The following is a 57,671-nucleotide window of genomic DNA, read 5'->3' as shown; positions in this document are numbered from 1 at the left end:
TTTTTCAATATTTTCTAAATATTGGTAAGATTTATATATTATTAAATATAATATAACCATAGTTATAAAATATAACACGAGTTATATATTCTTTAATTTTTATAAATTTTTATAAATTCTACAAAAAGATTTATATATTGGATAGTTTATAATAACTATAGTTATAAAATATAACATGGGTTATATTTTTTATAAAAATTCAAAATTTAGAAATCATTATTATTTTATTATTAGGAGGAAATTATATGATATATATGGATAACTCAGCTACTTCACCTGTAAATCATGAAGTATTTGAAGAAATGAAACCATACTTTGAAGAAAAATTTGGTAATGCTTCTACTTTATATGACTTAGGTAGAATATCTCAAAGAGCAGTACATCATGCACGTGAACAAGTAGCAGATTTAATTAATGCTGACGTTGATGAAATTACATTCACAAGTGGAGGTACTGAATCAGATAATATGGCATTAAAAGGAATTGCTTTAAAACAACATTCTAAAGCTACTGAAGATAATGCTAAAAATCATATAATTACTACTGCAATTGAACATCCTGCTATATTAGAAACATGTCGTTTCTTAGAAAAATATGGTTTTGAAGTTACATATTTACCAGTAGATTCTGATGGTATTGTAGATTTAGATGCTTTAGAAAAAGCAATTAAAAAAGAAACTATCTTAATTAGTGTAATGCATGCTAATAATGAAATAGGTACTGTTGAACCAATTAAAGAAATCGGTGAAATTGCACATAAACATAATGTTTTATTCCATACTGATGCAGTTCAAAGTGCAGGAAAAGTACCTATTGATGTAAAAGATCAAAATGTTGATTTATTATCAATTAGTTCACATAAATTATATGGGCCTAAAGGAGTAGGTGCAATATATATTAAAAAAGGAGTAAGATTAGAAAAACTTATTCATGGTGGAGGTCAAGAAAAAGGTCTTCGTTCAGGTACTGAAAATGTTCCAGGTATTGTTGGATTTGGTAAAGCATGTGAAATTGCAAAACGTGATATGGAGAAAAATAATGCTCATTTAACTAAAATTAGAGATAAAATAATTAAAAGAGTAACTGAAGAAGTACCTGAAGCATATGTTAATGGTAGTTTAGAACATAGATTACCTAATAATGTACATTTAAGATTCTCTGGTATTGAAGGTGAATCATTATTATTAAGACTTGATGCTAAAGGAATTCAATCTGCAACTGGTTCTGCTTGTTCTTCAAGAAAATTAGAACCTTCTCATGTATTAACCGCAATTGGATTAGAACCAGCATTGGCTCATGGTTCTCTAAGATTATCTTTAGGTCTTGAAAATAAATATGAAGATACGGATTATGTTGTAGATTCTATTGAAGAAGTAGTTGATGGTTTAAGAAAAATGTCTCCATTATGGGACTATGAAAACTCAAAATATATTGAAATTGATGCTGATGATGTATATTAAATTTTAATTGTTTAATAAATACATAATATAAGCTCATTGATTATATACATTAAAGTAAATAATTTATATAATATAAAAAAATTGTATTGTTTAAATAAAATTATTAATTATTTAAATTAATTTAAAAAGTTTTAATCTATGAATTATTAAATAGGTTTATTCTTTTAAATTAATTATTAATTTAAGATTATAAGTACTATTATTATTGAAGGTGAAAATATGGAAGAATATACTGATAAAGTTATGGATCATTTTGCACACCCAAGAAATACTGGTGTAATTGAAAATCCTAGTGGTGAAGCTACTGTAGGAAACCCAACTTGTGGGGATTTAATGACATTTTACATTGATGTTGATGATAATGATGTAATTACTGATATTAAATTTAAAACATTTGGATGTGGTGCAGCTATTGCAACTAGTAGTATGATTACTGAAATTGCAATTGGAAAAACTGTAGATGAAGCATATAAAATCACAAGGAAAGATGTTGCAGATGATTTAGATGGATTACCAAAAATCAAAATGCACTGTTCAAACCTTGCTAGTGATGCTTTACGTGCAGCTATTGATGATTACAGGGCAAAAAAAGGTAAAGAAGATAATGCTTAATCTTCTTTTAATTCGTGGCCAAAGTTGGTAGTTAATATTGGATTAATACATAATTTATCACCTTAGTGTTATTACAATACAACTTTGGCCTTTTTAATTATTTTATATTATTATGTCTATTTTTTATTTATTAACTTATTCTAATTTTTTTTATTATTTTGTATTTTTTTTAAAATAAGTGGTTTTTTTGTTTTTTTATTATTTTGTATTTTTTTTAAAATAAGTGGTTTTTTGTATTTTTTTTAAAATAAGTATTTTTAAGTTTTAGTATGTAAAAATTAGTTTTTAAATATTTTAAAATAAATTAAATACTTTTAATTAATTTAATAATTAAAAATATTTTTATAATGTTTTCCTGGAACTGCTCTTATTTTTGATTTAGATAAATAAGATTTATTTACATTTTTAAAATCAATGTCTATTGAAAGACCATCACTTGCAGCAATAGTTTTTACTCCAGTTTTGTGTTTAATTCTTTTAGCTTCATCTTTTGGATTATGTTTTAACATTTTAAATCCGAAATGAGTCATTATTGCTAATTTTGGTTTTACTTCATTTATAAGATTTATAAAGTCATCACTACACATATGGCCTTTTAATCCATTATCACCTGGACGAAGAATACTTCCAATTAATATATCTGCTCCTTTATGATAATCTGCTAATTCATCATAATATCTTGTATCACTTGTATATGAAATACAAATGTTTTTAGTTTTTAATTGAAAACCAGTACCATATGGATCTCCATGTATAGTCTTTGTACCTTTCATTTTGAATTTTCCAAAGTCTATCTCTTTTCCAGGTTCTATTGTATAATTTTTAGAATGACTCTTATGGTAATTTGATATACAAGGACCCCATTTCTCATGTCCTTCCATTACACTTTTACTACCTATGATACAACCCTTATTTTTTGTCATTCCTTTGGTCATAGCTTCAATTAATATTTCTGCATCATTATAATGGTCTGTATGACAATGTGAGACAAAAATACCATTAAGTTTTGTTGGATTCAAGCCATATTGTAATGTTCTAATTAGTCCCCCTGGTCCCGGATCTACGTGGAGGTTAAATCCGTTTATATTATCTATTCTAAATCCTCCAGTCATTCTCTTTTGACTGATTGTAGCAAATCTTCCTCCACCAGTTCCTAAAAATATAATTCTCATACTTTTGTCTCTTTATTTTTTTATTTAAAAATTTTAATATAATTTAAGTCTTGTTAACAGACTTAAAATTTATATCTTTTTAATGATTTTTAGATTAAATTTATGTATTACATAAAATAATATTACAGTTTAATTTAATATTGTTTTTTTCTAAGCATAAATTTTCATCTTTTATAACTACTTTATCAAATTTTTGAACATAATTGGAAACTTCTGTATCTTTAATTTCATTTCCATTATTATCTTTATCTAAGAACATTATAATTTCTTCACCAGGTTTAGCAAGTACTTTCCAATCCATATCAAATGCTTGAACATCTTTTGCTAATTTTACTTTAAGAATTTTGCCTTCATTAGATTCAACAAATCCAACATCTCCTTTTGTAACAATTTTACCTGCGAGTTCTACTGATTTTTGTTGTTTTATTAAATCTTCAGTAAGTTTTTGTCTATATTTTTCTAGGAGTTTATTGTCTCTTTCTTCAGTTTTATCAAGATATTCTTGAGCACTTGTTTTATTAAGAGTATTATCTTTACTATATAAGACATCTACATTTTTTCCAACTGATGGTGTTTTTGATGCAATTTCTTTAATTACTTCTTCAAATATATCTCCTATATATTTTAAACTAAGACTTGATTTCCATCTTTCTTTAATTAAAGAATTTGCCATAGATTTTGCAATTTTATTACCGAAGATTATGATTCCACTACTACCTCTTTCTTTATTTTGAGTTTCAGAACCTAATAGTTCAACAATTTGATAACCATTAGTAGTACCATATATACGTTTTCTTCTAATTTCCATTGTAGTTTTGGTGGAAACTTCACCCATTAATGCATTTTCAATTTTTTTAATTTTGTTAACATCGTCACTAATTTTTAAGGTGATTTGTCTTTTTTTTGCTTCGTTGTATAATTCTTCATCGTTTCTGATTTTTCCAGTGTATAAATCTTCTTCTAATTTTTCTCTTTCATCTTTATCTCCAAAGTATGCAATTCTTCTTTTATCACTAGCCATTACACAACCTTTTTTACCAATATATGCAATAATAACACTCATTGTGGCACCTTCTAAATTATTTTTTTAATTTTTATAATTTTGATTTTTATATGTTATATATTATAATATATTATTATATTAGTAATTATGTATACTTTCTTTTTTTTATTTAATTGGTTTTAATTTTAATTAATTTTAAAAAATGATTTTTAGGTTTTTTAAGTTTTTTAGTTTGTTTCTTACATGTTTCTTAGGCTTTGCTTTTTTAGGTTTTATATTTTTTTTTAGTTTTGTTTTGTATGTGTTTTTTTTAGGTTTTTTATTTTTTCTAAATTTTGTTCTATACTATAAGAATGAATTTATTAACTTAATTTAAATTTTTTATTTTAATTAATAATAATTATTATTTTATATTTTTTTAAATTATTGAATTTATTTTGTTATTTTAATTAATAAAGATTTTTTAGCTTATTTTATCTTATGATAAATTATATATTATAGTTAAACAATATATTTTATTAAGTAAATTTTTTTACTAGGATGTGAATAAAAATGGAAATAAATGATATTTATAAATGTGAAGTATGTGGAAATATTGTAGTTGTAGCTGATGTTGGTGGTGGAGAATTAACTTGTTGTGGTCAAAAAATGACTAAATTAACTCCAGAAATTAAAGAAGAAGGAGGGGCAAAACATATTCCAGTTATTACCAAAGTTGAAGATGGAATTAATGTTAAACTCGGTGAAGTACCACATCCAATGGAAGAAGATCATTATATTAAATTCATTATCTTAACTGATGGAGAACAAATGTTTAGAGCAAACTTAAAACCAGGTGACGCTCCAGAAGCTACTTTTAAAGTAACTGGAGATGCTGCAGATTTTAAAGCTTGTGCTTATTGTAATAAACATGGTCTTTGGCCATCTGCTTAGTTTTAATTAAATTAAGAAATTTATTAATTTAAATTTCTTTTATATATTTTATTTTAATTATTTTTAATTAGATTTTTTTATCTTTTTAGTTTAATTTATTTTATAATTTCCTTTGGAATATCTTTTATTGCTTTTTTCTTATTATTTATTGTTTATATTTTCATTTTTAATTTATTTTAACATGATTCTTATTGTTTTAGATAATATTAATTTAATATTTAATTTTTAGTTATTTTTATTTTTAATAAAAATTTTTTATTATTTCTAATAAAATACATAAAGTATAATATATTATTTAAATAAATATTTATTTATTAAATTATTAGAAAAAAATTTTTTAAAAAATTTGATTAAAATGAATAGAAAGTTATTAGCAGTTGTAATTATTATACTTTTAGCAGTAATTGTATTTGGATTAATTTCTTCAAATATGGATTATGTAAATTCTTCAATTCCTGAAATAAGTAATAAAATTTCAACTGGAGATATAAATTATAATAATGCAGTTAAAGATATGAATAATAAACAATATGATAATGCATTAAATGAATTGAATACTGCTAAATCAGCTTTTTCTGGTGCAAGTTCATTATTAAATGATATTAAAAAAGATAATAGTATAAATAGTAATGATGTTTACTCTTCTTATTTAGAAGCTACTAGTAATGAAGTAAATTATAAAGAAAATGCATCATCTAATTTATTAATTGCAGTTAATGCATTGAAAAATAATAATATTCCTACTGGTAATAATTATATTTATTATGCAGGTAATGATATGTCTCAAGCATTAATTTATCAGCAAGAAAGAAATCAAATTGTAGAATCTAATCATGATAAATTTAATAATAATACTATTAATATATGATTTTTATTATTTTATATAAAATATTAAATTTACTTTTAAAATATTATATTAATATTAATATTAATAATTTAATTATTATTTTTTAAAATCTTTTTAATTGAGTGAAAAAATGAAAGTTAAATGTCCTAATTGTAAAGGCAAAAAAACCATTGTAGTAGATTACAAAGAATGTGATGCTTGTGGTGGTACTGGATATGAAGACACTATAAATCTTGGAAACCATTTCAAAGGTATTAATAATCATGCTAGGAATAAATTTGATTTAGATAGTGCTGAAGATATTCCTTGTGAAATTTGTAATGGTAAAGGACAAGTTGAAGTTAAAGAAAAATGTCCTAGTTGTGGTGGTACTGGTTTTATTAATGTATGTAAAGAATGTGGAAAGATTTTAAAAACTGAAAATAAAGATTACTGTGATGATTGTATGAAAGATATAAAAATTAATAAACCAAAAGATAATACAGAAGCACAGGAAGAGGATAATATTGTATATACTCTTGATCCATTATGTGAAATGGAAGATTTAGAGGTAGGTAAATTTTATCGAGGTAAAATTACTAAAGTCGCTAAATTTGGTGTTTTTGTAAGTTTAAATAATCAGGTTTGGGGTTTAATGAGAACCGGTAAATCTGGTTACCATGTTGGTCAAAAAATTAATGTTAAAGTTACTCAAATTAAAACTCATAAACATGAAGTTGATATGGGACCTGTATCTTTTACTAAATATACCCTTAAAAAATTGAAAAAAGATATTAAAAGAACTAAAATTGAAGAACTTAATGAAGATGTGATGGGTAAAGTTGTTAAAATTCAAGGTTTAGCTGCTCAAATTCAACAAACTTCTGGACCTACTATTTTTACAATTACTGATGAAACAGGAACTACTTATGTAGCTGCTTTCCAAGAAGCAGGTGTAAGAGCTTATCCAGAAATTGAAATTGAAGATATGGTTGAAGTTGTAGGTGAAGTAAATAAACATGATGGAGATATTCAAATTGAATCTGAATCAATTGAAAAACTCTCTGGTGATGCTAAAGATAAATTATATAAGTTAATTGATGAAGCTCTTAATGAAAAAGCTTCAGTTGAAGATAATGACTTTTTAATTCAATCTGAAACTCTTGAAAAACTTAAACCTAAAATGATGGATGCAGCTAAAAGAATTAGGAGGGCTATTTTAGATGGTAGAACTGTTCTTTTAAGACATCATGCAGATGCAGATGGTATCTGTTCTGGTGTTGCAATGGAAAAAGCAGTAGTTCCTCTTATTGAAAAAGTTAACCCTGATGCTGATGCTAAATATCATTACTTTAAAAGATCACCATCTAAAGCACCATTTTATGAACTTGAAGATGTTGTAAAAGATTTATCATTTGCTCTTGAAGACTTAGATAGACATGGACAAAAATTACCAATTCTTGTAATGTTAGATAATGGTTCTACAGAGGAAGATATTGTAGCACTTATGCAAACTAAAATATACGATATTGAAGTTGTAGTTATTGATCATCACTCTCCAGGAGATGTTATTGATGGTCGTGTACCTGTAGATGATTATGTTGATATGCATGTAAATCCATATCTTGTTGGTGGAGATTCACAAATTACTGCAGGAGCTCTTGCAACTGAAGTTGCTTGTTTAATTAATCCTGAAGTTAAAGATCAAATTAAACATTTACCGGGTATTGCAGCTATTGGAGATCATGCAGAAAGTGATGAAGCAAATCAGTATATTAAACTTGCTGAAGAATGTGGTTATTCTGAAGAAGATCAAAGAAAAATTGCAGAATGTACGGATTTTGAAGCATATTTCCTTAGGTTTATGAATGGTAGAGGAATTATTGACACTATTCTTGATGTAGATAATCATGATAAACATAAAAACATGATTGATGCATTATATAAAGAATATGAAAAACGTGTTGATACTCAACTTAAAGCAACATTACCTAATGTTAAAAAAATTAAATTAGATAATGGTATTTACTTTAATATGATTGATGTTGAAAAATATGCACATAAATTTACTTTCCCTGCTCCTGGTAAAACTTGTGGTTTTGTTCATGATAAAATTGCACAGGAAATTGGTGAAGATAAACCTATAGTTACTCTTGGTCATGGTCCAGACTTTGGTGTAATTCGTGCTACTGATGCAGTTAATGCAAATTATGGATTTGATATTAATCAAATTATTCTTAATTTAATTGAAAAATTACCTAATGCAGGAATTGATGGTGGAGGCCATGAATGTGCTGGATCCATTAAATTCATTGAAGGATTTTCAAAAGAAGTTTTAATGGGCTTTTTAGAAGAAGTTAAAATTATGAATTTAAATTAAATTTTATTTAAAATTTATTTTAATTCATGTATTATTTAATTTTAAATCTTTGCTTATTTTTTATTGTTTATTATTAAATTAATAAGATATCCATTTTTATCTTTTAATATATTACTTTATTTTATTATATGATTTTAAAAATATTTTATTTAACTTAAATATAATTTTTCATTAAAAATTAAATCGATATATTTATATATTTTAATGTTTTAATTTATATTGTTTAAAACATATTTTTAGATATTGCTTTTTAAGTTTTTTCTAATTTAAGATAATATTTAATTTCTTAAAGTTAATTTAATTAATTTAATATTATGTTTAAATGTTAAGTATCACATTATTTAAACTTAATTTCTTAAATTCAATTTTCTTAAAGATGTGTTTTAAATAGAGATTAGACTTTGTTGGAATCATTTAAATAAAATTTTTTAATTTAAAAAAATTAAATATTTAAATATAATAGTTTTCAACAGAGTCTAATTTAATTAAAAAATTATAATTTATTAAGTTTTAAAATTTAAATTTCTTATTAAATTTTTCTAAATTTACTTGTTTATGTTTATTTAGAATTTAAATTTCTTATTTAGGTATTAATCATTTAATTATTGGTTTTTACTAAAAAATTCATTTTAAATTTAAAATATTATTATTTTAATTAATATTATTTAATTTTTAAATTTAATTAGTTATATTTAAAATTTTAAAATTCAATATTTTTATTAATTTTTTAATTAAAAAAGTAAAAACTTTTAATAATGGAAGTACAAATAATAGTATGATGAAAAAATTTTAGAATAATTAATAAATTCATTTAATCTTCAAATTAATTAAATATATTAAATTAATCTTCTGAATATATTTTCTTTATTTGAATAGTATTTGGTTTCTAAAAATTTAAAAATAAGTATGTGACATGTGTTGAGATTAAGTAGTTTAAATGATTTGTTTATTATTTTATAGGTTATTTTTTTCTTGTTTATGAAAATGAAACTTGTATAAAGTTTTTTTTCATTATTTTTTTATTTTAAATTTGTTTAAAATAGATTTTTTCATTATTTTTTTCTTGTTTTATAATTTAGTTTTTTATGTTTATTTGTTTTTTAGTTTTAGTTTTTTGTGGTTTTTTTTTTGCTTTATAATTTTAGTTTAAGTTTATTTTCTAGTTATATTTTCTTTAGTTTGAATTATTATAATTTAAGTTAATTTTTTAAATTATGATTTTTAATTTTGAATTTAAAATAAGTTTTTCTTAATTTATAAAAAAATAGTTTTTGAAAGTTAAGTTTTTAATTAAATAATTTTAAAAAGAGTTTAAAGTTAATATAATTATTTTTTTTTTAAAAAATATTATAAAACTTTAAATAAAATTTAATAGATTTTTTAAAGATTTTAAGAATTCATAACTTGTTTTTCAATATTATTTGGGTGTATATATCCTGAACGTATCATATGATCTGCAAGGACTATTGCTATTGCAGATTCACTAACTGTAGTAATACGTGGACATATACATGGATCATGTCTTCCTTTAATATTTATTTTACAATTGCTCTGTTCTTTTATATTAATTGTTTCTTGATTAATGGATATTGAAGGTGTAGGTTTTACTCCTATTCTTGTGATTATTGGCATACCATCTGAAATTCCACCAATAATACCTCCAGAGTTATTTGTTTTTGTGTAAACTTTATTATCTTTATAATAAAATTCATCGTTGATTTGGGATGCTGTTGATTTTGCAACATTAAATCCAAGACCTATCTCAACTCCTTTTACAGCACCAATTTCCATTAATGCTTTTGAAATATCTCCATCTAATTTACCAAATACTGGTTCTCCAATACCTGCAGGTACTCCTGTAGCTATTGTTTCAACAATTCCTCCAACAGAATCTCCTTTAGCTTTTTTTTCAAGGATTAAATTCTCCATTTTTTTAGCACTTTCTAAATCAGAACATCTTACTGGATTTTTACTTGTGTTTTCTTCAATTTCATTAATATTTGTAGGTTTAGCTATTATATCTCCAATTTGTATTACATGTGAAAATACTTTGATTTTATATGTTTCATAAAGTAATTTTTTTGCTATTGCTCCTCCAATTACATGACCTATAGTTACACGTCCACTTCCACGTCCACCACCATTGTAATTATAGTTACCAAATTTACTAATCCATCCATAATCTCCATGTCCTGGACGTGGTGTGTTTTTAATACTTTCATAATCTTTTGATTTTTGATTATTATTGTATACAACACAACATATTGGTGTTCCATCTGTTTTTCCATTAAATATTCCAGATAATATTTCTACTTTATCTGATTCTTTACGAGGAGTTGTTAGTTTACTTGTTCCAGGTTTACGTTTATTAAGCTCTTTTTGGATATCTTTTTCACTAAGTTTAAGATTAGCTGGACAACCATCAACTATAGCACCTATAGCTTTTCCATGACTAGTACCAAAACTAGTTATTCTAAATATTTCTCCAGTAGTGTTTGACATAATTTTTTCCTTTTTATTTTTTTAAAGTTTTACTTTTTAAGTAAAATTTTATTTTTTATTATTTATATTTTTTTAATTTATATTTAGATATCATTAATTTAGTGATAAAATTTATTTAATTTAAAAATATTTGTTTTTAATTTTTATTTTTTTTTAAAAATTTTTTTAAATTTATCTATATTTTTTTATTATATTGATATATTGTATATTTTTTATACATTATTTAAAATTTGTATTACTTTTTCATTATCTTTTTAATAACCAAAAGATACTAAAACCTAAATATTTATATACTAAGAAAACATAAGTTAGTAGTGAGTTTAAAAGATATTAGATTTTTTTTATTTTTGAACAAATATAAACACAAAATTATTCTTTACTCCTTATTCATTAAAACCTATAATTTTTTGTCTAATATTTTTTAAACTCTTTATTATACTATCGTTTTTATTGTTTTTTTTAATTTATCTAATATTTTTATTAGCTATTTTTTAAAGAATTTTTTTTATAAATATATTAAAATTCAAATATTCTTAATTTTATATTATTTTTGTTTAAATCATTTAAAATTAAGTTATATTTGTTTTTTTTATTTAAAAATAAGTTTTTTTTAGAAAGTTTAAAATAATTTATACTTATTAAATTTAGAAATAAACTCTTTTTTAGAAAGTTTAAAATAATTTATACTTATTAAATTTAGAAATAAACTCTTTTTTAGAAAATTAAAATTTTAAATAAATAAGTTTTTTTATTTTCATTTTATAATTAAATTATTTTTTCTATTTATTCCTAAAATTTTAAAATTATCATAAATACAAGTCTATTTTTTTATTTTAACTATATTTTAATTACAATTATTAATTTTAATAGATTTCTACTTTATTTTAAAAAATTTAATTAGTTTTATAAGTGATGAAAATATATATAGCAACAAAGTTTATTAAAAATTTTTATTAGGTATGTGAATTTCATGGTAAGTACTAAATCAACATTAAATAAAATTTATGATAAATTATTAGAAACTTATTTTTATCAAGGTTGGTGGTCAATGATTAATTATGATGGAGTAAATCCAACTAAATCTGGTTCAGTTAATGGTTATCATCCACATGATTATACTTTTCCAAGAAATGATAATGAACAATTTGAAATTATTCTTGGAGCTATTTTAACACAAAATACTTCTTGGCCTTCTGTTGAAAAATCATTACGTAATTTAAATAAACTTATAGATTTTAATAGTGAAAATCTTGCAGAAAACTTTTTAATTTTATTAGATAAAAAAAGTGATGAAGTTAAAAATGCTATTAAACCTGCAGGATATTTTAATCAGAAATATAATTATCTTATTAATATTACAAAATTTTATATTCATTTAAATGGTAGAACACCTTCAAGATCTGAAGTTTTAAATGTTAAAGGTGTTGGTAATGAAACTGCTGATTCTATATTATTATATGCATATAAACAAAAAGAAGCTATTATTAGTGCATATTTAAAAAGAATTTTACTTTATCTTGGTTTAATTGATGAAAAAGATTCATATATTAAAATTAAAAAGTATTTTGAAAAAGAGTTTGATGGTTCTATAGAAGATTATCAGGAATTTCATAGTTTAATTGTTGAACATGCTAAACGTTTCTACTCTAAAAAACCTTATGGTGCTAATGATAATATTTTAAATGAATTTAAAATTTAATTTTATTATTATCTAATTTACTTTCTTATTTTACTTTTATTTTTGATTATTGTTTATATATTATATTTTTTTAGTTTTATAGCTTGTATATTAAATTAAGCTCTTTAATGGTTTTAAATATATTTAATAGTTTTAAATCTATTGTTAAAATTGTAATTTTTAAAATAACCTTTTTTAAATTTAATTTTTTTTACTGTTAAAATAATTTAAATTTTAATAAAAAATAGATTTCAACATATCATTTAATAATATAAAATTTTATTTATTATGATGATATTATATTTAATTATAAATATTATTGTTTAAATTTAATAATAAAGTGTTATTTCAACTGTAAATTTTAATTTATAATTTAATTTATTTTCATATTAAATTTGTTTAAAATTATTATATTGTTTGTTATTTATATTAATATTATATTTAGTAATTTAAGTAAATATTTAAATTTTGTATAATATTTCACATAAAATAACTAAAAAATTATAGTTATTATAACTTATAAGTGTTCATTTGATTTAATATTTAAATATATTCTTTATTTTTAAAAATAAGATTTTAATTAGGTGTTTTTTTAATGTTATTAGTTTATAATTAATTATTATAACTTTTATACTTTTATTTTACTTAATTTAATTTCTATTTATATTAAATTTACACTTGAAATATATGACTAATTTTATAATATTTTTGCATTTGAATTAACCTTAAATTGTCTTTATTAAATTTAATACTCACAATAGTGTATGTAAATTTTTTAATATTTTGGTGTTATTATGAATTATCCTATTATTAGAATGAGAAGACTTAGAAAAAATGCTAATATCCGTGAAATTGTAAGGGAAACAAAAGTTAATAAAGAAGATTTAATTTATCCTATATACTTTAAAGAAAGTTTAAAAGGTGATGAAAAAGAAGAAATTCCAACTATGCCTAATCAATTTAGGTATTCTATTGAAAGTGGTGTTGAATATGCTAAAAAATTAGAAGCTAAAGGTTTAAAATCTATTATTGTTTTTGGAATTCCTAATGAAGATACTAAAGATGATATTGGTTCTCCTGCTTTTAGAGAAGATGGTATTGTTCAAAAAGCTATTAAAGCATTAAAAGAAAATACTAATTTAATTGTTATTGGTGATGTTTGTTTATGTCAATATACTTCTCATGGTCACTGTGGATTAATTAAAGAATATGAAGATGGTGACATAGAAGATAATACTGATGATGGAGTTAAAATTTTAAATGATCCTTCCTTAAAATATCTTGCTAAAACTGCTGTATCTCAAGCAAAAGCAGGTGCTGATATAGTTGCACCTTCTGACATGATGGATGGTAGGGTTGAAGCTATTCGTAATGAATTAGATGCTAATGGATTTGAAGATGTTATGATAATTTCATATTCTGCTAAATTTGCTTCCTCATTTTATGCACCATTTAGAGATGCTGCAGATTCAGTTCCAGGTAAAGGAAATAGGAAATCTTATCAAATGGATTCTGCTAATGGTCGTGAAGCTATTCGTGAATGTGAACTTGATCTTATTGAAGGAGCAGACATGTTAATGGTTAAACCTGCATTACCTTATCTTGATATTATAACTAAAGTTAAAGATGAATTTGATCTTCCTCTTGTTACTTATAATGTTAGTGGAGAATATTCTATGCTTGTTGCTGCTATTGATAAAGGATATTTAACTGAAGAATCTATTATGGAATCACTTGTATCTATTAAAAGAGCAGGAGCAGATTTAATTATAACTTACTTTGCACCATTTGTTTTAGATAAATTATAAATTTATAAATGATTTAAAAATTTTATTTTATGGGCTTTTTTTAAGTCCTTAAATTTTGGAATATTAATTTCAATTTAAAATTTGGATTTAATATTTCTAAATTTTTAAATAAAATCTTTTATTAAATAAAATGTTATTTTATTTTATTTTTTTAAATATTACAAGTGATTTTTATGATTGAACCAAATGAAATTGGAAAAATAGTTCAAATAGCATCTGCACTTGAAGTAAGTGGTTATCCAAAACCTGGAAATGTTCATAGAACACGTGATTTTGATGACATGGTTTTTGAAGACTTTCTTATTAGTGGTGTTGTAATTGGAGATACTATTAGAGAACTTGCTCAAAGAACTGTAGAAAACAAAAATGATTTATCAAAAGTAGGATTAGGTAGGGCTATTCTTGATGCGGTTTCAGAAACTGATAAATGGATTAAAAATAATACTAATTTAGGTATTGTTATGATGTGTGCACCTATTGCAGCATCTGCAGCTATTAGTAATGATATGATTGAATTACGTGAAAATGTTGGAAAATTAATGGATGCTACTACTGTTGAAGATGCAATAAATTTGTATGATGCAATTAATATTGCATCTGCAGGTGGAATGGGTAGTCAAGAAGATTATGATGTTACTAGTGATTCTGCTAAAGATGAATTAAGAGCAAATAATCAGACTATGTATGATGTTTTAAAAATATCTGCACCTTGGGATAGATTAGCATCTGAATTAACAAGTAAAATGCCTGTAGTTTTTGAAATTGGATATCCAAAATATAAAGAACTTAGAGAAAATAATTCTATTAATATATCTGGAGTATTAACATTTTTAACAATTTTATCTCAAGTACCAGATACTTTAATATCTCGTAAATATGGTGATGATTTAGCATCAAAAGTTTCTAAAAAAACAGCTGAACTTTTAAAATATCAAGATGAAAATGATTTTAATAAAAGGCTTAAATCTTTTGATGATGAATTATTTAATAATCATGAAAATCCAGGTACTACTGCAGATTTAACTGCTGCTACTATAATGCTTTACTATTTATCTTGTGAATTTGAGAATTAAATTAGTAAAATTTTAGATTTTCTGATTATATTCCTAATTTTTAAGTTTTTTTCTATTTTTTTTAGGTTTTATTCTTAATTTTTAAGTTTATTCCTTATTTTTTTAAGTTATATTCTTAATTTTTCTATTCTTTTCTATTTTATCCTTAAGTTTAAAATTTTTAATTTTTAATTATATTTATTCTTTTATTCTAGTTTTAATACTTTTTTTACTTTTTATTTAAATTAGGTTATCTTTATTAATCTTAATACTTATATTATTATTAATTAAAAAAATTTGTGAGGTGAAAATATATGGAAGATAGTAAAGTTTTAAGTATTATTTCTATAATCCTTGGTATTATCATTATGATTTTCCCAATCTTTGGAGTTACTACTGTATCTATAATTTTAGGAATAACATTTTTAATTATGGGTATATTTACAGCGATATTCTCTTATTCAACTTCTGATTATAGTAGTTTATTATCTATTCCAGGTATAATTCTTGGAGTTTTATTTGCTATATTTGGTATATGTTTAATAATTAATCCTGCTGTATTTTCAGCACTTGCGGCTTTCTTTATTTATATTGCAGGTATATTCTTAATAATCATAGGTATTTTAGGTATAATCGCAGCATTTGGTGGAATTGGTAAAGCATTAGGTGCTACTTCATTAATTTTAGGTATTGTTTACTTTATTGTTGGATATTATGTAGCTGACCCTAAAATATGTGGATTTTTAATTGGTTTATGGTTATTAATTACAGGTATTGTAGGAATTTTAAGAAATTAAATGTTTATTGTTTAATAAACATTTTAAATTAATTTTTTTTGCTTTTTTTTATTCCTTAAATTTTTAATATAAATGGTTTTTCTTGAAAATAGATATTTGTTTAAAAATTTAGTTTCTAAAATTTATTTATTTTAAATTTAAAACAAAGTTTATTTTAAATTTAAATGTTTAAAAAAATTAGAATTTTTATATATTATTCTATTTTATTCATCACTATGTTTTTATCCTTTTGTCTAATTTTGTTGTGTATTTTTTTATTTTATCTTTATTTTGTATAAAATTAAAATCAAAATCTTTATAAATTAATTAATCTAAATATATTAATAATTAATAAAATAATTTCAGGCGATATAAAATGACAGATACATGTAATATTGATTCTGATTTTAATGAGTTGCCATCAGAGGATGAAATTTATAATATGGTTAATGTGTTTAAAGCTATTTCTGATCCAACTCGTTTATGTATTTTATACTTATTAGAAGATACAGAATTATGTTCTTGTAGAATCCAAGAAGCATTAAATAAACCGCAACCAACTATTTCTCATCATATAAATATTTTAAAAAATGTGGGGCTTATTAAAGGAAGAAAAAAAGGAACTTGGATTTATTTCAGTTTATCTAATAATAAGATAATTAATATGTTAGAAGATTTAAAGGCAATATTCTAATTATTTTATATTGAATTTATATTCAAATTTTATTTTTAAAATCATTAATTTCTATTTTTATTTTTTAGAAATATTTATTAAATACTTTTTTTAGAAATATTTATTAAATACTTATTTTATTTAAAAATTTAACTTTTTAAAGTATAAATGAATTTATATTTAATTTTAAAAGGTTTTAATAAGTTTAAATTTAATAAAAATTTTAAGAGGAAAAACTATGTGTACTGCTGCAAATTATTTATCAAAAGACCATTATTTTGGACGTAACTTTGACTATGAATTATCATATAATGAAAAAATAACTATAACTCCAAGGAATTATCCATTAAAATTTAGAGTTGAAAACACAATTGAAAATCATTATGCTTTTATTGGAATAACTGCAGGTATTGATGTTTATCCATTATATTATGATGCTACAAATGAAAAAGGATTAAGTGTAGCTGGTTTAAATTTTTCTGATTTTGCAGATTATAAAAAAGTTGATAAAAGTAAAGTGAATGTTGCATCTTTTGAATTTATTCCTTGGATTTTATCACAATGTAGTAATGTTGAAGAAGCAAGAAAACTTTTAAAAAATCTTAATATCGTTGATATTCAATTCTCTGATGAACTTCCTAATTCTTCACTTCATTGGATTATTTCTGATAGGAATGAATCAATTACTGTTGAAACAGTTAAAGAAGGCTTAAAAGTTTATGACAATCCTGTAGGTGTTTTAACAAATAATCCACCATTTGATAAACAGCTATTTAATTTAAATAATTATAGATACTTATCTAGTAAAACACCTGATAATACTTTCAGTAAAGATTTAGATTTAATGGCATATAGTCGTGGAATGGGTGGTTTAGGTTTACCTGGTGATTTATCTTCAATGTCTCGTTTTGTAAAAGCAAGTTTTACTAAAATGAACTCTTTATCTAGTGAAGATGAACTTGAAAGTGTTAGTCAATTTTTCCATATTCTTGGATCTGTTGAACAGCAAAGAGGTCTTGCATTTATTGAAGAACCAGATAAATATGAAATCACTATTTATTCTTCTTGTGTAAATACTGATAAAGGAATTTATTATTATAAAACCTATGAAAATAGTCAGATTAATGCAGTTAATATGTATAAAGAAGATTTAGACTCTAATAATTTAATTACATATCCTTTAATTAATAAACAAAATGTTAATTATCAAAATTAATTAGTTTATTAATTTGTTTATTTTTTTTAATCTTTTTTTAAATCTTTAAATTTTTATATGATCTTTTAGTTTTTTTTTTAATCTTTTTTTAAATCTTTAAATTTTTATATGATCTTTTAGTTTTTTTTTTTAATCTTTTTTTAAATCTTTAAATTTTTATATGATCTTTTAGTTTTTTTTTTAATCTTTTTTTAAATCTTTAAATTTTTATATGATCTTTTAGTTTTTTTTTTAATCTTTTTTTTTAAATTTTTAGATTATTATACTATTTTTTAGATTCTTTTTAAATTTTAACTTATTTATATCAATTAATTTTTAAATTTAAGAAAAAATTAATCTTAATTTTTTAAATAATTTCAATAAAATATTTATTATTTTTAAGTATTTTTTATAAACATTTATAAAATAATTAAAATATATATTATAATATTATATTTTATGAATTTTTGAATTCAATTTTATTATTATTATTATTAAATAATTTTTATTAAGAACACTTAGGTGTATTAAATGAGTGAAGATATTTTAAAAATCATTAATGAGTTAAGTTTATATGAAAAAATCTTATTAAAAGATTTAGGAGAAAATGAAAATATTCTTCCTGAAGAAATTGCTGAAAAAGAAAATTTAAATATTAAATCTGTAATGAGTGCAGCAGGTTCACTTTCTGCTAAAAATATTATTACAGTAAATAAAGATGTTAAAGAAAATATTAAATTAACTGATGCAGGTAAAGATTTTGCAGAAAAAGGATTACCAGAACGTAGGATTTTATCTGTTCTTGGTCATGAAAAGAAAATACCTATGGGAGAACTTGCTAAAAAATCAGGTTTAGATAAAAAAGATGTTAATATTGCTCTTGGTTGGTTAAATAGAAAACATTGGGCAAAAATTAATAAAGGAGTATTAGAAATTACTGATGATGGTGTAAACTCTTTAAATACTGTTGGAGATGATGAAAAATTATTAAAAGAATTATTCTCTAATCAAAGTTTACTTAAAAGTTCTTTAAATGAAAGTTCTCTTAAGGCTTTTAAAGATTTAAATCAAAGGAAAAATCTTATTAAAATTAAAAAAATTACTTCTCATAGTTTTGAGTTAAATGATTTAGGTATAAACATTATTAATCAAGGTTTTGACATTGATGATTTTAAAAAAGAAGCAACTCAACTTACACATGATGATTTAAAATCTGGTGCATGGAAATCTTTACATTATAAACCATATGATATTAATGCAGAAAACCCTAAAATTTTCCCAGGTAAAGTTCATCCACTAAGGAAAATTATTCAAAAAATTAGAGAAATATTTTTAGACATGGGTTTTACAGAAGCAGATGGTACTTATGTTGATTCTGCATTCTGGAACTTTGATTCTCTTTTCCAACCTCAAGATCATGCAGCAAGGGAAATGCAAGATACTTTCTATTTAAAAAATCCATGTTCTTGTAAATTACCTGATGATGAAATTGTTAAAGCTGTTGCAAAAACTCATGAAGATGGTGGAAACACAACAAGTACTGGTTGGGGTTATGATTGGGATGTAGATGTTGCAAAACAGTCTGTTTTAAGAACACATACTACTGGTATTTCAACTAAATATCTTGCAAATCATGAACCACCTTTAAAAATGTTTTCTGTTGGTCGTGTATTTAGACGTGAAACAATTAATTATAAACATTTACCTGAATTCCATCAAGTAGAAGGAATTGTTGCAGCACCAGGTATTAGTTTCGAACATTTACTTGGTATTTTAAAAGAATTTTATAAAAAATTAGGATTTGAAGTAAGATTTAGACCTGCTTATTTCCCTTATACTTATATGTCTTGTGAATGTGAAATTTACTTAGAAGAAAGGGATAGTTGGATTGAACTTGGTGGATCTGGAATGTTCCGTCCTGAAGTACTTGAACCATTAGGTATTGATGTACCTGTTCTTGCATTTGGTATTGGTGTAGAAAGACTTGCTATGATAACTTATGATATCTCTGATATTAGAATGTTATATAAAAGTGATATCAAATGGTTACGTGATATACCTATTGATGAAGGTGTTGAATTAGATTCTAATTATTAATTTAATTAGTTTTTAATTATTTTAATTTATTAAATAATTTTTATTTAACTTTTTAATAATTTTTTTACTAATTGTGATAATATGAGAAAAGAAAAGTATGAAATTACTGATTTTAAGACTATGATTCAGATTATTGATTCATCCACTACAGTTAGGCTTGGATTTAATACAGATAATCTTCCTTATATTGTTCCATTAAGTTTTGGTTATGAAATAATAGATGATAAAGTAATATTATATATTCATTCTGCTTCTGAAGGTCGTAAAATTGATTTAATTTCTGAAAATGATCATGTTACTGTTGAATTTGATAATTTTATTAAATATTATAATATAGGTCATAAATTTACTTGTAGTTATAATGCTCTCATGGCTGAAGGTAAGATTGAAGCTATTTATGATAATAATGAAAAAGTAAAAGCATTAAATTTATTATTAAATCATTGTGAATTTGATGAAAAAATTGATTCTAATGCTAAGTGTATGAAAATTACTAATGTTTATAAAATAACTTTAAGTAATTTATCTTGTAAAATACATGATTAAATTAAGTTATTCTTTATTATATTTTATTTTAAAATTTTATAGCTATTTTTATTTATTTTATTATTTTTATTCATATTTTTATCTGTTTTATTCTCATTTCTAATTTTTTTTAAATTTTTTTCTTTTTCTTTTTTTAATATTTTTAATTAAATTTATAGTAAGATTTATATACTATGAAAATATAACTATAGTTATACAATTATAACATACGTTATATTTTGTATATTTTTAAAACGTTTTAGGATAGAAGTCTATATTTTTATATCTCTATTATAAATACAAGTATGTGTATTTAATCATAAATTATATAGGCTTTTATCTATTTTTGAATGTTTTAAAAAGTTATATTAAATTTAACCATAAGAACAGTAAATAAATTCCATAAATTTTATTACTCTCATTATCCTTAATTTATGGTGTTTTCATTACTTAAGAGAAATAATAATTGCATAAGTTTCTAAATAGAAAATTATCCACATAATATATTATTCTGCCATTTAAAATATATCTTTTCTATTTAAAGATTTCATCTGTCAATGTATATGCAATTAACCTTCTCATTTTTAAATTTTTGAGTTTTACTTATTTTATTGTGTTTTTTCTAGTTTTATTTTTTATGTATATTTAATTAAATTCTTAGAATGCTTAGCTTTTTTGATGATTATTTTAAATCTATTGTTTTTAGATTATCTATAAAAATAGTATTTTTTTGTTGAAATCTTATTTTTTTTATAAGAATTTAAACTTAGTTAATATTTAAAAATCAATTTTTAAGAAATTTATTTATAAAAATTTTGAGGATTTTATCAAAGCCATAATTTAAAGATTAAATTTAATAAATTTATTTTAAAAATTAAAATATTTTAAAAAAGTTTAAAAATAGATAAAAGTTTAATTTTTTAATTAAACTTTAATTTTAAGCCCAATAGGACAATGATCAGAACCCATTACATCTGAAAGAATATAAGAATCTACAAGATGGGATTTAAATTCATCATTAACAAAAAAGTAATCAAGTCTCCATCCAACATTCCTATCTCTTGCACGTGTTCTGTAACTCCACCATGTATAGTTTTCAGGTTCTTTATTAAATTCTCTAAATGTGTCAATATATCCATTATCTAAGAATTTACTAACCCATTCTCTTTCAACAGGTAAAAATCCTGAAGTTTCTTCATTCTGTTTTGGACGAGCAAGGTCAATTGCTTTATGTGCAGTATTTAAATCTCCACATATTACTAAGTTTAAACCTTCTTCAACAAGAGAATTGGTATAATCAAGAAATGCATCATAAAAATCAAGTTTATACTTTAATCTTTCTTCAGATGATCCACCATTTGGATAATATATGTTTAATAATGTAAAATCATCATAATCAAGTCTAAGTAATCTACCTTCAATATCAAATTTTTTAATTCCCATTCCATTTATTACATTATTTGGTTTATATTTAGTATAACTTGCTACACCACTATATCCTTTCCTTTCTGCAGAATTAAAATATGAGGTGTAATTTGGGATATTTAATAATTTTTTAGGTAATTGATCGATTTGTGCTTTTGTTTCTTGTATTGATACAATGTCTGCATCATAAGAATTTAACCAGTCAATAAATCCTTTTCTATGTATTGCTCTTATACCATTTACATTCCATGATATTAATTCAATTTCATCCATTTTCACACCTTATAATACCGTATCCACATCTGATATATTATTTAAAACAGTTACATTGAGATTTTTATCTTCAATTTCTTGTTCTTGTTCAAAAGTTAATTCAGAATTTACTAAAATCCCGACCATTCCTGCATTTAATGCTCCTACAATATCTGTTTCATATTTATTTCCAACCATTACACTTTTATCAGCACTACAATGCATACGTCTTAATGCCTCTTTAAAAATTTCAGGATGTGGTTTTTCATAACCTACCTCTTCTGAAGTTAAAACAATATCAAAAAATGGGTGTAAATTTAATCTAATAAGTTTTTCCCATTGTTTAATTGTAAGTCCATTTGTAATTGCTCCTAATTTATAACCTTTTGTTTTAAGATAAATTAATATTGCAATTGTTCTTGGGAATGGTTGTAAAAGTGAAAATTTAACATTATGATATGTAGTCATACCAAGTGCTATTAAATATGGATCTTCTGCACCAATTACTCTTTTTGTAAGTACATTAAAATGTTTATCATAGTTTGAACCTTTCTCTGCTATGATTTCTTTAAATATATCGTATGCTTCATCTTCTTCAATAGGAAGACCATTTTCTACAATATTATTTATTGCTGCACGCCTTGCAGTTTCTGCAAAAGATGAAGTATCAAGTAATGTATCATCTATATCAAAAAATACTGCTTTATCTGTACAATTTTCATCCATTTTTATACGCCTATTATTTTTTAATTATTGAACTTTCATATAAATTTTAAGTATTATATATTAAAATCTATTTATTTATAATTTATATTTATTTTTATTAAATTACTTTTTTATATTATATTTTGTTTCTCTTGAAAGTATATTGAAATTTTAATTTTTAAAATTCTATTATTTTAAATTTAGAATAGTTTATATTTTTAATGGATTTTAAAGTCTGTATTTATCTTAAGATTATGTTTAATTAAAATTTATAAAATTTATTAAAATATAGATAAGATTTATTAGTTTAATAGTCTCAACACAAGGCTCTTTCTTACAAGTAATCTAAATATAGATAAGATTTAATTTTAGTTAAGATATCATTTATTAATTAAAAAGGTTTTTTAATATATAATATTAAATATAATATTAATTAGTATAAATTAATACTTTTACAAGGTGCTTTAATTGTTAAGAGAAAGAAATGAAGAAAGACCTAAAGAAAGTCCTGAACAAATGGAACTTGAAGATACTATTAAAGCTCAAGCACAAGTATTTTTAAGTGATTTTAATGCTAATTTACCTGAAATCATGGAACTTGAATATGAAGGATTTTATAGGAGAGGTTTTTTTGTAACTAAAAAAAGATATGCTGTAATTGAAGAAGGAAATATTATAGCTAAAGGTTTAGAACTTGTTAGGAGAGATTGGGCACCAATAGCTAAAAAAACACAAGAAGATGTTTTAATGGCTATTCTTAATGAAGGTAATGTTGATAAAGCTGTTGAAGTTATTAAAAATACTTTAAAAAAACTTAGGTCAAGGAAAGTTACTAAAGATGATCTTGTAATTCATACACAAATTACTAAAAGTCTTGATAAATATAAACAAATGGCTCCTCATGTAGCTGCTGCTTATAGGATGGAAGAACATGGTATTAAAGTAAATAGTGGAGACATTTTAAGATATGTTATTATTAAAGGGAAAGGTTCAATAAGTTCAAGAGCAATACCTTATGCATATGTTGATGATAGTACTGAATTTGATATAAATTATTATATTACTCATCAAGTAATTCCTGCAGTACAACGTATTATGAGTTCATTTGGTTATACTGAAAAAGAATTGGAACATTTAGATAGTAAAGAGAAACAACAAACTCTTGATGCATTTTTTTAGAAATTTTTACCTATTTATTCTTAAATATTTTTTTAATTTAAAAATATTTCTTATGAAATACTATTTTTAACAAGGTTTATATATTATAAAAACAAAATATTTTATTATCATTATTCTTAAATGACTCTTTTTGCTCTATTGTTCTTATTTTTAAAAAAGAATGTAAACAGGTATTTTCTTGCTTACTTGTTTATTTGAGAGTTATTTTAAGTTTGCGATTTAAAATTATTTATTTATAAAGTCTTTAACAAATTAAATTTTATTAGGTGAAATAATGGCAATTAGTCAAGGTAAATCAATTAGAAGTCCTTCTGGTGGAAGATTAAGAGCAAATCGTGGAAAAAGAAAAGCAGAATTAGGAAGATCTTCTGCAGAAACTAAATTAGATTCAAAAAGATTAAGAAAAATCAGAACTCGTGGTGGAAATGAAAAACTTCGATTAGATGGTGGAAATAAAATCAATGTTGTTGATCCTAAAACCCACAAAGCTGAAGTTTTAGATATTTTAGATGTAAGTGAAAATAAAGCAAACCCTAACTACGTAAGAAGGAATATTATTACTAAAGGTGCTATTGTAGAAACTGCAAAAGGTAAAGCTAAAGTTACATCTAGACCAGGTCAATCTGGAGTTATTTCAGGAGTTTTATTATAAACTCTTTTTAATCTTTTTTTTATATGTTTTTTGTTTTTTCTAGTTTTTTGTGTTATTTATTGTTTTTTTTCTAGTTTTTTCTAGTTTTTTGTTTTATTTGTTGTTTTTATTAAAATCTTTTTTATATTTACTTTTTCTAGATTTATAGTTCTTTATTTTATTATAATTTATTTTATTTTAATTTTTCTTGTATTTTATTTCTTTTATTTTTATTTTTTCTCTTTTTAATCTAATTTATATAAATTTATTTTTATTTTTAATAAATTATATATACTATTTTTAAGATAAAATAAACTATAATCAAAAATATTTTAATTATTTTAAATAGTTTTTGATTATTCAATTAGATGGAGGTAAAAAAAATTCAGAAGACAAGAAAGTTAATATTACTTTCTTTAATTATTATGATTATGTTAATATTTGTTTCAAGTATTTCTGCTAGTGAGCTATCTGTTAATACATCAACTAATAGTTCTATATCTCATACTAATTCTATTTCTGTTACTAATTCAGAATTGGTGGATAATAAAAATATTTCTAATAATACAAATAATAAAACTTCAAATAATGCTCTAAAGCAGTTTAGTACAAAAACAAATGTAGTTCAAGATGTTAAAAATCCTGTTTTAAACATTTCAACTTCTGAAGCATATAATAAATCTTCAAAAAATTATACTATGAATGGAGTACCTGTGTCTGGAGCTAAAATTAAGATTTATGATCCTTCAAATACCTTGATATATTCTGGTGTTTCAAATGATAAAGGTTATCTTTTGATAGGAAGTTTAACTTCTGGTTATGGTAATTATAAAATTGTATGTTCTTATTCTACTTATGTAGATGAAACTATTGTTTTTAATTATGATAGACGACATTTATTGAATAATAAAATTAAATGTTTATTTAAACCAGATTTATGCTTTATTACATATTATCAAGGTAATAAAAATAAAATGGATTATTTATCAACATTAAGTAAGCGTGTATTTTATATTGATAGTGTTAATTTCAATAATAATCCTAATTTGTGGTTAATTGCTTATGCTAATTATATACAAATGGATATGTTTACTTCTTCATTTTACACAGATAATGTTAAGAATTTAATTATAGAATCACCAGCAAATAAAAATCATATGATTTCTTATATATTTGGTCAATCTGATAGTGCTAATCTTGGATTTAATTATGTAGGTACTAAAAATGGTAATAATACAATTAATACAATAGAAAATACTTATATTGGATCTTATTATCAACCTAATGATTATAAAAATTCAAAAGTTATCAGTACAAATATGGAGAATTTATATGCATATATTTTATATTTACTTGGTGAAAGTTCAGTAAATCCAGTTCGTGATTCAACTAGAACTCCAGTAATGGATTCAACTTGGGGTATTTATCATCCTGCTTATGGTTGTTTCGAACTTCGTCCAAATCAAACTCAAATCAATGATTGGATTTTAAAAGATCCTGGTTATGATAAAGATGGTAAAGGTAGTTTAAATTGGATGATTATTGAATATGTAAAATGGCAAGGTTCTAATTCTATGTCTTCCATTTTTAAAGATTTTGAGAATTGGTATAATTCTTATCAAATAAATTCTACTAATATCTATGGTGGAGATGAGCTTACTGATAAAAAATCTTATTTAAGTAAAGTTAATACAAGTTCTCCATTTATTGCAATTGTAAGTTATTATCCTGGCGGAGATTTAATGGATAATTTAATTAAAGCATATGAATCTCAAGGAAGAGCAGCATTTAATTTGTATCAAATTACAACTACTCCTGCTATGAGTTCTTTATTATTATCATTCCAAAATAATAGTAAACGTCATATTTCTGCTGTTAATTCTTTATACTCTTGGTCATTAAATTATAATAACTCTACAAAAGCAATTGAAGAATTAAAAGAATTAAATGTTGAAGTTATTAAAGTTTTAGATAAAGTTAGTGAAAAAAGTTATACAAGTGATCAAGGTCCTCAAAGTGAATGGACATATTCTGTAACTATTCCTTCATTTGAAGGTGTATTTGGTACAGTATTAGTTTCATATATTAATGCAACTACTGGTCAAGAATGTATAATTGATTCTGGTGTTAAAAAATTAGTAAACCTTACTATTGGTTGGGCTAATCTTAAAGAATTGAATAATTCTAATAAGAAAATTTCAATTATCTTATATAACTATCCTCCTGGAAAAAGTGATATTGGAGCATCTTATTTAGATATATTTAATAGTACTTATATCATGCTTCATTTATTAGCTCAAGAAGGATATAATCTAGGTATGGATGAAAAAGATCTCCCTAATTTAACTACTTTAACTGATATGATTTTAGAGGCATGTAACAAAGGTTCATGGGCTCAAGGTTATTTAAATAATTATGTAGATAAATATTGGGATGTTCTTATGGCTAACCATCAATTGATTAATGAATCTGAATTTAAAACTTATTTAGATTCTTTAAATCCTAAATTGAAACAACAATTAATTGAACATTGGAATGATACTATAGGTAATATTATGGTTTATAATGGTACTAAACATAAAGGAAGGTTTATTGTAATACCTGGTATTATGTTTGGTAATGTTTTTGTTACTTTCCAACCAAGTAGAGGATGGGAAGTCAGTAAAATTGAAGATTACCATAGTTCTGTTTTACCACCTCATCAACAATATGTTTCATTTTATAAATGGTTATCACAAACATTCCATGCTAATGCACTTATTTATATGGGTACTCATGGTACTGAAGAATTCTTACCTGGTAAAAGTATAGGACTAACTGAAAATGATTGGTCATTTGAATTTGTTGATACACCATCAATTTATCCATATATTGTTTCTGATCCTGGAGAAGGTATAGTTGCAGTAGATAGGATGGATGCTTTGGTTATTACCCATATGACTCCTGCATCTGTAATGTCTGATTTATATGGTAATTTATCTAAAATTAATGATTTAATTCGAAGTTATAATAAAGCTATTAATGTTGGAGATACTGCATCTGCAGAAGAATATAAAAAAAGTATTTTAATATTAGCAAATTCTGATTCTCTTAAATTAACTCTTCCAAGTGAAAATCAGACTTTTGATGATTGGTTAGAACAATTAGATAGTAAATTAGATGATTTACAATCTGATACTATTACTTATGGTGTTCATAGTTTAGGAAAAGTTTTAACTGGTTATGAATTAATTCAGGAAATAATAACAATTACTTCCTCTCAAACTGATATTTATACTGAAATTCTTCATAAACTATATCCAAATCTTAGTAAATTAGATTTTTATAAAGATATTTATAAAAATAAAGAGTATAAAGCTCAAATTAATGAGACTAAAACTTGGTTAAATGATTTCCTTACTTATTTAGTAAATGGAGTAGAATTTGATAAAGTTATTTCTTTATTTAATGTTACTAAAGAATCTAATTTATATAATGATTTAGTTTATGCTAATAAAACAATGAATGGTATTAGAGATAATAGAGAATGGAATGCAATATTTACTGCATTATCTGGTGGATATGTAGAGCCAGGTCTTTCAGGAGATCCTGCTTATTATGATGTACTTCCTACTGGTCGTTCAATGTATACTGGTGATACAACTAAAATGCCTACAAAACAATCCTTTGAAGCTGCTAAAAATCTTGTAGATAAAATGATTGTTAAATATTATGAAAGCCATAATAATACATTCCCTAAATTAACTGCAATTGTTATGTGGGGAACAGAGTTATTACGTACTGATGCTCTTGCAATTGGTGAATTCCTATGGTTTTTAGGTGTAGAACCAGTATGGTCACGTTCAGGTACTGTTGTTGGAGTAAACTTAATTAATTTGAAAAATTTAACTGTTACTCTTTCAAATGGAAAAATAATTAATAGACCACGTATTGATGTATTTACTAGTATGGTAACTAGTAATGTCCATTGGATTAGTCTTTTAATTAATGCATTAAGTCTTGTAAATAATACAAATGAAAGTTTCTCCCAAAACTATATTAAAGCACATTATAATGAAACTGGCTCCCTTGATAGGTTATTTGGTCTTAGGGGAGATGTTCTTGAAGGTACTGGTATGAGTGATTATTTACCAGCTACAAGTAGATGGTATGATACTAATACTGATGTATCTTCTCAAATGACTGATATATATTTAGATAGGGTTTCTCACTCTTGGACATTAGACGAAAATGGTAATATAGTTGTCTCAAAGAAAAGATCAAATTATGAATATTTACTTAAAAATGTTGATTTAATAACTCAAAATGTTGACAGTACATGGAGACTTTTAGATTCTGATGATTATTTTGATTGGCTCGGTGGTTTAGTAGGTGCTTCTAAAAGATTAGGTGGACATGCAACAACTTATGTTCCAGATACAAGGAATAAAAATAATATGGCGGTTCGTACTTTATCTGAAGAACTTGACTTAGAACTCCGTACAACTATTGCAAATCCAAAATATACTGGTGCTCTTACTGGTTCAACCTCTGGTTGGTTACAAATTGCTGCAAAAGTTCAAGATTTATATATGTTTGGAGCTGTAACTTCTGGTAAATTAGGTACTGGTCAATATAGGAATGGTGGTACTGGATCATTTGCATCTGGTTCTGTTGTAAGTAGTGATTCTTTTACTGTTGCTGCTAATGCAATTAATTCACTTTATTCTTCTGTAAATTCTGCTGCACAATCATACAGTTGGCAATCAATGGCTGCATGGATGATTTATGCTTCACAAACTGGATTATGGAATCCAAGTTCAACATCAGAGAAAAAATTACTTCAAAATTTAGTAAATAAATATGTTGATAGTGTTGTAAAATATCAAAATTTTGCATGTTGTCACCATACTGATCCTTGGTCTTTTAACAGAGATGTAACTCAAATGTATAGTGGTAGTAGTTCTACTCTTGCTAAATTCAATGCTTTATTTAAAGCAATGAGTGATACACAAAATGATATTTATTCAGAACAAAGTTCACAAGGAGCTACTAATGCTGCTAGTTCTCAAGTATATTCTGGTTCTAGTTCAGTTTCAAATTCTGGATCTAATTCAGGATCTAGTTCTGGTTCTGGTGCAAGTTCTGTAGGAGATTCTGGTACTAGTGGTTCTAGTGATGGAGGTTCTAAATCATCTGATAATGATGGAAAACAAGGTTCTAATTCAGATAATGGTCAATCTGGTTCTGATGCAGGATCTAGTTCCTCTAGTAATAAAGCTTATGAATTAAATAAGCAATCTAGTTCCTCTGGTGCACAAGCTTCATTACCAATTTATGTCTTAGTCATAATAGTAGTAATATTATTTATATTTGGTTTTGGTTTCTTTAAAAGAAACAAAGATGATGAGGATAATGATGATGAAATATATTAATTTATCATTTCTTCATCTTTTTTTAATTTTTAAGCTTGTTTAACTCATTATTTTAGTTTAAAGTTTAATTATTAATTAAAATAAATTTTTTATTTATGATTTTATTAAATCTATTTTTTATTATTTTTTTACAATTTATTTTTAAAAATATCTATTTTTTCATTTATTTATTAAATTTTTTTGATTATATATCAAATATTCTTAAAAAATATATATTATATAATTACATAAATATAATTCAACTATATTTTATTTTTATTAAAATATAGTCTATTAATATAAGAGTTTATAATTAAATTTATTTTTAAAATTAGCTAAAATCATAATTTTGGTTTATTTTTTGATAAATTAAATTTAGAAGTAGTTTTTTATATTTTATTAAGTTTTTAATTAAAATTTAATTAAACTACTTTTTTTAAAATGTTTTTATTTATATTTTAAAAAAAATTTGGATAAGGTGAAAGATTGAAATTCAATAAATTTTTAATTTTATTAATTGTTTTAATCGCTATTTTATCTATTGGTTCAATTTCTGCTAGTGATAATAATGATTCTTCTTCATTTCAAACATTAGATCCACATTCTGATATTTATTCATTTAATGTTTCTATATCTAGTTTACAAGAATCATCAATTAATGATTCATCATCAAATTCACAAGTAATTTCTTCTGTTTCAAATTCAAACAGTTCAGATATTGTATCTTTAAATGATAAAACAGTTAAAACAGGTAAAATTATTAATATAAATTCAAATAAGTATTCAACTTATTTTGATGAAGATGGAAATATTATATCTGGAATATCTTCTGGTGATACTTTAGATTTATCTGGTACATTTACAGATCAAAATTTCATTATTAATATACCTTTAACTATTACATCAAGTTCTAATACTGCTTTTCTAAGAAATTGTACAATTAATTTTTTAGAAGGATCTAATGGTTCTAAAGTATCTAATATTAAATTTAGTAATAATCATAGTTTTACACCAGGAGTATGGATTCAAAATACAAATAATATTACTATAAATAATATTGATTATTATGGTAATGGTCAAAGTGCTTATGGTGTGTATATACAGAATTCTACTAGATGTACTTTAAGTAATTCAAAAATAAAAACTGAAACTGGTACTGATGGTAAACATTGGACTCATCCTAGTATCTGTTTAAGTGGATCTCATTATAATACTATTATTAACAATAGTGTTGAAATCGGAGATAATGTAGGTATATATGCTTCTTATTACAATGATAAAAAATATTCTAATAATAATTATATTATTGGAAATATAGTAAGAACTATTATTAGTGATTCTACTTCATGGAATTATGCTATTCAAATGATGGGATCAAATAATTTAATTGAAAATAACACAGTTATTGGTTCTTATAGGGGTATATCTGCAACTCTTTCTAATAACACTGTTCGTGGTAATACAATAACTAATATTACTGGTGTTGATTTTTCTAATAAATCAACTATCTCTGGTGGTGATTATGCTATTATTGTTAATCTTAATTCAATAGTTGAGAATAATAAATTAATAAATGTTTATGCACAAACTGCTATTAATGTTGGTTCAAATTGTTTAGTAAGAAACAATACAATTGATAATGTATTATCAAGAGGTTATGGTATATCTGTAACTGGAAATAATACTAATATTTCTAATAATAATATAACAAATGATAAATCTGCTGCAATTGTAATTAATGGAGACATTCGTAATATTATTGTAAATTCTAATTATATAAACTCTAATTCTTATGGTGTTTTAGTTGTTAGACAATCTACTAAAAAGTATCCTAGAAATCTTACAATAATTAATAATTTTATTAATACTACTAATGATTGTTCTATTGATGCATTATATGCAGACAATGAAAATACTACTATAAACAATAACAATGTAAATGGTAAGAAAATTGTTTATCCTGAAGGTACTGTTATTGAAGATGATACTCACATTAAATATAATGGTACAAAAATTATTATTACTCCAGATACTTACTCTATGTACTTTGATGATAATGGTATAATTGTACCTGGAACAATTAATGATAGAGATATTTTAATTTTTAGTGGTAACTTTACAAATAAAACTATGATTATATCCTCAAAAGTTAAAATAGAAGGTAATAATCAGACTAATTTATTTAATTCTACAATTAAAGTAATTTCACCTAATGTTTATATTTGTGATTTAAATATTACAAATAATAATCCAGGTATTATTAATCAATGGGGTATTTATGTATCTAATGGGGCAGATTATGTCTATATTATAAACAATAATATTAATGTAACAGATGATAAAACTGCTTACTGTATATATTTAGATGATCTTAATGGTGCTACTGTTGAAGGAAATTTCCTTTATTCAAGTGGAAATTATTTAACTTATACTATTCTTTGTCGTGAATTATATAATTCCACAATAAATAATAATGAAATATTTACAAATGGTACTGGTCAAGTTCATGGATATGAATCTGAATTATGTATTGATGGTGTTCATAGAATTCAAGAAATATATAGAACATATGGTATTTTATTAATTTATTCTAGTAATAATAATATTTCAAGTAATTATGTTTCTGTAGGTTCTAAATTAGCTAATGGAACATATATTAATAGTACTAATTCAATTGTCGGTATAGATATTTACTTTGATAGTAATAATAATACAGTTAATAATAACCATATTGAAGTTTCTGGTAATGATAATTATGTTTATGGTACTGGTTGTTTAGCTGCACAAACTGGTAAAGGAACCACCACTGCTAATAACAATAAATTTATCTCAAATGATATTATTCTTAATGCTAATAACTTTGTATCTGGTATTATCATTGGTTATTTAAGTAATAAAACAATAGTTGATAATAATGCTATTACATTAAACAGTAAAAATGATGCATATGGTATTACTCTTGAAATATCTCAAAATAATATTATTACAAATAATATTGTTAATGCTAAATCTGGAGCAATATATCTTTTAGAAATCTTTAGTTCAAATAATAATAAAATTTCTAATAATATATTTAATGGAAATGGTAGTTTTGTTTATGGTATTGCAGGATATGAAGCATCTAATAATACAATTAATTCTAATAAAATAAATGCATTTGGTGATTATAATACTGTTGATAAAGTAAGTAATCATGGTGATAGTATTACTGCAGGAATTGCAGGTATTTATCTAATAAAAAACTCTTTAAATAACAATATTAATTCAAATAATATTACAACAAATGGTTATTATGCAGTTAACATTACAGAAAATCAAAATATTGTAAAAAATAATTATCTTGTAGCAAATAATACTTATGGTAATAAAGCAGTAAATTATCTTAATGAAAATGTATCTAGTAATTATCCTAAAAATCTAAATATTAATTTCGATGTTGATAAAAAAGGAAATATTATAATTAAATTAACTGATGATGAAAATAATCCAGTTAATAATAAAACTATAACATACTTAATTAATGGAACCGAATCACCTAAAGCTTTAGTTACTGATGAAAATGGTCAAGCTGTAATCAATAATTTAAATGGAAAAATAAGATTAACCGTATTATTTAATGGTGATAATGAATATATTAAATCTAATAATTCTATTAAGGTATATGTTGTTAATAAAGTTCCTGTAAAATTAGGTACTAAAATTGTTTCATATGATTTTAATCAAGTTGCTGTTGATTTTTATCATGGTGAACGTGGTGGATACTTTGTATCTCAACTTCTTGATGTTAATAATAATCCTTTAGTTAATAAGACTGTTCAAGTTGGATTTAATGGAGTGGTTTATACTTTAACTACTGATGAGAATGGTTTAGCTAAACTTCAAATCAACCTTGCATGGTCTGGAATTTATACTTTTGCAGTATGTTATTTAGGTGATGATGATTATAATGGTAGTTTTGTTGTAAATAAAATTACAATTAGTAAAAAACCAACATCATTAGTAGTTCCAAATAAAAAGTATAGTCTTAGAACAAAATCTAAAGTTATTACTGTTACATTACAAGGTAAAAAAGCATTTGGACAAGGTTCTGTAGTCTGTGCTGGTAGAATAGTTAAAGTTACTGTAAATGGTAAAACATATACTGCTAAAACTAATTCTAAAGGTGTTGCTAATATTAAAGTAAACATCAATAGAAGAGGAACTTATACTGTAACTACTAAATTTGATGGAGATTATTGTTGTAATTCTCAAAAATCTACCTCAAAATTAATTATAGTATAAAAAAACCACAAATAAAAGTTTTTAATAAAAAAATTTATTAAAAACCCTTTTTTTTTATTTTTTAAATAATTTTATTTAATTTTAAATGTTTTTTTTAATATTTATTAAATTTTTTATTTTTTTGGGTTATTTAGTTTAATTTGGTCTAATTTATGTTTTTTTTAGTTTTTTATTGTGCTTTTTTAGTTTAGATTAATTTTTTTAGTTTTTTATTGTGGTTGTTTTGTTAATTTAGGTTTTTAGTTAAACATAAATATTTTTATTAAATTTTTTAATGAAAATTTAATTTATTATGCTTTTTAGTTTTAATGATATACATAATAACTACTTAATTTTATTAATATGATTTTTAAACTAAAATATTTAATTTATCAATTATTTATATAATATTTATTAATTAATACTATCTTTTAATTTAAAGCTTATTTAATTAAATCCATTTTTTGAATTATAAATTTTATAGTTTATTGTTAATATTAAATTTTCTTTTTTGAATTTTTAGTTTTAAAAATAAATTATATCCTAGATTTAAAAAGAAATAAACCTAATAAAAATTTAAATTTTTGAATTAAATAAGTTTTTAAAGATTTTAAAAATTATAATAAATTTCATTAATTATTTAATAATGTAAGTATAAATACTAATGTATATTAAATAACTTTTATTTTATTTTAAAAAACTACAAGGAGATACTATGAAAATTGGAATGAACCATGGTGCTGGTGGAGAAGTAATGGAAAGCCTTATTAAAGATACTATTTTATCAAATATTTCTAAAAAATCAGTTAATGGAGGTATAGGTTTAGAATCTTTAGATGATGGAGCAACTATACCTATTGGTGATTATGAAATTGTTGTTACTACTGATGGACATACTGTAGATCCTCTTTTCTTCCCTGGTGGAGATATTGGAAGAATTGCTGCAGCTGGTACTATTAATGATGTTTCTATGATGGGTGCAAAACCTCTTGCAATTACTAATGCAATGATTGTTGCAGAGGGATTTGATATTGAAAATATGGATAAAATCATTAAATCTATGAATAAAACTTGTGAAGAAGCAGATGTTGCACTTGTTGCTGGTGATACTAAAGTAATGGAAGCAGATAAGTTAGATGGTATTGTTATTGCTACTACTGGTTTTGGTATTGCTAAAAAAGGTGAAATTGTAAGAGATGCTGGTTTAGAACCTGGTGATAAAATCATTGTAACTGGTAGTATTGGTGATCATGGTATGAGTCTCATGTCATTTAGGGAAGGTTTTGGTTTTGAAACTGATTTAAAATCTGATTGTGCACCTATGTGGAATCTTGTTAAAAAAGCTCTTGATGTTGGCGGAGTAACTGCAATGAAAGATCCTACTCGTGGTGGATTTGCAAATGCAATTAATGAAATGGCAGATAAATCTGGTGTAGGTGTTGTTTTACAAGGTGGAGATATTCCAATTAAAAAACAAGTTCATGCTGTTTCTGAAATGCTTGGAATTGATCCATTAGAAGTTGCAAATGAAGGAAAAGTTGTAATGGGTGTAAAAGCAGATAAAGCTGATGAAGTCCTTGAAGCAATTAAAACAGATAAATATGGTAAAGATGCTACAATTATTGGTGAAGTTGTAGAAGGTAAACATGTTATTATTGAAACTCCTGTAGGTGGACAAAGAATTCTTGAAGTCCCAATTGGAGACCCTGTTCCTAGAGTATGTTAATTTTAATAAATATTTAATTAATAATTTTAGTTTTTAATCTTTATTTAAAAAGTTTGAATTAAAATTATTTTATTTATTTTTTTTAATAATTTTATATAATGATTTTAAAATTAGTTTGAATTAAAATTATTTTATTTATTTTTTTAATAGATTTATATACTGATTTTAAAATTAATGTGGTTTTAAATATTAATTTTAAAATTAAATATTTAAAGAGGTTTAATATGGTAAGTTTAATAACTAAAAGGACTATTGCATATATCTTAGACTTTTTAGTGGTTTCAGCATTCATGTGGCCGATATCTTTTGTATTGTTTACATTTTGTAATCCTTTTTACAAATATCAAATATATCATTATTTTATTATTGTAGCTCCAATATTAATTATTATATATTTTGTTTTCTGTGAAAAGATTAAAGGTGCTACTGTTGGTAAATTATTAATGTTTATTGAAGTAGTTGATGATAATGGAGGTAGAATATCCTATAAACAATCTATAATTAGAAATATTTCTAAATTATGGTGGTTCCCAATAATATTTGATTTTGTTATTGGACAATTATATGGAAATAAACATGAACGTGTTTTAGGTCAATTATCTCATACAAAAGTTATTAATGAAGATAAATCAAAGTTTGATTTATAATTTCTTTTTTTAAATATTTTTTTTATTTTTATTCTTGTTAAGTATTTTTTTGTGTTTTTTAGGTTTATACTGTTTTTAGGTATTTTTAGTTTGTGTTTTTTGGGTTTATACTATTTTTAGTTAATATTTAAGAAAATAAGTAGATTTATTAATTAATTTTTTTTATAGTTTTTAAAAATAATTTTTTTATTTTAAAATAAGTTAAAAGATTAAAAAAATAGATTTTATCTATTTAAATAGATTCAATCTATTTTAAAGATATTATGCATATTTTGGATTTACTTTATAAGTACCATCTGGTAGACCAAGACCTTTTTGGAACTCAGAAGGAGGTATATACATTACTTCCGCTAATTGTTTAACAAGAAGTTGTTGATTTAAGTTTTCATCTTGATTGTCGTAAACAATTGCAAGAGTTCTATTATATTTATCATGTGGTCTAGCATCATCTATATCAAGATAAACAGTTTTATCTAAACATTTTTCTTTAATATAGTTTTTAGCATCATAATATCCATCTTCACCTTTTTCAGGTGTATTTACCCCTACAAATCTAACCTTTTCATTGCCACCAATACCATCAACTCGTATTGTATCTCCATCAATTACTTTATAACAATAACCTGTAACTTCATGTCTTACAGGAATTCCATAATGACTGTTTGAGTCTTTACTTGTTTCGCTATAAGCTGAAGCATTTGTACTATTACTAGTTGTATTGTTATCTGTAGTATTTGTATCAACACTACTATTTGTATAGTATTGATTATCATCAACAGAGTTTTCATATGAGTCATAATTATGTGAACTAGCAGCAGTTATACATAAAATTGCCCCAATAATTAAAACGATTATTATAAATCCAGTAGTTTTTTTCATAGATATGATTATGTTTGTAAACTATTTATTTTTTATTATTCATTTTTCATGAAATTAATAGATTTATAAATATTGTTTGATTATTTTGAGTTTTTTATAATTTTATTAATTGATAATATAATATTTTAGTTCTAAAATTTTATTTTCAGTATAAATATTTAAATAAATTAAAATATAAACTAATTATAATTAAATAATTTTTAAGAGGCTTATAATGGAAAATAAATTAATTAATAATTATTCCAATTATGATTATGAAAATTATTCTAATTTTAAAGGTGTTCAAATAGTCAATGGAGTATTAAACTTTCCAATTAGCTGGTTAAATATTCAAGGTTACTGTGAATATTCTTTATACCTTCAATATGCTAAATGTATTCAAGTTCCATCTACTTTAGCAATGAAAAGAGGAACTGAAGTACATCAAAATCTTGAAGATAAATTTAAAGAAACTGCAAAACCAGCTAGTTTTAAAGATACTTTAAAAACTTCTAAAGAAATTGAAACAAAATCTAGGGAAATGTTTATTATAGAACCAGATTATGGTATTAGAGGTTATATTGATGAAGTTCAAATGACACCTAATGAGTTTATAATTATTGATGATAAACCTGGAACTAAGGCTTATCCTTCACATATTAATCAAATTAGAGCTTATTGTCTTGCATTTCAATCTATGGTTAATAAACAATCTAATAATGAAGACAATCGTAGGATAATTGGTGCATTACGTCAAAGAGGTACTGATAATATATTTTATACTGAAGTCTTTGATGAAAGTATTAAAGAGAATATTTTATATCTTATTAAACGTATGCATGGATTAATTGAAGGTTCTAAACCATTTATTCCAACTAAAAATCCTAATAAATGTAGAAGTTGTAGATTTAAGGATAAATGTGAAAATAATCTTTCATAAATTTTTATTATATTAAATAATTTTTAAATATTATAAAGATATTCTTTTTATAAATTTAATTTATAAATAACTTTTGATTAACTATTTTAATATATTTAAATATTTTAATTAATTTAATCTATTTTTATTTTTATTAGTTTTTAAATGAGATTTCTCTTATTAATGTTTTAATTGTTATTTTATTATTTAATAAGATTATTTCATGTTTTTTAATAATTATTTTAATGAGATTTCTCTTATTAATGTTTTAATTGTTATTTTATTATTTAATAAGATTTTTTTAATGTTTTAATAATTATTTATAGTTTTTATTATTATTTAATTTGATTTAATGATTAATCTTTTTAAACTCTTGATTATTGGTTTTATTTCTATACTTTTTAATTTATTGTTTAAATTATTAATCAGAATATATTGTATTATTTTTTTAAGGGTTGTGTTTATGAGTAAAAAAAATATAAATTTTAATGATTTTAATATAAAAGATGAGATTAAAAGAGCTATTAAAGATATGGGATTTGAAGAACCTAGTCTTATTCAAAAGAAAGCTATTCCTGAAGGTCTTAAAGGGAGAGATTTAATTGGTCAAGCTCAAACAGGTACTGGTAAAACTGTAGCATTTGCAGTTCCTGCATTAAATAAGATTTGGATTGAAGATAAATCACCACAAGTACTTGTACTTACCCCTACAAGGGAATTAGCTATTCAAGTTGCAGGAGAATTTGGTAAACTTTCACAATATATGAAAAAATTAAGAATATTGCCTGTTTATGGTGGACAACCTATTGGAAGACAAACAAGATTTTTAAAAAAAGGAGTTCATGTAGTTATTGGTACTCCAGGTCGTGTAATTGATCATATCAATAGGGGAAATTTAGATGTTTCTGCAATAGAGACACTTGTTCTTGATGAAGCTGATGAGATGTTAGATATGGGTTTTATTGATGATATTGAAAAAATCATTAAGAGAACACCTAAAAATAGACAAACTCTTCTCTTTTCAGCAACTATTTCAAAAGATATTAAACGTATTGCTAATAAGTATCAGAATAATCCGGAACATATTAAGATTAAACCTACTAAATTCACAGTCCCTAAAATTAATCAATATTACTTTGAAGTTCCAAGAAATAAAAAGATAAGTGTTTTATGTAATATACTTGATTTATATGATATTAATCTTGCACTTGTATTCTGTAATACTAAGAAACAAGTTGATTTTTTAAAACGTAAAATGAAAAGTAGAGGTTACTCTGTAGGTGCAATTCATGGGGATATGAAACAAACAAAACGTGATAGAGTAATGGATAAGTTTAGGAAAGGAAAAATAGATCTTTTAATTGCAACTGATGTTGCAGCAAGAGGTATTGATGTTCCAAATGTTGAAGTTGTATTTAATTATGATGTTCCAAGTAGTGATGAATTTTATGTTCATAGAATTGGAAGAACAGGAAGGGCTGGGAAAGTAGGTTATGCATTTACTTTTGTATCTGGACGTGATGTTAAACAATTTAGAAGTATTCGTAGAAATACTCATCAAAAAATTAAGCAAAGGAAAGCTCCAACATTTGAAGATGTTGAGATGAAAAAATATAATATTATTTTAAATGAAGTAAAAAATATTATTGATAATAAAGATTTAAGTAAAAACATTAATTTAATTGAAAATTTAATGGTTGAAGATTACGATTCTGTTGAAATTGCAGCTGCTTTACTAAAATTAATTAAAAAAAATTAATTTTTTCTTTATTTTTTTTCTTTTTGGTTTTATTTTTAGGTATTTTTTAGTTTTTTCTTTTTTATTTTAATTTAAGAGTAATTGTGTTTTATGTTTAACTTAAAATCTTAAATTGATGTTTTGATTAATGTTTTTCTTTTAAAAATTTTATAAAATGTCTAGATAAAAATTTTGAATTTTGACTTTCTGACAAATCCTCAATTTTTTCTAAAAATCAAATATAAAATTATAATTATTAACAATTTTATAAAATATATTATTAAGATTAAAATGGGAAATTTTTATGAATGTTCAAAAATTATTAAGGGATGAAGTTTCTGGATGGAAAAATTGGGAGAAAACATGGTTTATACTTGCTACAATATCTGTTTTTATATTATCCTTATTATCAAATAATAATTTATTAAGTTTAATTACTGCTGTAACTGGTGTTATTTCAATTATATGTTCTGGTAAAGGTAAATTAGCAGGTTTTGTATTTGGTGCTATTAATGCTACATTATATGCATATATTGCATTTACTAGTATGTATTATGGGGAAATGTTACTTAATTTATTTTATTTCTTGCCTATGGAATTCTATGGTTTCTATGTCTGGAGTAAACATATGAATCCAGAGACTAAAGAGGTTAATAAAAAATCTTTATCAAATAGAAATAGAATTATTGTTATAATTGCAGTAATTCTCGGTGGTCTTGTTTATGGATTTATACTACAAAACTTCAATGATGCAATGCCATTTGTAGATTCATTACTTAGTATATTGTCTATTATTACAATGTTCCTTGCTATTGAGATGTATATGGAGAATTGGATTTTATGGATTTGTGTAAACCTTTTAAGAATTTTACTTTGGGTTTATTCTACTATGAATGGATTAAATAATATTCCAATGGTTTTAATGAGTTCTGTTTATCTTATTAATTCTATTATAATGTTTGTTAAATGGAAACGTGAGGTTGATAGTAATATGCTTAATTCTTAAATTATTTTTTTTTTTAAATTTTTAAATTTAATTAATTTTTTTTAAATTAGATATAAATTATTTTTAATATTTTTTAAAATTTATTATATTCTTGAATTTTTAGGATATTTTAGTATTGTTTATGTCCTTAAAATTTTTATAAATAAACTTTCTTAAAATTGATTTTCAAGTATTAACTAATTTTAAATTTTTATAAAAAATAGTTTTCAATAGATTCGATATTTTTATTTAATTAATTGATTTATTTCAATTTTATTTTAATTTTATTAAACTTAATTTTCTTTTTTTTATTTTTAAATCATAGAATTTATATATTTTAAATTTTAAACTTATATATTAATAAAGGGGAGAATTATGTTTGATTTTAAGAAAAACAATAATTTATATATAAGTTTTTATATAATATTTTCAGTTTTATTTATTGCATATCAGTCTTCTATAAAAAATATTAATTTAAAGGGTACTCTTTTATTATTTGGACTTTTAATTATTATTGCTTCTTTTTTAATTCTTTATTTATATGATAAAGATTTACCAATTTATAAATTGGCATTTATATTAATATTGACCTTTGGAGTTTTATGTGTATTTTTATCTCCAATTGTTAGTATTTCTGATGAAAGTGAGCATTTTGTTCGTTCAGAAATGACTTCTCGTGGAGTCATTGAACCAGTTTATGTTAATAATACAAATCATTTACTTAGAGGTTATGAAACTATTGCATCTGTACATGGTGCTGCTATTCATAAATTAGGTGGTAAAACTGTATTTGAAACTACTTGGGATGATAAAAAAATTAATTATAAAAAATCTTTTGTAGGTTCTTCTTTTGCTCAAAATCCTTTTTATGGCTATATTCCACAGGCAATAGGTATTGATATTGCTAAAGCTTTAAATCTTAATAATATATGGATGCTTTGGTTAGGTAGATTATGTAATCTTTTAATGTATGCATTTATTGCTTCATATGCAATTAAAAAAGCACCTCATTATAAAAAAGCATTATTCTTAACTGCTTGTTTTCCTCTTGCAATTTCACAAGCAGGATCATTAAGTATTGATGCTACAGTTAATAGTCTTGCTCTTTTAACTATTGCTTATTTTTTATATATTTATTTTAAAGATGATTCTACTGTAGGTTTATTGGATGTTTCAGTCTTTTTAATCTTAGATTTACTTTGTGGTTTAACTAAAGTAACTTATTTAGGTTTAATATTGTTGATCTTTTTAGTTCCTAAATCTAGATTTAATCTTAAAAAATCATTTTATTATTCTCGTATTGGTCCTATTTTTATTTTCATCATTGGTTTATTATGGTCACATTTTGCTGAGAAAAAATTGGCTCTTTCATGGAGAGCAAGTTATGCTTTAAGACATGGTGTTAATCCAACTATACAATTATTATATATTTCAAAACATTTAGGTCAGTTTTTAACTACTTTATTTGATTTTAATAATTTAAAAATACTTTATTTAGGATTATTCTATTTTGGACATGGTCATTTTTGTTCTTTTACTTCATTGTTTTTAGTTATCACATTTTTTGTATTTTATTGGATATTTACATTAAATTATTCTGAAAAACAATTGTTTAATAAAAAAACAAGAATAGGTATATTTTTAATTTTTTGTATAATTTATTATGGTACTTTATTTGTCCAATATTTAACTTGGTGTCCTATTGGTGCTACTAAAATATATGAAATTGAATTTGGTAGATATTTTATTCCACTTGTAGCACTAGGTCCTATGATATTTAATCTAAATAAAGATAAAATTTTGTATAAATTTTCTGATAAACTGTTTTATACTTTAATTATATCTTTTATGGGTATTTTAGTACTTTTAACATTTATTACATTTTATTAAATTATATTTTTTCTTTAAATTCCATAAATTTTAAAAATTATATTTAAATCTAAAAATAATATTTATTAAAAAATTAAAATTTTAAATAAATTTAGGTTTTAAACAGTTTATTTTTTTAACTTTTTTTAATTTTTATAGATGATTAATATTTCTTGTGTTTTTTAAATTGTATATTTAGAATTTTTGGATATAAAAAAATTAGAAAGATTATCATGTTTTTTGTGTTTTAAATCTATTTTTTATAATAATCTAAATTGTATTAATACTTAAAGATTAAATTTAAAAATATAATTTTAAAAATTAGAGTAATTTCAATAAATCTTTTTTTATAATCACATTTTTTTATAAATTTTTTTAGAATTTATTAATTTAATTATTTATTAAATTTTATAATAAACAATAAATTAATTAAAATACAAATATTAAACTAATATTATTTATAAAATATTTTTTTCATAATTTTTTAATAATCGGAGGTATTTAATGTCTAATAAGAAAGTAGTTGCTTTAACACGTCCAATTTCTAGGTCAAAAGAAGCTATTAAGTTAATTGAAGATTATGGTGGAGAAGCTTTAGTAGTGCCTACTCTTGAACTTGAACTTTTAAATTCTCCTTCTTTGAAAGATTTTATGTCTGAAATTGATGATTTAGATTGGTTAATATTTACTTCAGTTTCATCTCTTGATTCTATATTTAAATTTTATCCAGATTTTAATGATAAATTGTCTAATAAATGTAAAACTGCAGTTATTGGTCATAAAACTGCTGAAGTTACAGAAAAATATGGTATACATGTTGATTTAATACCTGAAGATTATACTGCAGAAGGATTACTTAGAAGTTTTAAAGATATTGATATTAAAGGTAAAAAAATTGGTATTCCTAGAACTTATTCTGCACGTAATGTCTTACCTGATACTTTAGAAAAATGGGGTGCTAATGTAATTCTTGCAGAAAGTTATAGATCTATATTACCTCATGATATAAGTAAAATTCAAGATTTAATTAATAAAATTTTTAATAATGAAATTGATGCAATTACATTTACAAGTCCTTTAACTGTTAAAAATCTTTTTAAAGTTGCAGAAAATAAAAAAGATGATTTAGCTAAAATATTATCTAATAATGTTTTAACAGTGTCTATTGGTCCTATTACTGGATATACTTTAGATGACTTTAATGTTAAGTATATTTATCCAGAAAGATACACTGTAAAAGATATGATTGATTTAATGTTTAATCATTTTTAATTATTAATAATCATACTTTTTTTAATTTATTTTGATAGTTTATTAAATATATTTAAGGGGATTTTTTCATGCCATATAAAATAAGTATTATAATGCCTGTATATAATGCAGAAAAATATTTAGAAAATTCATTAAACTCAATAGTTAATCAAACAATCGGTATTGAAAATCTTCAAGTTATTATTGTTGATGATAAATCAACAGATTCTAGTTGTTCTATTATAGAGAAGTATTATAATAAGTATCCTAATAATTTTAAAATAATTCATCTTAAATCAAATATTGGAGCAGCATATGGTCCTAAGAATATAGCTTTAAATCATGTTAAAGCACCATATATTATGTTTCTTGATTCTGATGACAGTTTTGAACTTGATGCTTGTGAAGTATTATATAATAAAATCATTAAAACAAATGTTGATATTGTATATGGAAGATATAAAAGGATTTATACAGATACTGAATTATTGGAAAAAAATAAGAATCATTATATTAATTCTAATTTAGAAATAGTACAAAAATCACATTCTGCTTTTAAAGATTGTTTATATGAATATACTGATGATATAATTGATAATATTAATTTAAAAGGCATAATTGGTTTTTTATGGAGAAATATTTTCTCACATATATTTTATGCTAATACAATTAAAAATCCTGATGAAAATAATGGAGTATTTAATGAAATTTATATTGAAAAATTAGAAGATAATATTAATATTCTTAGAAGCCTTCCTTCATTTTGGACTAAAATTTATGATGCTAATTTAATTTTATCAAATAATATTAAGTTTCCAGAATTGATTTCTGCTGAAGATTTAAATTTTTTAATGGAAGCTTATTTTAATGCTAAGGGTATTATATTTTTAAATAATAAATTTGTTTATAATTATTATATGCATGATGATAATGAAGATAAATCTATTACAAAGAATATTACTTATAAACTTGTTTATGATTCATTAATTGGATACTTTAAATGTTCTAAATTATGTAATAAGTATGATTTTAAGTATTCTGATATTATACTTAATCCATTTATACTTAATTGGATTCAGATTTATAAACAAGCTAATTTATCTATTGATGAGAAACATAATTTATATGAAAGTTTTCAGATGTTTGTAGAAGAGTATAATTGTGGTTTTATAGGTAAATTATTATGTAGATATGTTCTAAGAATGATTAATAAATCATTTAATGATTAATTTTTATTCTATATTAAAAATCATCTTTTATTTTTAGTTTTTTATAATTTTTATTTTTATAATGTTTAAAGTATTTTTTATTGAGTTTTTAGTTTTTTTTATAATTTCTATTTTTAATTAGATAATGTTTAATAATTAAATTTTAAAATAATACATCTAAAATCTAATTTTATCTATTTTAACACTTTATTTAAATCTTATATATTTATTAAATTTATTTTTTGTTTAAATCTTATTTTTCTATAAAATTTTAAACTTAGTTAATATTTGGAGATTAATTTTAAGAAAGTTTATTTATAAAAATTTGAGAAATTTCAGTAAAGTCTATTTTTTAAATTTTAATTTCTATTTTTAAATCTTATATATTTATTAAATTTATTTTTTAAATTTTAATTTCTATTTTTAAATCTTATATATTTATTAAATTTATTTTTTAAATTTTAATTTCTATTTTTTTAATTTATTTTAAGAATGTTTTTACTATAATGAAAATAAATATTTATCATGAAGTTTAATAAATTATATATTATAAATATTAGGGGAACTATAGTATGAAAAATGAACTTATGACAATATGGCCTATATACTTAGACTCAAATAAGACTCTTAAAGAGGGACGTAAAATTTCTAAAAAAGATGCTGTAGATAATCCAAGTTTAAATGAAATTAGAAAAGCATGTTATAAATTGCATTTAAAACCTTTAGTTGAAAAAGATAAAACTTATCCTGGTTTATGGTATGAACATACTGGTAGAGTAGCTGTTGATACTGATATGAAGAAACTTGTTTTACTTAGGGAAGTTGCAGCTAAAATTAAAGAAATTAGAAATTGATTTTTTTTTACTTTGAGTTCAGCTAAAATTTATACTTTAAAATATAAAATTTGAAGTTAATTTTTTTATCTGACTCTGTTTTTTAATACATTAAAGGTTTTATTATGATAAATGGTGTTGCAGAGACAATGGAAGATTTACCTTCTGAAATGAAGGATTTATATAAAAAGGCTAAAGACATTATTCTTGAAAATGATGACATTATGATTTATAGTCATACTGATTGTGATGGAATATCCTCTGGAGCAATTTTAACTACTATCTTAGAGAGAATTGGTAAAGATTATGATATTGACTTTGTTTCTCTTGATAAATTAGAAGATTTACCTATTGATCATACTCTTACTATTTTTTCAGATTTAGGTTCTGGTCAGCCTGTTGAGAAGAATGCAACTGAAGATTCTAATATTATTATATTAGACCATCACCCTCCTTTAAGAGATAAAAATTATAGAAACACTGCTGATTGTAATTTTTTAGAAATCAATCCTATGCATTATGGTATTAATGGTACTTATTATATTTGTGGTGGTGGATTATGTTATTACCTTGCAAAAGAATTTGGATTTGATGATTTAAGTTGGATTGGAGTTTTAAGTGCTGTTGGAGATATGCAAAATACACATACTGGTAAGATGGAAGGTCTTAATAAATTAATTCTTCAAGATGCTATTGATAATGGTTTAGTTAAAAGAAATAGTGATTTATCATTATATGGACGTGAAACAAGACCTTTGTATGTCGCATTATCTTATTTTAGTGATGTTAATCTTCCAATTACTAATAGTAAAACAGAATGTATTGCACTTCTTGATGAATTAGATATTCCTCGTAAAAAAGATTGTATTGAAGTCTTAAATGATTCAATTGTTCCAGCAGAATATAAACAAGAATGTGAATCCGTTTTAATTGAATTAGGTATTGAACATAAATCAGTAAGTGATTGTGTTAGTATTATTGAAGAATCAGATATTTCAGATGATATTAAAGATGATTGTTTAACTGTTCTTAGAAGTTTAGGTGATAGATTTAGAACTTTGGCTGATTTAACTAATTCTGAAAAAAGTAGATTGTTTTCTGCTCTTGTTAAAATGTTATCACGTGAAGTTCCTGGAAAATATGTTAAATATATTCCTAAATTAGTAGCTGCAGATACTTTTGAATTTTTAAAAGAAGAAGATCATACTTTTTTAAGGGATGCTGCAGAGTTTTCAACAGCTATGAATGCATGTGTTAGAAATAATGAGGATTTTGTTGCTCTTGAAATTTTAAAAGGGAATCGTGATGTAGCACTTGATAAGTTGGAAGTTATTTCAAGAAATCATAGACGATATCTTGCTACTCATATTCAACTTATTCCAGATATGGATGCACTTGTTCAAATGGATAATATTCAATATTTTGATGGTACTAATCTTTCTACACCAGAAGATAAAGGATCTGGAATTAGAACAACTGTAATTGGTACTATTACAGGTATGGTTTTATCTTATGGTGATTGGAGAAAACCTATTCTTGGTTTTGTTCCTTTAGAAGATAATCCTAATATTTTAAAAATATCATTAAGATGTTCAAGACTTCTTGCATATGATGGTGTTCATTTTGGTAATATAATCCGTGAAGTTGCACGTAGTTTAGGTGGAAATGGTGGAGGTCACGCTGTAGCTTGTGGTGCATATATTCCAATTGAGTATAAAGATGAATTCCTTAATGATTTTAATGAAATGTTATATGGTAAATTATAATTTAATCTATGCTTTTTATAATTTTTAGGTTTTTTAAAATTTACTTTAATTTTATAATTTTTAGTGTACATTTTTTCTGGTTTTTAAAATTTACTTTAATTTTATAATTTCTTTTAAATTTTCTTATTTTACTTATTTTTTCTAATTAAGATTATTTTTTATAAATTTAAATTTAATTATATTAAATTGTTCTTTAAATTTTCTATTTCTTTTTATTAAGTTTTTGTTTAAAATATAGAAAACATATATATAATATTTAATTATAAAATAATATCAATTGAATTTTAAAAATTTTCTAAATTATACAAATTTACTGAATAAGATTATGTTTATTTTAATTTAATTTTAACTTTAATAAATTTTTATAATTTTTAATATATTTTTAAGTTCATAATTTTTACTTTAATTATGGTATATGAGGAATAATTTATGGAAATATTTAAAAAAAGAGGAGCTATGACTAAATTTCAAATTTTAAGTGAAATTTCAAAACAAGAACCTCATCTTAAACAAAAAGATTTAGCAGAACGTTTAGGAATTACAGTTCAAGCTGTATCTGAAAATATTAAATCTTTAATTGAAGAAGAGTATATTACATCTAAAGATGGACGTTCTCCATATAAAATCACCCAAGAAGGTATTAAAAAAGTTAAAAGAGATGCAATTACTTTACGTAAGTATTCTGATAGTGTTTTAGAAATTATGAATCATTATCAATCTGTATGGCCAGCTATTGCTAGTGAAAATATTGAAAAAGGAGATAAAGTTGGTTTATACATGAAAAAAGGTATGCTTTATGCTTCTCATGGTAATCAATCAGCAACTGCAGTTGCACTTTCTTCAGCTAAAGTTGGTGAAGATGTAGCTTTAGGTGAACTTAATGGATTAATTGATCTTAAAAGTGGTCAAGCTATTATTATTACTTTACCTACTATTAAGGAAGGTGGGTCTTCAGCTACTGATTTAAATTTAATTAAAAATATTTATGATAATGGTTTTCAAGAGTGGGGAGATAATAGTCAAATAGATAAAGTTGCAGCTGTAGGTACTGTTGCTCATGCTGTAGCAAATAAATTAAATATTCCTATAGATTTAGAATTTTCAGTAGCTAGTTCAACTGCTTCTGCAGCTAGAAAAGGATTAAATATTATGGCTTTATCTGTTGGTAATATGACTAAAAGTTTTATCCGTGAGCTTGAAGCAGAAGAAGTTAAATATAATGTTATTGATGGAACTAAATAAGTTTACTTAAAAGAAACTTAATTTATTATTTCATCAATTTTTTAATATTCTATTTTTATTATTTTGTTAATTTTAAGTTATCTTGTTTTTTTCTTTTATTTTAGTTTATTTTTATTTTTTTGATTATGAGAATGTTATTTTTTTATTTTAGTTTATTTTTAGTTAAGAGGTTCTTATTTTTTATTTTATTTTTTGTTTAAGTTTTTATTTTTTTAAAATATCTATTTTAATTTAAATCCACAATTCATACAGAATTTATCATCTTTCTGTATAGGTTTTCCACAGTTTATACAGAAGTTATTTTTACCTTTAAATTCTTTACCACAATTATTGCAGAATTTGTCTTCTTTTTCTACTTTTGAATAACAATTTGAACATAAATATTCTGTTTCTAATTTACTTCCACAATTATTGCAAAATTTATCATTTTCTTTACAGATATTTCCACATTTTCTACATCTATTTCTTTTTATAATATGTGTTTCTTTATTTAATTTTATCTTTTTAGGATCAATTTTTACAGTACTTTCTCTAATAATAGGTTTACTATAAAAATCAGTTTCATTTTCTGTTTCTATTATTAATTCCCTCATTTTAGCTATTCTTTTATCATCTGATGGATGTGTAGATAAAAAATCAATTTCATTTGGGTTATTTTCATACATTCTCTCCCAAAAATCAGGTATATTTTCTATATTATATCCTGCCCAGTATATTATTGCCATTCCTAAACGATCTGCTTCTAATTCCTGTTCTCTTCCAAAAGGCATTAATATAAGTGAATTATATCCTATATCTGCTGCATTTGATAATTCTATTAATCCATAACCTAATGCTTCTTGACCTAAAAGTGCTAATCCAATTCCACTAAGTCTTGCTGCTGATGTTATACTATTTTTTCTTTTTTCTTTACTCATTTGGGTTCTACTATGGTCGAGTAATGCATGTGACATTTCATGTCCTATAATGAAAGCTATTTCTTCTTCTGTACTTGCAATACTAAACATTCCAGAATACATGGCTATTTTTCCACCAGGCATACAAAATGCATTTACTGTATCACTTGATATTAAATGAAATTCCCAGTCATAGTAATTTTCAATATAATCTAATCTACCTATTTTTGCTAAGTAATTAGTTACAGAGTTAATTAGGTTGTTAGACACTCTTTTTAGAACTTGACCATAAGGTGTATTGTCAATTATTTCATTTTGATTAATAATTTGATTATATTCCTTATAACATTCTTCTAAGAATTTATCATCATTTATTATGTCTAATGCTGCTTTTCCAGTAAATGGGTTAATTGCACTTCTATTATCTTTCTTCATATTCCTACCCTTAAAATATATTTTTATTATATTAAATTATAAGTTTATAAATATTAAAAATTTTATATTTATAGTTCTAATTATTTTTTAAATAAGTAATTTTTAAAAATAGATTTATTATAATTCTTTTTATTAAAAATATGAAATTTTTAATTTATTGTATAAAAATAATAAGAATTAATTTGGGGTTTTTTTCTTTATTTAGTATTTTTATATAAAATAATAAAAAGTTGTGGTTTTTGGTTGTTTTGTATTAAATTGAATTGTATGAAGTAAAAAGTTGTGGTTTTTGGTTGTTTTGTATTAAATTGAATTGTATGAAGTAAATTAATTAAATTAAGTTTTTTTTATTTATTGAAAAGTTTGAATTAATATTTTTATTTATTAAATAGAAGTTTTAGAGCTTTAAAAAGCTCCTCCACCTCCACCTCCGAATCCACCACCAATGTCTCCGAAGTCTCCAAGGTCTCCTATATTATTTATGTCAGGATTATATCTTCCAGCTATTATTGCATCATCAAGCATGTTTAATCCACCATAATATGTAAATAAGAATAAATCATTATTATACATTTCAATATTTTCATTATCTAAATATTCTATGTTTTTCATAGCTTTTTGTACTTCTTTAGCTACTCCAAGTGCTGTTGCATATACAAGATATTTATTCCATATTGCAATAGATTCTGGAGGATATTCTTTAATAAGAGAAAAGTCAGTTAAATACTTTTTAAAGTTTTTCCATTTCTCATATTCTTCTTTCCCTTTAGATGTCCATTGTCCACCAATAGTTTGTGGAAGGAGTAAGGTTATAATAGAAGCTACTATTAAAATAATAGATACTTTCATAAGGAATGGTCCATTAGATAATCCATCTGAAGTAAAACTAATTAATGTAAATAATATACCAATAATAAGGTTGATTACACCACTTATTCTCATAAACAATGCTCCATTATTATTGAAATATTGTTTTAATATTGATTTAGATATGTATTTATTTGTAAAATCATTTTTCCAAGTAGAATATTTACTATTGTAAAGGTTCCAATTTTTTTCATTACTCATGGAATTTGCAATATTACTAAAATCAATAACTCCATCATTTTCAAATACAGAAATAACATTTATTGCTTGTTTCTCATAGTCTTTAAGTTCACTTTGGTCTTTATCTGTTATCTTAATATTTAATGATTTTAAAAAGTTTTTTTCATTAGTTTCTATACTTAAATATCCTTTATTAATAAGATCCATTATTGTAGCTTTAAATGCATCATCATTTATTTTACCTATCTCTTTTTTAATACCACTTACAAATACTCCATTTACAAATGCTGGTGAATCATTAGTTGGAGGTTCTCTTTCATAAATACCATTATATGATATTTTAGGTTCTCTACCATAAGCATAGTATATTCCAAATGGTACAAAAATTAAAATAATCTCAATTATACTAATAATTGAAAAAGCTTTGTCTTCTGTTTTATTTTTATTTTCATAATCATTTTGAATTTTTTCTATAGTTTTAAGCCCATCTTTGTTAATATGAATTGCATATGGTGTATTACTTGAAAATTCATTTAATGGGATAGTTGTTCTTAGTTCTAAATAGCTATTTGTATCTAAATAGTTAGAATGTATTGTAAGAGTTGAACCATTCCATTTTCCTGGAAGTTTAGAATATTTATATGGATTAATCCAATATTTAACACCATTTTTTGATGGATAATTAATATTTGCTGTAAAATTATGTATTGGTTTAGTCCATTGTGTTCCCCAAATTTGATACTGTAATTCTCCAGTATCATTGTATATTTTTATTGCATTAGTAAAGTCATAACTTACTGTAACATTAACATCTCTATTTTCTATAGGTTCTGTCTTAGCACTATTTTTATAAAGATAAATCTTGATTCTTTTTGTATTACTATCTTTATCTAGTACTTCATAGTTAGAATATGCATTTGTTGTATTAATTTTAATATTATTTATTGATTGACCATTTTTTATAGGAATATCTCTATATACTCCATGAAATGTTCCATCAAATTGATAAGTGTATGTTTCGCTAACATGTAAAAGTCCATTTTCACCAATAGTGAGATTAACAATACCCATAGTCATTTGATAAGCATTATTATCTTCTTCAGCACTAATTAGTCCTAATGAAGCAAAAAGTATAATAAATACAACAAGTATTCCTATAAACTTTTTATCCATTTAAATCCCTTTTTTTTCTTAAATATTTTATTTTAAAAATGTATTCTTATTGTTTATTCCTTTTATTTTTTTTAATACATAATTTAGTTAGTTATTATATTGATTTTTTAATAAATAATTATTAATGATTATGCCATTATTTTTTAATAAATAATTTTTATTTTAAAAAAAAGTTTTATTCATTAAAATAAGTTAAAAGCAGAATTTAAAATTCTACTTTAGGAACTTCATTAGATCCTTCCGCTCCTTTAAAAAAGTCTGCTTTATGGAAATTAAATGCATTTGCAAATATATTACTTGGGAATGTTTGACATTTATTATTATACATCATAACAGTATCATTATAAAATTGTCTTGCATATGCAATTTTATTTTCTGTTTCATTAAGTTGATTTTGTAAGTTTATAAAATTTTCATTTGCTTTTAATTCAGGATAATTTTCTGCTACAGCAAAAAGTGATTTTAAACTATCACTTAAAATATTATTTGCTTTAGCATTTTCTTCAACACCTTGTGCATTTATTAATCCTGCTCTTGCTTCTGTAACTTGTTGAAAAACTCTTTTTTCATGACTTGCATAAGCTTTTACAGTTTCAACAAGATTCGGAATTAAATCAGCACGTCTATTTAATTGAACTTCAATTTGAGACCAACTGTTTTCTACTTTATTTCTTGATTTAACAAGACCATTGTAAATTCCAATTATTCCAAGAATTACAATGATAATAATTATTAAAATGATAATTAATATCCAATTCATTTTTTTCACTCTTTTAATTTAGTAAAATTTTGACTTTGTAAATTTATTATTTTTAAGTTCAATTTTTAGTAAAATATAAATAATTTAAATATTTCTTTTAGTAAATTTATTTTTAAGTTCAATTTTTTAGTAATATTAAATATATTTATTTACAAACTCAAAATTTATATTATCATTTGGTTTAATAAAAATATATATTTTTTGTAATTTTTTAAAGTTTATTTATTAAAATTGTATATTTAATAATCAACTAAATACTAAATTAAACTTTGAATTTTTATGTAATATCTCTTTGAAAACATATTTTTTATAATAATATATACTTAAATTTAAGAAATTTTTTTTAAAAAAATTAGAGGAAATTAAAAAGATTATTTAAATTTTAAAGATTTTGAACTTATTTTTTATAATAATTTAATTAAAAATTAAGTTTAAAATGTTATTTAAAAATTAATGGATTTTAACAAAGCTATAATATTTACTAGAATTAAATTTTATATAAATATTCATCGTTTAAATTCTAGATATTTATTAAAAATTGGATATCCAATATGTTTAATTAACCATACTATCTGATTGTATCCTGGTTTTTCATATTTCTTTTTAACTTTTTCTAACTCTTTAGGAATATTAAGTCCTTGAGTACATAGGGGTATACATTTATTACAATTAGTACATAATCCTGCATTTGATTGGTCACCTTGAATACCACTTGTCATTATTATATACTTTACCTGGTTTTTAATATGTTTTTCATTAAAGAGATCTTCTTCATTTAATATTTGGAAAACTTCTGGAATATTTACTCCATATTTACAAGGCATACAGTATCCACAACTAGAACAGTTTATTGGGAGTTTTTCTTGCATAAGTTTTTTAACTTCATTTATTGTTTTTAATTTTTTATCACTTAATGAATTTTCTTTAATAGCTTCTGCAATCTTTATATTTTCTATAAGATCATTTCTATTTGTCATACCAGATAGTACACAAGTGATTTCTGGAATATTATATAACCATGAAAATGCCCAGTCTGCAGGTGAAAGATTTGGATCTTCTTTTCTAAATATTTCTTCAGCTTCTTTAGGTAATTTTGAAAGTAAACCTCCTTTTAGTGGTTCCATTATAAATATTCCTAAACCTTTAGATTTCGCATACTTAATATCTTCATAACTTACTTGTATATTTTCATCAAAATAATTAAATTGAACTAGTACTCCATCCCAATTGTATTTATCTAAAATCTCTCTAAATTCAGATGCTTTTCCATGATATGAGAAACATGCATTCTTTATTTTACCTTCTGCTTTTGCTTTATCTAAAAATTCAAAGATACCTTTATTTTCTAATCTTCTTAAGCTTTTTAGATTTATACCATGTACATAATAGTAATCAATATAACTTACATCTAATAATTTTAATTCTTTATTGAGGTATTCATCCATTTCTTCTCTTTTTTTAATACTAAATGCAGGTAATTTTGTAGCTATTTTAACTTTATCTCTATATCCATCTTTTAATACTTCTCCAATAAATTTTTCATTTTTTCCAAGTCCATAGAAAAAAGCAGTATCAATATAATTTATTCCTTTATCAATACCTTCTCTTAATAATTCCTTGGATTTTTCATATTCTTTGTCTATTGGAAGTCTCATTGCTCCAAATCCAAGTGGGGAAATATAATCTCCATTTTTTTCTATTAATCTTTTCTCCATTATTTTTTCCTCATTTATTATTTTTTAATTTTTAAGATTTTTATCTATTAATCTTTTCTCCATTATTTTTTTCCTATTTTATTATTTTTTAATTTTTAAGATTTTTATCTTTTATAAATTTTTTATTATAAAAATTATAATAAATTTATATGTATGAAAAACATAAGTTTTTATTGATAAATATTTAAATTTTATTTAAATTATTTTATATTATTTATAACTTGTTAAGTCATTTAAATTTATTTCTAATTTAAAAATTTACTTCTTAAAATCTTTTAAATTTAGCATAAATTTAAAATAATTGATTATTTTTTAAAAATTATTATTTTAAATGAAATAGTTTTAAAATGGATTTAAAGCTTAAATTTTTAAATTAAATAGTTTATATTATTGTCTTTTTATAATATAGAATAATTAATAAGGTGTATCTATGAAAGTATTATTTTTAAATTTACCATATAAATTTAATATTAGTAGGGCTAGTAGATGGCCTGAGAAAACAAAATCTGGTACTTTATATTATCCGTATTGGCTTAGTTACTGTGTTGGAGTATGTGAAAATAAAGGGATAGATGTTGAATTAATTGATTGTATTACCAGAAAATTTGATTTAAATGATACATTAAATGTGATATCTCAATATAATCCTGATTTTATCATGTGTGAAACTACTACACCTACATGTTCTTATGATTATAATACAATTAATTCAATTAAAGATAAATTTCCAGAAATTACTATTATATGTGGTGGAACTCATCCAACAATCTTACCTGAGGAAGTATTAAATAAATGTCATGGAATAGATATTATTGTACGTCAGGAGTATGATTTTACAGTTCCTGAAATTGTAGAATCTGGAAATGGTAGTAAACCTAGTATTGATGATTTAAAAAATATTAAAGGAATCTCTTACAGAGATAATAATGGTAATATTATTCATAATATTGATAGACCACTTGTAGATTTAGATAAACTTCCATGGGTATCTAAAGTTTATCAAGAATTTTTAAATCCTAATGATTATGCATATGCATTTGCTCAAAAACCTATGATACAAATTGTATCAAGTAGAGGTTGTCCTAATAAGTGTAATTTCTGTTCTTATCCATCAACTATGGGTGGAAGGTTATATCGTCTTCGTTCAGTTAAAGATCTTGTTGATGAGATTGAATATATTCTAACTGATATGCCTGAAATTAAAGAAATTTTTATTGAAGATGATACATTTACTGTAAATAAGAAACGTGTTCTTGAAGTATGTGATGAAATTAATAAAAGAGGTCTTAAACCTATTTGGAGTTGTAATACTCGTGTAGATCTTGATTATGAAACTATGAAAGCAATGAAAGATGCAGGTTGTAGACTTCTTGTTTGTGGTTATGAATCTGGAAATCAAGAGGTTTTAAATAAAACTAAAAAAGGAATTACTTTAGAACAATCACGTAATTTTGCAAAAAATGCACGTGATTTAGATATTAAAGTATTTGGATGTTTTATGATAGGTTTAACTGGAGATAATCTTGAAACTATTAATGAAACTTATGAATTTGCAAAAGAAGTATATCCAGATATGTGTTTTTTCCAACAAGCAGTTCCATTCCCAGGTACTGAATTTTATACTTGGGCTAAAGATAATGGTTATTTAGTTACAGAAGATTATTCTAAATGGTTAAATGATGATGGTTATCTTAATTGTCTTGTAGATTATCCTTATGCAAGTCATGAAGAAATTGAAAAAATTCGAGATAATTTAATGAGTAAATACTATTTTTCATTTACTTATATTGTTAAAACATTTCTTGCAAATCTTAATTGGACTGAATTTAAACGTGTTGTTCGTGGTGGAGTTCAATACATTACATTCAGAGTAAAAAAAGCTATTCATGGTCATTCTGATTAAAAATTTAACTCTTTTTTAATTTCTCTTTTAAATTAGTTTAATATTTATATTTTGATTATTTATTTTAGAAAATTATATTTTAATAAATGACTCTTAATAAAAAATTGATTTTTTTAATTATTGTAAAAATTAGTTTATAATTATTTTTTTCTAGGTTTTTTTT

Annotated in this window: 39 protein-coding genes; 29 read left to right on the top strand and 10 right to left on the bottom strand. The window is 23.1% G+C overall.

What is annotated here, in order from left to right; translation table 11 throughout:
• Window positions 1–248: 248 nt before the first annotated feature.
• Entirely contained in the window at window positions 249–1,460 is a 1,212-nt protein-coding gene (gene nifS / locus T523_RS05355) for a cysteine desulfurase NifS (protein ID WP_042708147.1), read from the top strand.
• 219 nt (window positions 1,461–1,679) lie between these two features.
• Entirely contained in the window at window positions 1,680–2,072 is a 393-nt protein-coding gene (nifU, locus tag T523_RS05350; RefSeq protein ID WP_042707895.1) for a Fe-S cluster assembly scaffold protein NifU, read from the top strand.
• 323 nt (window positions 2,073–2,395) lie between these two features.
• On the opposite strand, the gene T523_RS05345 is transcribed toward nifU, so the two are convergent.
• Together T523_RS05345 and T523_RS05340 are read right to left on the bottom strand one after the other, a co-directional pair.
• Window positions 2,396–3,244, bottom strand: a complete 849-nt coding sequence (locus tag T523_RS05345; RefSeq protein WP_042707894.1) for an MBL fold metallo-hydrolase — start codon at window positions 3,242–3,244, stop codon at window positions 2,396–2,398.
• 100 nt (window positions 3,245–3,344) lie between these two features.
• Complete coding sequence (locus T523_RS05340; protein ID WP_042707893.1) at window positions 3,345–4,307, bottom strand: MJ0548 connectase family domain-containing protein; 963 nt, start codon at window positions 4,305–4,307, stop codon at window positions 3,345–3,347.
• Between the two features lie 492 nt (window positions 4,308–4,799).
• Here T523_RS05340 and T523_RS05335 point away from each other — a divergent pair, with 492 nt between their 5' ends.
• The 3 genes from T523_RS05335 to T523_RS05325 all read left to right on the top strand — a co-directional run bounded on the left by T523_RS05335 (window position 4,800) and on the right by T523_RS05325 (window position 8,386).
• Window positions 4,800–5,180, top strand: coding sequence for a desulfoferrodoxin (locus T523_RS05335; RefSeq protein ID WP_042707892.1), 381 nt, complete (start codon window positions 4,800–4,802; stop codon window positions 5,178–5,180).
• Between the two features lie 355 nt (window positions 5,181–5,535).
• Complete coding sequence (locus tag T523_RS05330; RefSeq protein WP_052334652.1) at window positions 5,536–6,048, top strand: hypothetical protein; 513 nt, start codon at window positions 5,536–5,538, stop codon at window positions 6,046–6,048.
• 109 nt (window positions 6,049–6,157) lie between these two features.
• Window positions 6,158–8,386 carry a DHH family phosphoesterase gene (locus T523_RS05325; RefSeq protein ID WP_042707891.1) on the top strand — a complete coding sequence of 743 codons (2,229 nt, stop codon included), beginning with the start codon at window positions 6,158–6,160 and terminating at the stop codon, window positions 8,384–8,386.
• A 1,389-nt stretch (window positions 8,387–9,775) separates the two neighbouring features.
• Here the strand turns inward: T523_RS05325 and aroC are convergent.
• Window positions 9,776–10,888 carry a chorismate synthase gene (gene aroC / locus T523_RS05320; protein WP_042707890.1) on the bottom strand — a complete coding sequence of 371 codons (1,113 nt, stop codon included), beginning with the start codon at window positions 10,886–10,888 and terminating at the stop codon, window positions 9,776–9,778.
• Between the two features lie 970 nt (window positions 10,889–11,858).
• On the opposite strand from aroC, the gene T523_RS05315 reads away from it, so the two are divergent.
• The 8 genes from T523_RS05315 to T523_RS05280 all read left to right on the top strand — a co-directional run bounded on the left by T523_RS05315 (window position 11,859) and on the right by T523_RS05280 (window position 20,713).
• Complete coding sequence (locus tag T523_RS05315) at window positions 11,859–12,587, top strand: endonuclease III domain-containing protein (protein WP_042707889.1); 729 nt, start codon at window positions 11,859–11,861, stop codon at window positions 12,585–12,587.
• A gap of 773 nt (window positions 12,588–13,360) precedes the next feature.
• Window positions 13,361–14,374 carry a porphobilinogen synthase gene (gene hemB, locus T523_RS05310; RefSeq protein ID WP_042707888.1) on the top strand — a complete coding sequence of 338 codons (1,014 nt, stop codon included), beginning with the start codon at window positions 13,361–13,363 and terminating at the stop codon, window positions 14,372–14,374.
• Window positions 14,375–14,550: 176 nt separating this feature from the next.
• On the top strand, window positions 14,551–15,447 hold the full coding sequence (locus tag T523_RS05305; RefSeq protein WP_042708145.1) for a triphosphoribosyl-dephospho-CoA synthase: 897 nt from the start codon (window positions 14,551–14,553) through the stop codon (window positions 15,445–15,447).
• Window positions 15,448–15,740: 293 nt separating this feature from the next.
• Window positions 15,741–16,223: a DUF308 domain-containing protein gene (locus T523_RS05300; protein ID WP_042707887.1), complete on the top strand. Its 483-nt coding sequence runs from the start codon at window positions 15,741–15,743 to the stop codon at window positions 16,221–16,223.
• 355 nt (window positions 16,224–16,578) lie between these two features.
• Window positions 16,579–16,896, top strand: coding sequence for an ArsR/SmtB family transcription factor (locus tag T523_RS05295; RefSeq protein ID WP_052334651.1), 318 nt, complete (start codon window positions 16,579–16,581; stop codon window positions 16,894–16,896).
• A 217-nt stretch (window positions 16,897–17,113) separates the two neighbouring features.
• Window positions 17,114–18,091 carry a choloylglycine hydrolase gene (bsh, locus tag T523_RS05290; protein WP_042707886.1) on the top strand — a complete coding sequence of 326 codons (978 nt, stop codon included), beginning with the start codon at window positions 17,114–17,116 and terminating at the stop codon, window positions 18,089–18,091.
• 510 nt (window positions 18,092–18,601) lie between these two features.
• Window positions 18,602–20,167, top strand: coding sequence for a phenylalanine--tRNA ligase subunit alpha (pheS, locus tag T523_RS05285; protein WP_042707885.1), 1,566 nt, complete (start codon window positions 18,602–18,604; stop codon window positions 20,165–20,167).
• An 81-nt stretch (window positions 20,168–20,248) separates the two neighbouring features.
• Window positions 20,249–20,713, top strand: coding sequence for a pyridoxamine 5'-phosphate oxidase family protein (locus T523_RS05280; protein ID WP_042707884.1), 465 nt, complete (start codon window positions 20,249–20,251; stop codon window positions 20,711–20,713).
• A 903-nt stretch (window positions 20,714–21,616) separates the two neighbouring features.
• On the opposite strand, the gene T523_RS05275 is transcribed toward T523_RS05280, so the two are convergent.
• The gene (locus T523_RS05275) at window positions 21,617–22,390 is read right to left on the bottom strand and encodes an exodeoxyribonuclease III (RefSeq protein ID WP_042707883.1); all 774 of its coding nucleotides are present in this window, start codon (window positions 22,388–22,390) and stop codon (window positions 21,617–21,619) included.
• A gap of 9 nt (window positions 22,391–22,399) precedes the next feature.
• On the bottom strand, window positions 22,400–23,095 hold the full coding sequence (locus T523_RS05270; RefSeq protein ID WP_042707882.1) for a TIGR02253 family HAD-type hydrolase: 696 nt from the start codon (window positions 23,093–23,095) through the stop codon (window positions 22,400–22,402).
• A gap of 495 nt (window positions 23,096–23,590) precedes the next feature.
• Between T523_RS05270 and T523_RS05265 the strand changes: the two genes are divergently transcribed.
• The 6 genes from T523_RS05265 to T523_RS05240 all read left to right on the top strand — a co-directional run bounded on the left by T523_RS05265 (window position 23,591) and on the right by T523_RS05240 (window position 36,910).
• Complete coding sequence (locus T523_RS05265) at window positions 23,591–24,253, top strand: DNA polymerase domain-containing protein (protein WP_042708143.1); 663 nt, start codon at window positions 23,591–23,593, stop codon at window positions 24,251–24,253.
• 274 nt (window positions 24,254–24,527) lie between these two features.
• Window positions 24,528–24,905 carry a 30S ribosomal protein S8e gene (locus tag T523_RS05260; RefSeq protein WP_042707881.1) on the top strand — a complete coding sequence of 126 codons (378 nt, stop codon included), beginning with the start codon at window positions 24,528–24,530 and terminating at the stop codon, window positions 24,903–24,905.
• Window positions 24,906–25,252: 347 nt separating this feature from the next.
• Window positions 25,253–30,298, top strand: coding sequence for a cobaltochelatase subunit CobN (locus T523_RS05255; protein WP_084486445.1), 5,046 nt, complete (start codon window positions 25,253–25,255; stop codon window positions 30,296–30,298).
• 465 nt (window positions 30,299–30,763) lie between these two features.
• Window positions 30,764–34,558, top strand: a complete 3,795-nt coding sequence (locus T523_RS05250) for a right-handed parallel beta-helix repeat-containing protein (RefSeq protein ID WP_042707879.1) — start codon at window positions 30,764–30,766, stop codon at window positions 34,556–34,558.
• 694 nt (window positions 34,559–35,252) lie between these two features.
• Window positions 35,253–36,263 carry a hydrogenase expression/formation protein HypE gene (hypE, locus tag T523_RS05245; RefSeq protein WP_042707878.1) on the top strand — a complete coding sequence of 337 codons (1,011 nt, stop codon included), beginning with the start codon at window positions 35,253–35,255 and terminating at the stop codon, window positions 36,261–36,263.
• Window positions 36,264–36,487: 224 nt separating this feature from the next.
• Window positions 36,488–36,910: an RDD family protein gene (locus tag T523_RS05240; RefSeq protein WP_042707877.1), complete on the top strand. Its 423-nt coding sequence runs from the start codon at window positions 36,488–36,490 to the stop codon at window positions 36,908–36,910.
• Window positions 36,911–37,171: 261 nt separating this feature from the next.
• On the opposite strand, the gene T523_RS05235 is transcribed toward T523_RS05240, so the two are convergent.
• Complete coding sequence (locus T523_RS05235; protein WP_084486444.1) at window positions 37,172–37,789, bottom strand: thermonuclease family protein; 618 nt, start codon at window positions 37,787–37,789, stop codon at window positions 37,172–37,174.
• A 214-nt stretch (window positions 37,790–38,003) separates the two neighbouring features.
• On the opposite strand from T523_RS05235, the gene T523_RS05230 reads away from it, so the two are divergent.
• The 9 genes from T523_RS05230 (at window position 38,004) to T523_RS05190 (ending at window position 49,579) form a co-directional block, all read left to right on the top strand.
• The gene (locus T523_RS05230) at window positions 38,004–38,708 is read left to right on the top strand and encodes a CRISPR-associated protein Cas4 (protein ID WP_042707876.1); all 705 of its coding nucleotides are present in this window, start codon (window positions 38,004–38,006) and stop codon (window positions 38,706–38,708) included.
• A gap of 442 nt (window positions 38,709–39,150) precedes the next feature.
• Complete coding sequence (locus T523_RS05225; RefSeq protein WP_052334650.1) at window positions 39,151–40,446, top strand: DEAD/DEAH box helicase; 1,296 nt, start codon at window positions 39,151–39,153, stop codon at window positions 40,444–40,446.
• A 283-nt stretch (window positions 40,447–40,729) separates the two neighbouring features.
• Complete coding sequence (pnuC, locus tag T523_RS05220) at window positions 40,730–41,431, top strand: nicotinamide riboside transporter PnuC (RefSeq protein ID WP_042707875.1); 702 nt, start codon at window positions 40,730–40,732, stop codon at window positions 41,429–41,431.
• A 354-nt stretch (window positions 41,432–41,785) separates the two neighbouring features.
• Window positions 41,786–43,300, top strand: a complete 1,515-nt coding sequence (locus T523_RS05215) for a DUF2142 domain-containing protein (protein ID WP_042707874.1) — start codon at window positions 41,786–41,788, stop codon at window positions 43,298–43,300.
• Window positions 43,301–43,783: 483 nt separating this feature from the next.
• Window positions 43,784–44,551: a uroporphyrinogen-III synthase gene (locus T523_RS05210; RefSeq protein ID WP_042707873.1), complete on the top strand. Its 768-nt coding sequence runs from the start codon at window positions 43,784–43,786 to the stop codon at window positions 44,549–44,551.
• Window positions 44,552–44,619: 68 nt separating this feature from the next.
• Window positions 44,620–45,759, top strand: a complete 1,140-nt coding sequence (locus tag T523_RS05205; RefSeq protein ID WP_042707872.1) for a glycosyltransferase family 2 protein — start codon at window positions 44,620–44,622, stop codon at window positions 45,757–45,759.
• Between the two features lie 551 nt (window positions 45,760–46,310).
• The gene (locus T523_RS05200; protein WP_042707871.1) at window positions 46,311–46,592 is read left to right on the top strand and encodes a signal recognition particle subunit SRP19/SEC65 family protein; all 282 of its coding nucleotides are present in this window, start codon (window positions 46,311–46,313) and stop codon (window positions 46,590–46,592) included.
• 128 nt (window positions 46,593–46,720) lie between these two features.
• Window positions 46,721–48,337, top strand: a complete 1,617-nt coding sequence (locus T523_RS09285; protein WP_042708140.1) for a DHHA1 domain-containing protein — start codon at window positions 46,721–46,723, stop codon at window positions 48,335–48,337.
• Between the two features lie 429 nt (window positions 48,338–48,766).
• On the top strand, window positions 48,767–49,579 hold the full coding sequence (locus T523_RS05190; RefSeq protein ID WP_042707870.1) for a DUF7839 domain-containing protein: 813 nt from the start codon (window positions 48,767–48,769) through the stop codon (window positions 49,577–49,579).
• Between the two features lie 221 nt (window positions 49,580–49,800).
• Here T523_RS05190 and T523_RS05185 read toward each other — a convergent pair whose 3' ends face one another.
• The 4 genes from T523_RS05185 to T523_RS05170 form a co-directional block, all read right to left on the bottom strand.
• Window positions 49,801–50,910: a M48 family metallopeptidase gene (locus T523_RS05185; protein WP_042707869.1), complete on the bottom strand. Its 1,110-nt coding sequence runs from the start codon at window positions 50,908–50,910 to the stop codon at window positions 49,801–49,803.
• A 405-nt stretch (window positions 50,911–51,315) separates the two neighbouring features.
• Entirely contained in the window at window positions 51,316–53,130 is a 1,815-nt protein-coding gene (locus tag T523_RS05180; RefSeq protein WP_042707868.1) for a DUF2207 domain-containing protein, read from the bottom strand.
• A 205-nt stretch (window positions 53,131–53,335) separates the two neighbouring features.
• Window positions 53,336–53,890, bottom strand: coding sequence for a LemA family protein (locus T523_RS05175; RefSeq protein ID WP_042707867.1), 555 nt, complete (start codon window positions 53,888–53,890; stop codon window positions 53,336–53,338).
• A gap of 506 nt (window positions 53,891–54,396) precedes the next feature.
• Window positions 54,397–55,605: an aldo/keto reductase gene (locus T523_RS05170; RefSeq protein ID WP_042707866.1), complete on the bottom strand. Its 1,209-nt coding sequence runs from the start codon at window positions 55,603–55,605 to the stop codon at window positions 54,397–54,399.
• Window positions 55,606–56,035: 430 nt separating this feature from the next.
• On the opposite strand from T523_RS05170, the gene T523_RS05165 reads away from it, so the two are divergent.
• A complete protein-coding gene (locus T523_RS05165) occupies window positions 56,036–57,508 on the top strand; it encodes a B12-binding domain-containing radical SAM protein (protein ID WP_042707865.1) in 1,473 nt (490 codons plus the stop codon).
• Window positions 57,509–57,671: the final 163 nt, after the last annotated feature.

Source organism: Methanobrevibacter wolinii SH, assembly GCF_000621965.1.
GTDB classification, from domain to species: domain Archaea; phylum Methanobacteriota; class Methanobacteria; order Methanobacteriales; family Methanobacteriaceae; genus Methanarmilla; species Methanarmilla wolinii.
The sequence above is the reverse complement of the archived record's forward strand: the minus strand, read 5'-3'. Positions and strand labels throughout refer to the sequence as shown.

Coding starts and splice junctions, on each gene's coding strand:
- aroC (WP_042707890.1), bottom strand. CDS start 10,888: ATGTCAAACACTACTGGAGAAATATTTAGAATAACTAGTTTTGGTACT.
- T523_RS05210 (WP_042707873.1), top strand. CDS start 43,784: ATGTCTAATAAGAAAGTAGTTGCTTTAACACGTCCAATTTCTAGGTCA.
- T523_RS05180 (WP_042707868.1), bottom strand. CDS start 53,130: ATGGATAAAAAGTTTATAGGAATACTTGTTGTATTTATTATACTTTTT.
- bsh (WP_042707886.1), top strand. CDS start 17,114: ATGTGTACTGCTGCAAATTATTTATCAAAAGACCATTATTTTGGACGT.
- T523_RS05260 (WP_042707881.1), top strand. CDS start 24,528: ATGGCAATTAGTCAAGGTAAATCAATTAGAAGTCCTTCTGGTGGAAGA.
- T523_RS05190 (WP_042707870.1), top strand. CDS start 48,767: ATGGAAATATTTAAAAAAAGAGGAGCTATGACTAAATTTCAAATTTTA.
- T523_RS05280 (WP_042707884.1), top strand. CDS start 20,249: ATGAGAAAAGAAAAGTATGAAATTACTGATTTTAAGACTATGATTCAG.
- T523_RS05315 (WP_042707889.1), top strand. CDS start 11,859: ATGGTAAGTACTAAATCAACATTAAATAAAATTTATGATAAATTATTA.
- T523_RS05200 (WP_042707871.1), top strand. CDS start 46,311: ATGAAAAATGAACTTATGACAATATGGCCTATATACTTAGACTCAAAT.
- T523_RS05230 (WP_042707876.1), top strand. CDS start 38,004: ATGGAAAATAAATTAATTAATAATTATTCCAATTATGATTATGAAAAT.
- T523_RS05330 (WP_052334652.1), top strand. CDS start 5,536: ATGAATAGAAAGTTATTAGCAGTTGTAATTATTATACTTTTAGCAGTA.
- T523_RS05335 (WP_042707892.1), top strand. CDS start 4,800: ATGGAAATAAATGATATTTATAAATGTGAAGTATGTGGAAATATTGTA.
- T523_RS05240 (WP_042707877.1), top strand. CDS start 36,488: ATGGTAAGTTTAATAACTAAAAGGACTATTGCATATATCTTAGACTTT.
- T523_RS05165 (WP_042707865.1), top strand. CDS start 56,036: ATGAAAGTATTATTTTTAAATTTACCATATAAATTTAATATTAGTAGG.
- T523_RS05295 (WP_052334651.1), top strand. CDS start 16,579: ATGACAGATACATGTAATATTGATTCTGATTTTAATGAGTTGCCATCA.
- T523_RS05265 (WP_042708143.1), top strand. CDS start 23,591: ATGGAACTTGAAGATACTATTAAAGCTCAAGCACAAGTATTTTTAAGT.
- pheS (WP_042707885.1), top strand. CDS start 18,602: ATGAGTGAAGATATTTTAAAAATCATTAATGAGTTAAGTTTATATGAA.
- T523_RS05275 (WP_042707883.1), bottom strand. CDS start 22,390: ATGGATGAAATTGAATTAATATCATGGAATGTAAATGGTATAAGAGCA.
- T523_RS05300 (WP_042707887.1), top strand. CDS start 15,741: ATGGAAGATAGTAAAGTTTTAAGTATTATTTCTATAATCCTTGGTATT.
- T523_RS05325 (WP_042707891.1), top strand. CDS start 6,158: ATGAAAGTTAAATGTCCTAATTGTAAAGGCAAAAAAACCATTGTAGTA.
- T523_RS05270 (WP_042707882.1), bottom strand. CDS start 23,095: ATGGATGAAAATTGTACAGATAAAGCAGTATTTTTTGATATAGATGAT.
- T523_RS05175 (WP_042707867.1), bottom strand. CDS start 53,890: ATGAATTGGATATTAATTATCATTTTAATAATTATTATCATTGTAATT.
- T523_RS05205 (WP_042707872.1), top strand. CDS start 44,620: ATGCCATATAAAATAAGTATTATAATGCCTGTATATAATGCAGAAAAA.
- T523_RS09285 (WP_042708140.1), top strand. CDS start 46,721: ATGGAAGATTTACCTTCTGAAATGAAGGATTTATATAAAAAGGCTAAA.
- hypE (WP_042707878.1), top strand. CDS start 35,253: ATGAAAATTGGAATGAACCATGGTGCTGGTGGAGAAGTAATGGAAAGC.
- T523_RS05225 (WP_052334650.1), top strand. CDS start 39,151: ATGAGTAAAAAAAATATAAATTTTAATGATTTTAATATAAAAGATGAG.
- T523_RS05235 (WP_084486444.1), bottom strand. CDS start 37,789: ATGAAAAAAACTACTGGATTTATAATAATCGTTTTAATTATTGGGGCA.
- hemB (WP_042707888.1), top strand. CDS start 13,361: ATGAATTATCCTATTATTAGAATGAGAAGACTTAGAAAAAATGCTAAT.
- pnuC (WP_042707875.1), top strand. CDS start 40,730: ATGAATGTTCAAAAATTATTAAGGGATGAAGTTTCTGGATGGAAAAAT.
- T523_RS05345 (WP_042707894.1), bottom strand. CDS start 3,244: ATGAGAATTATATTTTTAGGAACTGGTGGAGGAAGATTTGCTACAATC.
- T523_RS05185 (WP_042707869.1), bottom strand. CDS start 50,910: ATGAAGAAAGATAATAGAAGTGCAATTAACCCATTTACTGGAAAAGCA.
- T523_RS05215 (WP_042707874.1), top strand. CDS start 41,786: ATGTTTGATTTTAAGAAAAACAATAATTTATATATAAGTTTTTATATA.
- T523_RS05170 (WP_042707866.1), bottom strand. CDS start 55,605: ATGGAGAAAAGATTAATAGAAAAAAATGGAGATTATATTTCCCCACTT.
- T523_RS05255 (WP_084486445.1), top strand. CDS start 25,253: ATGGAGGTAAAAAAAATTCAGAAGACAAGAAAGTTAATATTACTTTCT.
- nifU (WP_042707895.1), top strand. CDS start 1,680: ATGGAAGAATATACTGATAAAGTTATGGATCATTTTGCACACCCAAGA.
- T523_RS05340 (WP_042707893.1), bottom strand. CDS start 4,307: ATGAGTGTTATTATTGCATATATTGGTAAAAAAGGTTGTGTAATGGCT.